32 protein-coding genes (1 of these 32 only partly in view) are annotated in these 46,139 nt (G+C 71.3%); 12 read left to right on the top strand and 20 right to left on the bottom strand.

Features of this window, described 5'->3' with window-relative positions; genetic code table 11:
- Positions 1–98: 98 nt before the first annotated feature.
- From ACFT4A_RS06850 to argB, 3 genes are all read left to right on the top strand, one after another.
- Positions 99–1,487: a pyridoxal phosphate-dependent decarboxylase family protein gene (locus tag ACFT4A_RS06850; RefSeq protein WP_382826642.1), complete on the top strand. Its 1,389-nt coding sequence runs from the start codon at positions 99–101 to the stop codon at positions 1,485–1,487.
- 491 nt (positions 1,488–1,978) lie between these two features.
- Positions 1,979–2,635: an isochorismatase family protein gene (locus tag ACFT4A_RS06845; RefSeq protein WP_376387583.1), complete on the top strand. Its 657-nt coding sequence runs from the start codon at positions 1,979–1,981 to the stop codon at positions 2,633–2,635.
- A 131-nt stretch (positions 2,636–2,766) separates the two neighbouring features.
- Entirely contained in the window at positions 2,767–3,588 is an 822-nt protein-coding gene (argB, locus tag ACFT4A_RS06840) for an acetylglutamate kinase (protein WP_382826641.1), read from the top strand.
- Here argB and ACFT4A_RS06835 read toward each other — a convergent pair.
- From ACFT4A_RS06835 to ACFT4A_RS06825, 3 genes are read right to left on the bottom strand one after another with little or no spacing between them, the layout of a single operon-like run.
- A complete protein-coding gene (locus ACFT4A_RS06835; RefSeq protein WP_382826601.1) occupies positions 3,575–4,093 on the bottom strand; it encodes a GNAT family N-acetyltransferase in 519 nt (172 codons plus the stop codon). The genes argB and ACFT4A_RS06835 overlap by 14 nt on opposite strands.
- Positions 4,094–4,128: 35 nt before the next feature.
- On the bottom strand, positions 4,129–5,703 hold the full coding sequence (locus tag ACFT4A_RS06830; RefSeq protein WP_382826600.1) for an amidohydrolase: 1,575 nt from the start codon (positions 5,701–5,703) through the stop codon (positions 4,129–4,131).
- 8 nt (positions 5,704–5,711) lie between these two features.
- Positions 5,712–5,924, bottom strand: a complete 213-nt coding sequence (locus ACFT4A_RS06825) for an MbtH family protein (RefSeq protein ID WP_382826598.1) — start codon at positions 5,922–5,924, stop codon at positions 5,712–5,714.
- Between the two features lie 94 nt (positions 5,925–6,018).
- Between ACFT4A_RS06825 and ACFT4A_RS06820 the strand changes: the two genes are divergently transcribed.
- Entirely contained in the window at positions 6,019–7,128 is a 1,110-nt protein-coding gene (locus ACFT4A_RS06820; protein WP_382826596.1) for an alpha/beta hydrolase-fold protein, read from the top strand.
- A 100-nt stretch (positions 7,129–7,228) separates the two neighbouring features.
- Here ACFT4A_RS06820 and ACFT4A_RS06815 read toward each other — a convergent pair whose 3' ends face one another.
- From ACFT4A_RS06815 to ACFT4A_RS06780, 8 genes are all read right to left on the bottom strand, one after another.
- Positions 7,229–8,929, bottom strand: a complete 1,701-nt coding sequence (locus tag ACFT4A_RS06815; RefSeq protein ID WP_382826594.1) for an ABC transporter ATP-binding protein — start codon at positions 8,927–8,929, stop codon at positions 7,229–7,231.
- Positions 8,919–19,826, bottom strand: a complete 10,908-nt coding sequence (locus ACFT4A_RS06810) for an amino acid adenylation domain-containing protein (RefSeq protein ID WP_382826592.1) — start codon at positions 19,824–19,826, stop codon at positions 8,919–8,921. The genes ACFT4A_RS06815 and ACFT4A_RS06810 overlap by 11 nt, the downstream gene beginning before the upstream one ends.
- 57 nt (positions 19,827–19,883) lie before the next feature.
- Positions 19,884–21,671: an ABC transporter ATP-binding protein gene (locus ACFT4A_RS06805; RefSeq protein WP_382826590.1), complete on the bottom strand. Its 1,788-nt coding sequence runs from the start codon at positions 21,669–21,671 to the stop codon at positions 19,884–19,886.
- Positions 21,672–22,733, bottom strand: a complete 1,062-nt coding sequence (locus ACFT4A_RS06800) for an iron-siderophore ABC transporter substrate-binding protein (protein WP_382826589.1) — start codon at positions 22,731–22,733, stop codon at positions 21,672–21,674.
- Positions 22,734–22,835: 102 nt separating this feature from the next.
- Positions 22,836–23,684, bottom strand: a complete 849-nt coding sequence (locus tag ACFT4A_RS06795) for an ABC transporter ATP-binding protein (RefSeq protein WP_382826587.1) — start codon at positions 23,682–23,684, stop codon at positions 22,836–22,838.
- Positions 23,685–23,722: 38 nt separating this feature from the next.
- A complete protein-coding gene (locus ACFT4A_RS06790; protein WP_382826585.1) occupies positions 23,723–24,784 on the bottom strand; it encodes a FecCD family ABC transporter permease in 1,062 nt (353 codons plus the stop codon).
- On the bottom strand, positions 24,781–25,842 hold the full coding sequence (locus ACFT4A_RS06785; RefSeq protein ID WP_382826583.1) for a FecCD family ABC transporter permease: 1,062 nt from the start codon (positions 25,840–25,842) through the stop codon (positions 24,781–24,783). The genes ACFT4A_RS06790 and ACFT4A_RS06785 overlap by 4 nt, the downstream gene beginning before the upstream one ends.
- A gap of 56 nt (positions 25,843–25,898) precedes the next feature.
- A complete protein-coding gene (locus ACFT4A_RS06780) occupies positions 25,899–27,254 on the bottom strand; it encodes a lysine N(6)-hydroxylase/L-ornithine N(5)-oxygenase family protein (protein ID WP_382826581.1) in 1,356 nt (451 codons plus the stop codon).
- Positions 27,255–27,500: 246 nt separating this feature from the next.
- On the opposite strand from ACFT4A_RS06780, the gene ACFT4A_RS06775 reads away from it, so the two are divergent.
- On the top strand, positions 27,501–28,448 hold the full coding sequence (locus ACFT4A_RS06775; RefSeq protein ID WP_382826579.1) for a methionyl-tRNA formyltransferase: 948 nt from the start codon (positions 27,501–27,503) through the stop codon (positions 28,446–28,448).
- 123 nt (positions 28,449–28,571) lie between these two features.
- Here ACFT4A_RS06775 and ACFT4A_RS06770 read toward each other — a convergent pair whose 3' ends face one another.
- Together ACFT4A_RS06770 and ACFT4A_RS06765 are read right to left on the bottom strand one after the other, a co-directional pair.
- Positions 28,572–29,276, bottom strand: a complete 705-nt coding sequence (locus ACFT4A_RS06770; protein WP_382826577.1) for a response regulator — start codon at positions 29,274–29,276, stop codon at positions 28,572–28,574.
- The gene (locus tag ACFT4A_RS06765; RefSeq protein ID WP_382826575.1) at positions 29,273–30,901 is read right to left on the bottom strand and encodes an ATP-binding protein; all 1,629 of its coding nucleotides are present in this window, start codon (positions 30,899–30,901) and stop codon (positions 29,273–29,275) included. The genes ACFT4A_RS06770 and ACFT4A_RS06765 overlap by 4 nt, the downstream gene beginning before the upstream one ends.
- A gap of 98 nt (positions 30,902–30,999) precedes the next feature.
- Between ACFT4A_RS06765 and ACFT4A_RS06760 the strand changes: the two genes are divergently transcribed.
- The gene (locus ACFT4A_RS06760; protein WP_382826573.1) at positions 31,000–31,977 is read left to right on the top strand and encodes a Bug family tripartite tricarboxylate transporter substrate binding protein; all 978 of its coding nucleotides are present in this window, start codon (positions 31,000–31,002) and stop codon (positions 31,975–31,977) included.
- 2 nt (positions 31,978–31,979) lie between these two features.
- Here ACFT4A_RS06760 and ACFT4A_RS06755 read toward each other — a convergent pair whose 3' ends face one another.
- Complete coding sequence (locus tag ACFT4A_RS06755; protein WP_382826572.1) at positions 31,980–32,486, bottom strand: hypothetical protein; 507 nt, start codon at positions 32,484–32,486, stop codon at positions 31,980–31,982.
- Positions 32,487–32,570: 84 nt separating this feature from the next.
- The gene (locus ACFT4A_RS06750) at positions 32,571–34,451 is read right to left on the bottom strand and encodes an ABC transporter ATP-binding protein (protein ID WP_382826639.1); all 1,881 of its coding nucleotides are present in this window, start codon (positions 34,449–34,451) and stop codon (positions 32,571–32,573) included.
- Between the two features lie 225 nt (positions 34,452–34,676).
- Between ACFT4A_RS06750 and ACFT4A_RS06745 the strand changes: the two genes are divergently transcribed.
- The 3 genes from ACFT4A_RS06745 (at position 34,677) to ACFT4A_RS06735 (ending at position 37,814) form a co-directional block, all read left to right on the top strand.
- Positions 34,677–35,660, top strand: coding sequence for a YbhN family protein (locus ACFT4A_RS06745; protein WP_382826570.1), 984 nt, complete (start codon positions 34,677–34,679; stop codon positions 35,658–35,660).
- A 43-nt stretch (positions 35,661–35,703) separates the two neighbouring features.
- A complete protein-coding gene (locus ACFT4A_RS06740; RefSeq protein WP_382826568.1) occupies positions 35,704–36,468 on the top strand; it encodes a crotonase/enoyl-CoA hydratase family protein in 765 nt (254 codons plus the stop codon).
- A 248-nt stretch (positions 36,469–36,716) separates the two neighbouring features.
- Positions 36,717–37,814, top strand: a complete 1,098-nt coding sequence (locus tag ACFT4A_RS06735) for a mechanosensitive ion channel family protein (protein WP_382826566.1) — start codon at positions 36,717–36,719, stop codon at positions 37,812–37,814.
- A gap of 34 nt (positions 37,815–37,848) precedes the next feature.
- Here the strand turns inward: ACFT4A_RS06735 and ACFT4A_RS06730 are convergent, their stop codons facing one another.
- Positions 37,849–39,405, bottom strand: coding sequence for a M1 family metallopeptidase (locus tag ACFT4A_RS06730; RefSeq protein ID WP_382826564.1), 1,557 nt, complete (start codon positions 39,403–39,405; stop codon positions 37,849–37,851).
- Between the two features lie 187 nt (positions 39,406–39,592).
- On the opposite strand from ACFT4A_RS06730, the gene ACFT4A_RS06725 reads away from it, so the two are divergent.
- Positions 39,593–41,812 (top strand): NADP-dependent isocitrate dehydrogenase, encoded by a 2,220-nt coding sequence (locus tag ACFT4A_RS06725; protein WP_382826562.1) that lies wholly within the window; start codon positions 39,593–39,595, stop codon positions 41,810–41,812.
- Between the two features lie 67 nt (positions 41,813–41,879).
- Here ACFT4A_RS06725 and ACFT4A_RS06720 read toward each other — a convergent pair whose 3' ends face one another.
- On the bottom strand, positions 41,880–42,221 hold the full coding sequence (locus ACFT4A_RS06720; RefSeq protein ID WP_382826637.1) for a DUF5713 family protein: 342 nt from the start codon (positions 42,219–42,221) through the stop codon (positions 41,880–41,882).
- 81 nt (positions 42,222–42,302) lie between these two features.
- On the opposite strand from ACFT4A_RS06720, the gene ACFT4A_RS06715 reads away from it, so the two are divergent.
- Together ACFT4A_RS06715 and ACFT4A_RS06710 are read left to right on the top strand one after the other, a co-directional pair.
- Positions 42,303–43,091 carry an N-formylglutamate amidohydrolase gene (locus ACFT4A_RS06715; protein ID WP_382826560.1) on the top strand — a complete coding sequence of 263 codons (789 nt, stop codon included), beginning with the start codon at positions 42,303–42,305 and terminating at the stop codon, positions 43,089–43,091.
- A gap of 67 nt (positions 43,092–43,158) precedes the next feature.
- Positions 43,159–44,382, top strand: coding sequence for a cytochrome P450 (locus ACFT4A_RS06710; protein WP_382826559.1), 1,224 nt, complete (start codon positions 43,159–43,161; stop codon positions 44,380–44,382).
- 26 nt (positions 44,383–44,408) lie between these two features.
- On the opposite strand, the gene ACFT4A_RS06705 is transcribed toward ACFT4A_RS06710, so the two are convergent.
- The 3 genes from ACFT4A_RS06705 to ACFT4A_RS06695 form a co-directional block, all read right to left on the bottom strand.
- On the bottom strand, positions 44,409–44,915 hold the full coding sequence (locus tag ACFT4A_RS06705) for a hypothetical protein (protein ID WP_382826557.1): 507 nt from the start codon (positions 44,913–44,915) through the stop codon (positions 44,409–44,411).
- Complete coding sequence (locus tag ACFT4A_RS06700) at positions 44,912–45,487, bottom strand: RNA polymerase sigma factor (RefSeq protein ID WP_382826555.1); 576 nt, start codon at positions 45,485–45,487, stop codon at positions 44,912–44,914. The genes ACFT4A_RS06705 and ACFT4A_RS06700 overlap by 4 nt, the downstream gene beginning before the upstream one ends.
- A gap of 62 nt (positions 45,488–45,549) precedes the next feature.
- Positions 45,550–46,139, bottom strand: the final stretch of a protein-coding gene (locus ACFT4A_RS06695; protein WP_382826553.1) for a S8/S53 family peptidase. It continues 841 nt past the right edge of the window; only the last 590 of its 1,431 coding nucleotides appear in the window; its start codon lies beyond the right edge, outside the window; it ends in the stop codon at positions 45,550–45,552.

Below are 46,139 nucleotides of genomic sequence, written 5' to 3'. Positions count from 1 at the left end.
TACATGCTGGACACTGCCCCACCACCAGCCCGAACAGCCCCACCCACCATCACGCCAGGGCCCGCGACCAGCCGAAATCAAGATGGCGGAGGCTCACCGTGTACCTGCAACTCGCTGCCGACCGAAATGAGCTGCCGAGGCTGCTGGAAGCCGTCCAGCAGCACGCCGCCGCCCTTCTCGCGGACGTGGACGAGCGGGACGTCGTCCCCGCGGCGTCGGCCCCGCCACCCGCGCCGCTGCCCGCGCAGGGTGTGGGTCTGGAGGCGACGCTGGACGAGTTCGCCGCCCGCTGGGAACCGACGCTGTCGGCGAGTGCGGGGCCGCGCTACCTCGGGTTCGTCACGGGAGGCGTGACGCCGGCGGCGTTGGCCGGCGACTGGATGACCGCGACCTGGGACCAGAACGCCTTCTCCTCACTGGATGGAGCAGGACAACACCTGGAGCGCGAGTCGATCGCCTGGCTACGCGGCCTGTTCGGACTGTCCGACGACCATCACGGAACGTTCGTCAGCGGTGCCACCATGTCCAACACCATCGGTCTTGCCACAGCCCGGGAATGGCTCGGCGAGCGCAGGGGCGTGTCACCTGCCGAGGAAGGCGTGGGCGGCCTCGGCGCGGTACGGGTGCTGTCGGGGGCCGCGCATTCGAGTGTGTCCAAGGGGCTGTCGATTCTCGGTCTGGGGCGCACGGCCCTGGTCCCGGTGGAGACTCTCCCCCGCCGGGAGGCCGTCGATACGGCCGCGCTTGAGCGTGTGTTGCAAGAGCACGAGGCCGATGGCCCATGCGTGGTCGTCGCCAATGCCGGTACCGTCAACACCGCTGATTTCGATGATCTGCGCGCCATCGCCGCGTTGCGTGAGCGTTACGGTTTCTGGCTGCACGTGGACGCCGCCTTCGGCGCCTTCGCGGCCCTGTGCCCGGGCTACTCGCACCTGGTCGACGGCCTCGATCTGGCCGACTCGATCTGCGTCGACCTGCACAAATGGCTGAATGTGCCGTACGACAGCGCGGTGCAGTTCACCCGCCGACGTGATCTGCAGACAGCCGTCTTCCAGAACTCGGCCGCCTACCTCGGCCCTCTCGGCGACACCCCTGACACGGCCCACCTCACCCCGGAGAACTCCCACCGCCTGCGGGCCGTCACGGCCTGGTTCACCCTGCGCGCGTACGGGCGCGACGGCCACCGAGAGATCGTCGAACGCAGCATCGCCTGTGCACACACCCTGGGCGACGCCATCGACGGCACGCCAGAGCTTCGGCTCCTGGCACCGGTCCGCCTGAACGTCGTCTGCTTCACCCTTGCAGAAGACCCCACCGCCGAACGCCTGGCCGCACTCACCGGTCGACTCGCCGACAACGTCTTCCTCACCCCAACCGTTCTGGACGGTGTGCCCGCGCTGCGGGCCGCGTTCAGCAACTGGCGCACCACCGAGAATGACACCCGACGGGTCTTCACCGCACTGCAGGGCGCGCTTCGCGAACTGTGACCGTCCACGGGAAATCCGGGGTGGCGAAGGGGAAGGTCCATCCGGCGCGCAAGGGTTCATGGGCGATGCCTCGATCCGGTGTCGGCGGTGAGGCCGACGAGAAGGCGAAGTAGTGTCGGAAGCCGTACATCCCCAGCCCGTCCACCACGGGCAGCATGTCTTGGTTCCGTGCGGTACCCGCTCGGCCCGCGCAGCAGGTAACCCTCCCGCGTAGCGCCGTGCTTCTCCTCGTACGGCTCGATCACCTCCCGTACCGAGCGCGGCAGCGGAACCTCGCGGAACTCCCCCGCCTCGCGGTGCTTCAGCTTCGCCGGCCGGCCCGCACACCAGGTCGGCCTGGCACACCCACAATCCTGTTGTCGCCACATCCGGGGAAGGCCGGGCCGGGCTGCGGCAACTCCAGCCCCACTGAGCTCAATTTAGGTTAGGCTAAGCTAAATTGCTCGTGTGGGTCCGGACCGCGTCGCGTGATCGGGGGGGAGAGAATCACCATGGGCTTGCCGGCCATCGGCTCCTATCCCATGCCGGAGCGCTCCGCGATCCCCCGGTCGCAGGTCTCCTGGCGGATCGACCCGGCACGTGCCGCGCTCCTGGTCCATGACATGCAGAACCACTTCGTCCGGGCCTTTCCCGCCGGGCGCGCCCCCGTGGTGGAACTGGTCGACAACATCGCCGCGCTCCGGGAGCTCGCCGACACCCTGGACATGCCGGTGGTGTTCAGTGCGGAGCCGGCCGGACAGCCGCCCGCGCAGCGCGGGTTGGTCGGTGACATGTGGGGGCCGGGAATAGGGGACGAGCCGGATGCCGCGGCGATCATCGCGCCGCTCACGCCCCGGCCGGGCGAGCATCTGCTGGCGAACGTGCGCCACAACGCCTTCCTGCGCAGTCATCTCGGCAGGCTGCTGCGTTCCCAGAACCGGGACCAGCTGATCATCTGCGGGGTGCACGCGCACCTCGGTGTCCTGCTGACCGCCGCGGACGCCTTCATGAACGACATCCAGCCGTTCGTCGTCGCCGACGCGGTCGCCGACTTCTCCGCCGAGGAGCACACCTTGGCGCTCCGGTGGGCCGCGCGCACCGGAGTGGTCTGTACGACGGACGGTCTGCTGCGCGCCCTGCTCCTGCACCGGGAGCGGAGAAACGCGTGACGCTCTCGGCGCGGAGCACCGGTGCCTTCCTCGATGACACATCCCCGAATTGGAGTGACTCCGTGAGCGTGACCCAGGCCGACCCGGTCGCGACCCGTTTCCCGTCCCTTCCCCAGCCGCCGGGTGAACTCCTGGGCAGCGCGGTCGTCGTCAAGTTCGGCGGCAACGCCATGGTGGACGCGAGCCTGCAACGGAGCTTCGCCCAGGACCTGGTGGAGCTGTGGCACGCGGGGCTGCGCCCGGTCGTCGTGCACGGCGGCGGGCCGCAGATCAGCGCGATGCTGGACCGTCTGGGCCTGGAGACCCGTTTCGAGGCGGGCCTCAGGGTCACCACCCCGGAGACCATGGACGTGGTGCGCATGGTGCTGACGGGCCGGGTCCAGCGGGAACTGGTCGGCCACATCAACGCCCATGGGCCCTTCGCGGTCGGCCTGACCGGCGAGGACGCGCACACGATGACGGCGGTGCGGCGGCCGGCCCGGGTGGACGGCAGGACGGTGGACATCGGTCTCGTCGGCGACGTCGTGGACGTGAACCCGGCGATGGTGCGCGCCCTGCTGGAGCAGGGGCACATCCCGGTCGTCTCCCCCGTGGCCCGCGGCGCGGACGGGCAGGTCTACAACGTCAACGCCGATCTGGCGGCCTCGGCCCTCGCCGTCGCCCTCGACGCCGAGCGGCTGGTGATGCTCACCGATGTCGAGGGGCTGTACGCGGACTGGCCGCGCAGCACCGAGGTGATCGGACGGCTGACGGCCGGTGCGCTGGACGGGCTGCTGCCCGGGCTGGCGAGCGGGATGCTGCCGAAGATGGAGGGCTGTCTGCGGGCCGTCCGCGGCGGTGTGCGCAAGGCGCACGTGCTGGACGGGCGCGTGCCGCACGCGGTGCTGCGCGGTGTGCTCGCCGAGACCAGCCCGGGAACGACCGTGGTTCCCGACGCAGTTACCAAGTCCTGACCAGGATCCGGGCGTTGCGCCGCGGATCCAGGGACTGCGCCCAGGGCCGCGGCGCCAGGCGCGCGGTCGTGGGCGTGAAGCCGTAGCGGAGGAACAGTCCGCCACCGCCGGTGGTCGCCGTGAAGAGGGCGTCGAGTGACTGGGCGCGGGCCATGGCCAGGACCGCACGCAGCAGCCCTGCTCCCGCTCCGCTCCCCTGCTGATGCTCCGCCACGCAGAAGTTGTAGACGACTCCTGCGGGTCCGCCGCCTTCTCCCCCTTCGGGATAAGCCCGCATGCCCACGCAGCCCTCCAGGGTGCCGTCCGGTGCCTCCAGCACGAGGAAGTCCGCGGCACGGTCGGCGTAGAGGGAGACGGGGCGTTCGCGCAGCGCACCCGAGCGTACGAAGGGCAGGGACAGGGCGGCGAGCGCGGCGGCATCGTCCGGGCGGGCGGTGCGCACCGAGGGCGACGGCGCGAGAAGAGCGTGCGGCGGCGCGGCAGGGCGCGGCGTAGCCGTGGTCAAGGGATTCCTTCCTCGGTACCGGGCGCGGGCCCGGATCAAACGCGCGGACGGCTCGGGCGGCCGTCGACGTACGTCTCGACGACCTCGATGTCGCCTATGCGGGAGGTGTCGACGCGTCGGGGGTCGTCGCCGAGGACGACCAGGTCGGCGCGTTTGCCGGGAGTGAGGCTTCCCAGGCTGTTCTCCCAGTGGCAGGCGTGCGCGCCGGCGACGGTGTAGGCGTGCAGGGCCTCGTCGACCGTGATGGCCTCGTCCGGGCCGATGAGCTGCCCCGAGGTCGAGGCGCGCTCGACCATGAACTGGACGGCCCGCAGCGGCGATCCGTCGGCGACGGGACGGTCCGAGCTGCCCACCAGTGGGATGCCGTGGTCCAGGAACGCCCGGCCCCGGTACATCCACGGTGCCCGTTCCTCGCCCATGATCGACGCGTAGTCGTCGCCGAAGTACCTGAGGAAGTTGGGCTGGATCACCGCGCTGACGCCGAGGCGCGCGAAGCGCGGGAGCTGGTCGGGCCGGATCAGCCCGGCGTGTTCGATGCGGTGGCGTGCCTCGGGCCGGGGCCGCAGTCGCTGGGCGCGGTCGAGGGCGTCCAGGGCGATGTCGGCCGCGCGGTCGCCGATCGCGTGCACGGCGAGCTGCCAGCCGGCGAGGTGGCCGTCCACGATGAGGTCCGTGAGCGTCTCCGGGTCGTCCTGCAACTGCCCGGTGTGGTCGAGCCCTTCGTACGGGCTGGTCAGCGCGGCCGTGCGGGCCATCATGCCGCCGTCGGTGTAGATCTTCAGCGCGCCCACGGAGAGCCGGTCGTCGCCGAATCCGGTGCGCAGGCCGAGGTCGAGGGCCCTGGGGATGCCGTCGGTCTCGTGTGCCTGGACCGGGCTCAGCCGGTCCCCGGACACCATGAGCTGCACGCGCAGAGGCAGCAGCCCCTGGTCCTGGGCGAGCTGGTAGGCGCCGAGTTCGACGGGGCTGTGCCCGAAGAGCTTGCCGCCGATGCCCGCTTCGGCGCACGCGGTGATGCCCTCGGCGAGGCAGGTGCGGGCCGCCCGGCCGATCGCCTCGGCCAGGTCCTGCTGGGAGTGCGGCAGGCGCAGGGCACGGGCGGCGCCCATGGCCTGCTCGGCGAGGAAGCCGTTCTCGTGCGGGATGTCGGCGGGCAGCAGATCCAGGACGGCCGTGTTGACGACGCAGCCGTGGCCGGAGTCGTGCAGCAGGAAGATCTTGCGTCCGTCGCTGACCTTGTCGAGCTCGGCGGCGGTCAGATGGCGGCCCAGGGCCCGCTGGTCGTAGCCGGCGATGCTCACCCAGTCGCCGGGCGCGCGAGTGCGGGTGACGGCCTCCGCGACGACAGCGAGTACGTCGTCGATCCGGGTGCGGCCGGCGATGCTCGGGGTGTTCTGTTTGAACCCGGTCCAGGCGAGGTGCACATGGGCGTCGATGAACCCGGGGAGCACGGTGGCGCCCTGGAGGTCGATCACCTCACGGGCGGGCAGGGAGGTCACGGCCTCGTCGAGGCCCACGATCCGGCCCTGCCAGATGCCCACGTCATGAGCGACCGGATGGTCCGGGTCCATGGTGAGGAAACGGGCGTTGGTCAGCCTGGTGCAGAGCATCGGTGAGGTCAGACGTCCATCGTCGCGGCGAGGGACCTCGGGCGCAGGTCCGTCCAGTGGGTCTCGACGTACTCCAGGCACGCTTCCCGGGTGTTCTCGGCGAAGGCGGTCGTCCATCCCCCGGGCACCTCGGCGAACGACGGCCAGAGCGAGTACTGGCCCTCGTCGTTCACCAGGACCAGGAAACGGCCTCCGTTGTCGTCGAAGGGGTTGGTGCTCATGCTCGATGCCTCCTTGGAGGGCCAAGATTAGGTTAGGCTCGCCTAATTGACTGGAGCTTAGCCTTTGTCCCTTCCCTCTCACAAGGAGACAGTCATGCGCCTGGTCGCGGCCGACATGGAGGACGCCGACGCCTTCGCCGGGTTCGGGCTGCCCGGCGCGCCCGGCACCGAGGAGTTCTGGGCCGCGGCGGGGGCGCCCGCCGCGAAACCCGCCGAGGACGGTGGTTGGGTGACCTTGTTCCTGTGGCGCGGGTCGGAGGCGAGGGTCGGGTTCGAGAGCTGGTCGGAGCCGGTTCCCCTGCGGCGCTGGGCCGACTCGGACTGCTGGTACGCCGAGGTGCGCATGCCCGAGCGGCTGCGGGTGACCTATCAGTTCCTGGTGGACGACGCGGCGTACGCCGACCCGCTCAACCCGGCCGGTGCGGGCGGTGACCGGTCCATCGCGGCGACGCCGGACGCCCCGGAGCAGCCGCACTGGCCGGTCGTCGGCGCCGACGAGGTGCTGCCCCTGCCGCGTACGCGGATCCGCTGGGCCAGTGAACGGCTCGGGGGGCGGCGGACCGTGCGGGTCCATCCGGTGGGCGGCGGCGGTCCTGTGGTGCTGCTGCTCGACGGGGACGACTGGCTGTATCTGCACCCGGCCATGACCGCGTTCGGCTCGGCCGTGGCCGCGGGTGAGTTGCCGCCGGTCACGCTGGTCTTTCTGCCGGCCAAGGACCGGGTCGAGGAGTTCACGTGCCGGGCCGAGTTGTGGGAGGCGGTGCGGGACGAACTGCTGCCGCTGGTGGCGGAGTCGGGTGTGCCGGCCGATCTTGACCGGTTGGTGGTTGCGGGGCAGAGCCTCAGCGGGCTGAGCGCGGTGTACGCGGCGCTGGAGTTTCCCGGGCTGGTGTCGCGGGTCGCTTGTCAGTCGGGGTCGTTCTGGTGGCAGCCGGGTGCGATGGGGGCGGCTGATCCGTTGGGGGGTGCGGTCGGGGGTGTGATCGCTGAGCGGTTGCGGGAACAGCCTGATCTGTCGGGGCTGCGGGTTGCGTTCGATGTCGGGGAGCATGAGACGCGGATGTTGCCGCACTGTGAGCTGGTCGAGGCCTTGGTTGAGCAGGGTGGTGCGAGTGTGCGGGTTTCGCGGGCGGCTTCCGGGCATGACCGGGCAGGGTGGCGGCATGCATTGGTCAGGGACGTGGGCTGGGCCCTCGGTGAATAGTCGTCTGCGGGCCGTTGGGGGCTGAGCGCGCCCACGCGGCGGAGCCGCAAATCGACACAGCCCCGCGCCCCTAAGAAGCCCCCCGGGCCCCCTCAGAAGGTCACCGTGCGACCGCCAGGCAGTATGCCTCGTCGTTGGCCAATAGATTGCGGTGGGTGTCCTCCGCCGTGACCACGCCCTCGTCCAGGACCAGCACCCGGTCGGCCGCGTCCAGGAAGGCCGGGCTGCTGGTGATGACCACCGTCGTGCGGCCCCGGCGCAGCTTCGCCACGTTGCGGGCGACGAGTTGTTCGGTGACCGCGTCGACCGCCGTCGTCGGGTCGTGCAGGACGAGGACGTCCGTGTCGGCCGCCAGCGCTCGGGCCAGGGACAGGCGTTGGCGCTGGCCTCCGGAGAGGTTCGCGCCCCGGTCGCGGACGGCGTAGTCGAGGCCTTCGCGGTGCAGGGCGACGACGTCGGTCAGCATGGACGCCTCGACGGCCTCGGGGACCGAGCGGCTGGTGCCCGAGGGGTCGATGTTGGTTCGCAGGGTGCCGGCGAAGATCTCCCCGTCGTACGGGTTCACGAGGAGGTGCTCGCGGACCGCCTCGACCGACAGGTCCGCCAGCTCCTGCCCGCCGATCCGGACGGCTCCCTCGTAGGTGTCGGGCGGGACGTTCGCGGCCAGGACGGCCGCCAGGTCGGCCGCGGCGCGCGGCTGGTAGGCGGCGATGGCGACGAACTCGCCGGCCGCCACCCGGAATCTCACCTTGTTCAGGGAGCCGTGGCGGACGTGGTCGATCTCCAGGTCCGCGCCCGGGGCCGGTCGCCCGGACCCCGGCGTCGTGACCGGCGGCGCCGACAGCACCAGCGCCATCCGCTCGGCCGACGCCCGCGCGATCATCACGTACTTGGGCATCTCCGAGAACAGCTTGAGCGGTTCCATGATGAACTGCGCCAGGCCCACGGCCATGACGAGTTCACCGATGGTGATCCGGCCGTCGAAGGCCAGCCAGCCCGCCATCAGGGTCACGGCCCCGGCCAGGACCGCGTTGAGGGCCAGTGCGGTGCCCGCGTACACGCCGTTCACCTTGGCGACGACGACCGACTGGTGCCTCGCCTCGGTACTGACCTTCCGGTAGGAGCCGAAGGCCGCGTGGTTGCCGCCGAATCCGTGCAGCGGGCGCAGGCCGGTGATCAGGTCGGCAACCTTCGCGCCGGCCCGCGCCACCCGGGCCTGCTGTTCCTGGGTGCTGCTGCCGATCCGCCGGGACATCACGCTGAGGATCGACAGGATCGCGACGGTGCCCACGATCACGAGCAGGCCGAGCCGGATGTCGGCCAGGCCCAGCGCGACGGCCGCGACGATCACCGCGACCATCGAGCTGATGAGCATCGGCACCACTTCGACGATGTCGGCGGTCTGGTCGGCGTCCTCGGTGGCGATGGTCAGGACCTCGCCGGACTTGAGGTCGACGTCCCTGGCCACCGGTTGCAGGCCGCAGGCCGCGACCTTCACTCGCCAGCGGTGGGCCTCGGTCGTGTTGGCCTTCTGCAGGATCCGCATGCCGAACCGCCACGACAGCGACACCGTCGTGATGATCACGGCCAGCGCGGCGATCGACAGGGCGAGCGCGTCGAGGCTCCGGCCGTCCTGCATCGTGTGCTCGACGATCAGGCCGAGCGCGATGGGGAAGGCCGTCTCGCCGGCCTGGTACAGGCCCATGAGGACGGTGCCCCAGGCCATGGCGCCGAGGTTGCGGCGCAGGGCCGTGCGGAGGATGGCGGCCCCGGGGCGGGGGCGCTGCGTGTCAGTTGTCATCGAGGTGGCGGGCAATCGCTTCGGGGGTTCGCAGGGTGAACAGGTCTCGGATGGTGATCACTGGACCGTACTCGCGGCGGAGCAGGCCGATCAGCCGTACCGCCAGCATGGAGTGTCCTCCGAGGGACACGAAGTCGCTCACCGCGCTCACCTCGTCGTCGTCCAGGTCCAGTGCTTCGGCGAAGTACTCGCACACCACGGTCTCGGTCTCGGTCTCCGGGCCCCGCTCCCCCACCGTGGTCAGCGCGCCGAGCGGCTTGGCCTCGGGCAGCGCCTTGGTGTCAGCCTTCCCGTTCACCGTCAGCGGGATGCTGTCGACCTGGGCGTAGTGCGTCGGCCGCAGGAAGTCCGGCAGTCCGGCGCCCACGTCGGCGGCGACCGCCGCGAGGTCGGCGCCGTCCAGCACGAGGTAGGCGGCCAGCCGGTAGGCGCCGTCGACCTGTGGGTCGGGCTGGGCGACGGCGGCGACGAACCGGACCGCCGGGTGCGCGGCGAACACGGCCTCGACCTCGCCGAGTTCGACGCGGTGGCCCCGGATCTTGACCTGCTGGTCGGTGCGGCCCAGGTACATCAGGTTGCCGTCGGGCCGGCGGATCACCAGGTCACCGGTGCGGTACATGCGCTCGCCGGGCTCGCCGAACGGGCAGGCGACGAAGCGGTGCGCGCTCTGGGCGGGCTGCCCCAGATAGCCGCGCGCGATGCCGATGCCCGACACGTACAGCTCGCCGGGCACCCCGTCGGGCAGTGGCCGCAGCCACGGGTCCAGGACATACACGTCCGTGTTGTCGATGGCGACGCCCACCACCGGGTCCTCGCACTCGAAGGTGCCGACGCCCAGGGTGTTGATGGTGTACTCGGTGGGTCCGTACAGGTTGTAGCCGACCGTGCCCTCGGTCTCCGCGAGCCGCTGCCACAGCGTCGGGGTGACGGCCTCGCCGCCCAGCAGTACCAGCGCCGGCCGGCGGTCCGGGTTGTCCAGCAGGCCCTCGGCCACCAGCTGCTGCGCGTAGGTCGGGGTCACGTTGATGACGTCGATCCCGTGCTCCAGGCAGTACTCCACCAGCGCGGGCGCGTCGCGGCGCAACTCCTCGTCGCAGATGTGCACCTCATGGCCGTCGGCGAGCCACAGCAGCTCCTCCCACGACATGTCGAACGCGAACGACACGGTGTGCGCGATCCGGAAGATCCGGTGGCCGTGCTCCGCCAGCACCGGCTCGAAGATCCGGCGCTGATGGTTGATCAGCATGTTGGTGAGCCCGGCGTACTCGGTCACCACGCCCTTGGGCTTTCCGGTCGAACCGGAGGTGTAGATCGTGTACGCGGGGTGCCGCAGCCGGTCCGGGTCGTCCGGCGCGAACGTCACGTACGGCTCGGTCTCGGGAAGGGGCCGGTCCAGTTCGATGAGGTCGCCGGTCAGCCGGGGCGAGACGGCGCTCACGGTGAGGATCACGTCCGGGCGGGCGTCGTCGACGATCGCGGCGATCCGCTCGTCCGGGTGGTCCAGCTCCAGCGGTACGTACGCGGCGCCGACCCGCAGCACGGCGAACAGCGCCGCGATCCAGTCGAGGGAGCGCGGGATCGCGAGACCCACGGTCGTCTCGGGGCCGATGCCGCGCGCCGCGAGCACTCCCGCGACCGCGCGGCTGCGGTCCCGGAGTTCGGCGAACGTCATCGTCGCGCCGTGGGCGACGAGCGCCACCCGCTGCGGATCGCGGTCCGCGGCCTGGTCGAACCGGTCGACGACCGTGTCCGTGCCGACGTCCGTACGCTCGTCCCGCACGGGCTCGGGACCGAGCCCCCGCAGCGCGCCCACCGGCCCGGTCGACCGGGCGAGGTCTTCGAGCACGCTCAGGTAGTCGTCGAGCAGGCGGCGGGCGTTGCCGTCGTCGCCGTCGCGGTACTCCAGCTTGACCGTGAGCCGGTCGCCGGGGGTGACGACCCAGGTGAACGGGTAGTGCGTGGAGTCGTCGGCCTTCACCGAGGTGATGCCGTGCCGGGCGTTCATCTCGGCGAACGCGTCCATGTCCAGGAAGTTCTGCAGCACGAACAGGTTGTCGAACAGGGTGTCGTGCCCGCTGGCCCGCTGGATCTCGCCGAGCCCCAGGTGCTCGTGCTCCATCGCCTCGACCCGAGCCGTCTGTACGTCCGACAGGTACTCCCGGACCGACTCGTCCGGCCGGGCCCGCGTCCACGTGGGCACGGTGTTGAGCAGTACGCCGACGATGCCGTCCAGGCCCTCGCCGTCGCGGCCGGAGACGGTCACGCCGAACACCGCGTCGCCGCGGCCGGTGTGCGCGCCGAGCAGCAGGCCGAACGCGCCGGTCAGTACCGAGTTCAGCGTGACGCCGTGCACCCTGGCCGCGTCCCGCAGCAGCTCCGACCGCTCGGCGGACAGCGTGTGCACGAGCGCGCTCGGCAGGTCGTCCGAGAGCGTCGGCGCCGGTCCGGCGAGCAGCGTCGGGCCGGGGAGACCGGCCAGGTGATCCGCCCAGAAGCGTTCCGATACGGCGGGGTCCTTGGCGTCGAGCGCCCGGGCGTACTCCTCGAAGCTCGGTGTGGCCGGCGTCGGGTCGAGCGGCTCGCCCGCGAGGACGGCGCGGTAGGCGTCGAACAGGTCCCGCAGGACGATCTCGCGGGACCAGCCGTCCCACAGCAGCAGGTGGTAGCTGAGCAGCAGTCCGTCGCGGTCGTCGGGCAGTCGTACGACGGTCAGCCGGATCAGCGGCGGCTCGCCCGGGTCGAACCCGGTGTCGCGGTCCCGGGCGCGCAGGGCGTCGGCCTCCGCGTCCGTCGACAGGGCGACCGTACGGACGTCCACCCGCCGGCCGGCCTTGAGGACCTGGACGGGATTCCCGTCGTCGTCCGTGCCGAAGCCGGCGCCCACGACCGGGTGCCGTGCGATCACGTACGCCATCGCCTCGGCCAGCGCGTCGGTGTCCAGGCGCCGGTCGAAGGTGAACCAGCTCTGCGCGACGTAGTGTCCGGCCGTGCCCGCCATCTGGGCCTGGAAGAACAGGCCGCGCTGGAGCGGGGTGACCGGTGCGGTGCGCTCGGCCGTCGTGGCGGCGTCGGCGATCTGCTCCAGCGCACCGCGCCAGTGCTCGGTGATCGCGTCGGGTATGCCCTCGGCGAGGGTGAACTCGGCGAGCAGACTGCCGGTCGCCTCGTCGGTCCAGGCATTGACCTCGACGGCGTACGGGCTGCCCTGGTCACCTGCGGTGAGGTGCAGCGCCTGGGACTCGCTGCCCCGGCCGAGGTAGTTGAACAGCACCTGCGGGCGGGCGGTGAGCAGCGGGGCCGTCTGCGGGTCGAGGTACCTGAGCTGCCCGTAGGCGACATGCGCACGCTCGTCCGGCTGCCGTTCGGCGACCTCGCGGGCCGCGGCGACCGGGTCGGTGTGCGCGGTGAGCCGTACGGGAGCGATGGCGGTGAACCAGCCGACCGTACGGGTGTAGTCGTGCTGTTCGAGGACCGGGACCCGGCCGTGCCGCTCCAGTTCGATCGCGAGATCGGTGGGCGACGGCTGGACGCGGGTCAGCGCGGTGCGCAGCGCGCCGCACAGCAGCTCGGTCAGTCCGACGCCGAGGGCGGCGGGTGCGGTGCGGGTGAGGCGGTCGCTCACGTCGGGGGCGAGCACGACCGTGGTATCGCGCAGTCCGCCGACCGTGGGCAGCAGTTCGGGCGCCTGGAGCGTGGTGGTCCAGTGGCCGAGGTCGTCGAGCGCGTGGGTGGAGTGGAGCGTCAGTGCGTCGGCGTACTCGGCGTAGGACGTGGTCGGCGGGGCCAGGGGCTCCCCGCGGAGGGCCGTGGTCAGGTCGTCCAGCAGGATCAGCCAGGACACCGAGTCGACGGCGAGGTGGTGCACCGTGACCACGAGGGTGCGGGTGGCTTCCAGCCAGGCGAAGGCGATGACGTGTCCGGACTCGGGGTCGAGCTGTGCGGCGGCGTCGTTCGCCACGGCCGTGGCGTCGGTGGTGTTCGGGCGTACGACGGTGACCTCGTGGGCCGGTTCGGTGCGCAGGGCCCATACGCCGTGGGCGGTGCGGAGGTGCAGTCGCAGGGTGGGGTGGGCGGCGACCAGGGCGTTCGCGGCGCGCCGGACGTCGGCGAGCCCTGTGCCCTCGGGGGCCTGGAGTGTCCTGGCCTGGGCGAATCGGGTGAGGGAGCCGCCGAGTTCACGTTGGCGCAGGATGATCGGGGTGAGGGTCAGAGGGCCGTCCTCGCGGTGGGTGGAGGCGGTCTGGGGTGGGGCCGTTCCCAAGTGCGCGGCGAGGGCACGTGGTGTCTTGAGCAGGAACACGTCCTTCGGCGCGATGTGCAGGCCGAGCGTCCGAGCCCTGTTCACGACCGTGATGGCGATGATGCTGTCGCCTCCGGCGTGGAAGAAGTCGGTGTCGGCGGCTATTTCCGAGCCGGGCAGTGTCTGGGTGAAGATCTCGATGAGGGTGGTGACTGCTGAGTTCTTGTCTGCGGGTGCGTTGGGGCTGGTCGCGCAGTTCCCCGCGCCCCTAAGGGACATAGCCGCACGCTCGGTCAAGATCTTTCGGTCCAGCTTGCCGTTGACCGTCAGCGGCAGGGCGTCGGTCGTGAGGACCTGGCCCGGGACCATGTGCACGGGCAGCTTCTCGGCCAGCAAGGCGCTGAGATCGGCGGGCACACTGCCCACCACGTGCGCGACCAGATAGTCACCACTGTCCGCCACCGTGACGGCCACGTCCACCACACCGTCGAGTTCTCGTACGGCGGACTCCACCTCGCCCAGCTCGATGCGGAAGCCCTTGAGCTGTACCTGGTCGTCGGCACGGCCGGTGAACTGCAGTTCGCCGTCGAGGGTGCGGACGGCGAGGTCGCCCGTGTGGTACATGCGGGAGCCGTCGTCAGCGAAGGGGTTCGCGACGAAGCGGCCGGCGGTGAGGCCGGGCCTGCCGAGGTAGCCGAGCGACACCTGGTCGCCGGCGACGTAGATGGCACCGACCTTGCCGGGCGGCACCGGGCGGAGCCGGTCGTCGAGGAGGTAGGTGACCAGGCCGGGGATCGGGCCGCCGATCGGGCTGACCTCGTCGCCGGGGCCGAAGTCCTCGTCGGTGAGGACCCGGTGGGTGACGTGGACGGTCGTCTCGGTGATGCCGTACATGTTGACCAGCTCGGGCGTACCCGTGCCGTGCCGCTCGACCCAGCCGCGCAGGCGTCCGAGGTCCAGGGCCTCGCCGCCGAAGATGATCCGGCGCAGTGCGGGCAGCGGCTCGGCGGCGAGCCGGTCGGCCTCGATGAACTGGTAGAACGCCGACGGGGTCTGGTTGAGCACGGTCACCCCGCGCTCGCGGACGAGCCGGTGGAAGTCGACCGGGGAGCGCGTCAGGCCGTACTCGGGCACCAGCAGCTCACCGCCGTACGCCAGCGCGCCCCACAGCTCCCAGACGGCGAAGTCGAAGGAGAAGGAGTGGAACTGGACCCACACGTCCCGCGGGCCGAAGTCCATGTCGGGCTGGGTGTTGGCGAGGAGCGTGACCACGCTGGAGTGCGGGACGGCGACGCCCTTGGGCCTGCCGGTCGAGCCGGACGTGTAGATGACGTAGGCCGGGTTGTGCCAGTTCACCTCGGACTCGGTGGCGGCGTCACCGACCGGCAGCTCCTCGCCCTGGACGAGTACCCGGGCCGGTACGTCCGCCCTGGCCAGCAGCTGGGTGAAGCGGTCGCGCTGCTCGCGGTCCACCAGGACGACCTGGGGTGCGGCGTCGGCGAGGATGTACTCCAGCCGGTCGTCCGGGTAGGCGAGGTCGAGCGGGACGTAGGCGCCGCCGGCGCTGACGATCGCGACCAGGGCCACGACCTGTTCCAGGGAGCGCGGGACGGCGACTGCGACCCGCTTGCCGGGGCCGACCCCGGCCGCGCGCAGGGCGGAGGCCAACTCGTTCTTGGTGACGGCCAGTTCGCCGTAGGTCAGGGAGCGGGTGCCGCCGTCGAGGCCGCACTGGGTGACGGCGGTGGCGGCGGGGTCGCGGCGCGCGGCGGTGTCGAACAGGTCGCCCAGCGTCGTCGGGGTGATGGGGGCGGGACGGCGCTCGATCCCGGGTGCCAGGTCAGTGACCAGGGCGTCCGGCCGGGTGAGCAGGCCCGTGAGGGTGTGGGTGAACGTGTGCAGGATCGACTGCGCGGTCGTCTCCCGCAGCAGTTCGCCGTCGTAGATCAGGTTGAAGCACGGCCGTCCGTCGAGCGCACGCTCGACCACCAGCGTGAGCGGGTAGTGCGGTGCGCCCTCGTTGACGAGGTCGGAGACGACCAGGGTGTCGTCGGGTCGGCGCAGGGCGGTGACGTCGGTGGCCACGTCGAAGACCACGAGGGTGTCGAAGAGGGATCCGGCGCCGGCCTGGCGGCCGATCCTCGCCAGGGAGACGTGCTGGTGCGGCAGGACCGCGCTCTGGTGCTCCCGTACCGAGGCGAGCAGGTCACCGGAGGTGGTGTCGTCGGCCCAACGGGCGCGTACGGGGATGGTGTTGATGAACAGACCCACCATGTCCCCGATGCCGGGCACCTCGGCGTCACGGCCGGAGACCGTGGAGCCGAACACCACGTCGCTGCCGTGCAGGATGCCGCCGAGCGTCACGGCCCAGGCGCTGTGCACGGCCACGCTCAGCGGCACGCCGGCCTCGCGGACGGCGGCGTCGAGGTCGCCCTCGGGCTCCACGGCGGTGTCGGCGAAGCGGTCGGAGGGGGTGTGGTCCTCCGCGACCAGTGAAGGGCCGGGCAGGTCGGCGAGTTCGGCGTGCCAGACGCGGTCGCTCTCGTCGTCGTCGCGTCCGGCGAGCCAGTGCACGTAGTCGGCGAAGCCGCCGATCGGGTAGACGGTCCCCGGGGCGTGGTACTCGGCCAGGAGTGCGCGCAGCATCGGTGGCACGGACCAGCCGTCGGCGATGATGTGGTGCACGGTCTGGACCAGGACGTTCCGGCCGGATCCGGCGCGGACGAGTGTGTACCGCATCAGCGGGCCGGTGGCCAGGTCGAAGCCTTCGCGGCGGTCCCGCTCGGCGAGGTCGCGTATCTCCTCGTCGGTGATGCCGGGGCGGTCGAGTGTGGTGAAGGGGGCCTCGACGCCGCTCTCCAGGACGGAGACCACGCGGCCGTCGGCGAGGGCGGTGAACCGGGCGGCCAGGTTCGGGAAGAGGGCGAGCAGCCGGGTGGCCGCCGCCACGAGCCGGTCGGCGTCCACCTCGCCGTCCAGGGTCAGGAGTTGCTGCTCGACGTAGGCGCCCGCGGAGTCGTCGTCGAAGACGGAGTGGAAGTACAGGCCCTCCTGCAGCGGGGTCAGCGGCAGGACGTCCCGCAGCTCCGGGCCGTCGAGGGCGTCGACGTCGGTCTGGGTGAGGGGCACCAGGGGGAAGTCGCTGGGCGTGTGGCCGCCCTGGTCGAGTGCGGCGAGTCCGGCCAGGGCCACCCGGTAGTAGTCGCCGATGGCGGTGATGTCCGCGTCGGTGAACATGCCGTCGGGCCAGGAGATGGTGGTGACCAGCTCGTAGTCGCCGGTGGAGGCGGCGGGTTCGGCGATCGCGTTGAACTCCAGGGCGCGCGGCAGGCGCATCTCCGGGTCGCGCTTCTCGCCCAGCTGGCCGGTGGTGCCCGCGAGCTGCCAGTCGCCGGGGGCGCCCGCGGCGAAGCGGCCCAGGTAGTTGAAGAGGACCTGGGGTGCGGGGGCGTCGAACTCGCTGCCGGTGAGGTAGCGCAGGGCGCCGTAGGAGACGCCGTTGTCCGGGACCCGGGCGAGGTCTTCCTTGACGGCCTTGAGGGCGGCGGTCAGATACGCGGGGGTGGTGAGGTCGGCCGCCGTGCCGGGGTCGACGGTCACCGGGAAGAGGGTGGTGAACCAGCCGACGGTCCGGGACAGTTCCGGTTCGAAGCCGGCGGAGCCCGCGACGAACTGCCCTTCGCGGCCGTGGCCTTCGAGTTCGATGTGGGCGAACGTCTGGTCCTGGCCGAGGTCGCGGCGCCGACGGGCGAGGGCGACGGAGAGCGCGGTCAGCAGGACGTCGTTGACGCCCGCGTGGAACTTCGCCGGGATCTCGCCGAGCAGGGCGGCCGTGATCTCGGGGCCGACCGAGACGGTCCGCAGCCGCTCGTGCGCGACGGTGTCGGTCTCGGACAGGGCGCGCCTGCCGATCAGCTGGTCCTCGCCCGGCAGGGGGCGCCGGTAGTAGGCGCTGTCCGCATCGAACGCGGCGCGTTCCAGCAGCTGGGTCCAGCGCCGGAAGGACGTGCCGACCGGGGGCAGCTCGATCGGCGTGCCCGAGGTGAACTGCCGCCAGGCGGTGGCCAGGTCCTCCATCAGGACCCGCCAGGACACGCCGTCGATCACCACGTGGTGGGCGACCAGGACCAGTTGCCGCGCCTCACGGCGCCAGACGGCGCGCAGCATCGCGCCGGCGTCCGGGTCCAGTCCCCCGGTGGCGAGCGCGGCGCACTCCTCGACCGGCAGATCGCTCTCCTGCCAGGTCACGAACGCCCCGTCCGCCTCCGGGATGTCGAAGCTCCAGTCCTCGCCGCGCACCAGCTTGGCGCGCAGCATGTCGTGGTGCCGGACGAGGGCCGAGAGGGTCTCGTCGAGAGCGCCTGCGGTCAGGTCCGCCGGGGTGTTGAGCACGACGGACTGGACGAAGCCGTCGACGGCGTCCGTGGTCTCGCCGAGCCACTGCACGATGGGCGATCCCACGACGGTTCCGGTGGCGACGTCGGCGTGGTCCGTGGTGGAGACGTCCTCACGGCTCGCGACCGCCGCGAGGGCGCCCACGGTGCTGTGGGTGAAGATCTGCCGGGCCGTGACGTGAAGGCCCTCGTCGCGCAGGGCGCTCAGCAGGGAGATCGCCAGGATGCTGTCGCCGCCGAGCTGGAAGAAGTCCTGGTCGACACCGACCTCTTCGAGCCGCAGCACCTGCGCGACCGCGGCGCACACCGCGCGCTCGTCGTCGGTGGTGGGACGGACGAGGGAGCCCGTGTCGATCGTGGGCTCGGGCAGGGCGTTGCGGTCGAGCTTGCCGTTGGCGGTGAGCGGGAACTCCTCCATCACGACGAGGTGGGTCGGCACCATGTACTCGACCATGTGCTCGGTCGCCCAGGCCTTGACCTCGTCCGCCCGGAGGTCCTCGCCGCCGGCGGCCGGGATGACGTAGCCGACCAGGTACGTGCCGCCCGCCGAGTTCTTCTTGGCGACGACGCAGGTGTGCCGGACCCGGGGGTGTTCGGCGAGACCGGCCTCGACGTCCTCTATCTCCAGCCGCATGCCGCGGATCTTGATCTGGTTGTCGGCGCGGCCGAGGAAGTCCAGGGAGCCGTCCGGGGCGAAGCGCGCGAGGTCGCCGGTGCGGTAGAGGCGGGAGCCGTTGGCGGCGAAGGGGTTGGCCACGAAGCGGGAGGCGGTCAGGCCGGGGGCGCCCACGTATCCGCGGCCCAGGAGGAAGCCGCCCACGTAGAGTTCGCCGCCGACGCCGACCGGGACGGGGCGCAGTTCCTCGTCCAGGACGTACAGCTGGGTGTTGGGGTTGGCCTTGCCGATCGACGTCGACAGGCGTTCGGCCGCGCCCCGGTAGATGACGTGCGAGACGCCGATGGTCGTCTCGGCGGGGCCGTAGCCGTGGTACATGGGGATGTCGAGCTTGGTGCGGAACCGCTCGTACAGCTCGGGGGTGAGCACCTCGCCGCCGCACCACACGTGCCGCAGGCTGTCCAGGCGGCCGGTGTCGCCGGCCATCTCCAGGAGCACGTCCAGCATGGACGACACCAGGTAGGTGAAGGTGACGCGCTGTTCGGCGATGACGCTCAGCAGATGGTGCGGGTCGCGTTCGCCGCCGGTGCGCAGGACCACCAGCCTGCCGCCGGAGACAAGGGGCAGGAAGATCTCGTTGATGGATATGTCGAAGGACAGCGGCGCCTTGAACAGCGACGCGTCGTCGTGGCCGAAGCCCAGGATCTCGTTGACCTGCCACAGCAGGCGCTCGCTGATCGCTTCGTGCCGGATCATCGCGCCCTTGGGCCGCCCGGTCGAACCGGACGTGAAGATGACATACGCCAGGGCGTCGCCGAGGACGGTGACGCCGGTGCCCTCGGCGGGGTAGGAGGCGTACCCCCAGTCGCCGAGGTCGACGGCCACGGCCTCCGGTTCGGCCGGGTCGTGTTCGCCCGAGGCGTTGAGCTGCAGGACGACCCGGGCGTCCTCGATGACGACGGCCCGGCGCGCGGCGGGCCACTGCGGGTCGAGCGGCACGAACGCGCATCCGGCCTGGAGCGCGGCCAGCAGCCCGATCACCATGTCGGCGGAGCGGGCCAGGGAGATACCCACGACCTGTTCGTGGCCCAGTCCGCGTGCGATGAGGTGGTGGGCCAGCTGGCTGGAGAGCTCGGCTGCCTGACGGTAGGTCAGCGAGCGGTGCTCGTCGACGACGGCGACGGCGTCCGGTCTGGCCAGCGCCTGCTCCCGGAACATCTCGACGATGGTCGGGCGGACCCGGTCGGCCTGGTTGTCGTTCCACTCGGCCAGGGTCCGCAGCCGGGCCGCGACGCTGGACGGGCCGATGGTGCCGAGGGGCCGGTCCGGGAAGTCGGCCAGGTCGTCCAGCGCGAGCTGCGCGTCGGCCGGCGCGACACCGTCCGGGACGGTGATGCTCCGGCCGTCCGGGCTCACGTCCCAACCACCGGGCGCCGTCCCGCCGTTGTCGACCCATCCGAGGACGTCGGCGAAGAGCGTGCCGGGCGCGAGGTCGATACCGTCGGGGCTCTGCCCCGTCGCCCAGTACGACAGACCGATGGCGCACGCTTCGGCGATGGTCCTGTCCGGGTAGTCACCTGTGCGCCGGCGGACATCTGCCAGGCGGGCGGGGGAAAGCAGTGCGACACGAGCGCGCGGTTCCATCATCGAAGACTCAGCGTCCCTTCCAGAATGTGGAGTTAGGCTAACCTAAATAAGGGTTGCCTAACTACCCTCTCGCCAGGCCCGCCACAGTCGTGCGTACCTGCCGCCCAGAGCCACGAGCTCCTCGTGCGTGCCCTGTTCCACGACGCGTCCCGCGTCCAGCACGGCGATCCGGTCGGCGGCCATCGCCTGGGTCAGCCGGTGCGCCACGAACAGCGTCGTCCGGCCCGCGCAGGCGGCCAGTACGGCCCGCTCCAGCTCGGCGGCGCCCTCGCTGCCGGCCTCCGCGGTCGACTCGTCGAGCACCACCACCGGCGCCCGGCCCAGCACCAGCCGGGCCAGCGCGATCTGGGCGACCTTGGTGACGTCCAGGCGCTCACCGCCCTCGCCGACCGAGGTGTTCAGCCCCTCGGGCAGCGCGTCGACCCAGCCGTCGGCGCCCACGGTGCGCAGGGCGTCCGTCAGTTCGGCGTCGGTCGCCTCCGGCGCGGCCAGCCGCAGATCCTCGGCGAGCGGACCTGAGAACACATGTGTCTCCTGCGTCAGGATGCTCACCAGGGCCCGCGCTCCGGCCTCGTCCAGGTCGGCGAGATCGGTCGGCCCGACCCGCACGGACCCGGCCTCCGGGGTCCCTATGCCGGCGATCAGCGCGGCCAGGGTCGTCTTGCCCGCGCCCGTCGCCCCGACCAGGGCGAGCGAACCACCGGCGGGAATGGTCAGGTCGACGTCCCGCAGCACCGGATCCTCCGAGCCGGGATATCGGAACGTCAGCCCCCGCACCGCCACCGGGTAGGAACCGGCCTCGGCCGCCGGGACGGACTCGTCGCCCACCAGGCGCTCTTCGGCGGCCTCCCCCAGCACCCCGACCAGACGGGTCAGGCTCGCGCCCGACTTCTGCGCCTCGTCGAAGGTGAACATGATGGCGCCCAGCGGGGTGAACAGCCGGTGGAACAGCAGCGGAGCCGCCGACACCTCGCCGAGGCTGGCGGCGTCGGCCTCCAGCAGGGCGTATCCCACGACGAGGATCAGGACGAGACCGATGAACTCGGCGCGGTTCTCCCGGCCGACGAACCGGCCGAAGAACCGGAAGACCTCGATGCCGAGGTCACGCACCCGCCACGACTCGCTGGTGACCTTCTCGCGGAAGGCGCTCTCGAGGCGATACGCGCGGACCGTGTCGATGCCGTTCAGACCGCTGATGAACGCCTGCGCCCGGTCGGCCTGGGCCACCCGCTGTTTCCGGTAGAGCGGGGCGGAGCGGGGCAGATACCAGCGCAGGGCCAGGGCGTACGCGGGCAGTGCGCCGGCGCCGGCCAGGCCGAGCCGCCAGTCGAGACCGAACATGCCGAGGGTCGCGATGACGACCAGCACGCCCGCCGAGAACACGGTGGGCACGGCCGTGCGGATGCCCTTGGACAGCACGGCCACATCGTCACCGACCCGGGAGAGCACGTCTCCCCGGCCGACCTGCTCGATCCGGGCGCTCGGCATCCCGAGCACCGCCCGGACGGCGCCTTCGCGCAGCCGGGCGAGCAGATCCGCGCCCAGCCGTCCGATCAGGTAGGTCGAGACCGCGGTGGCCGCCGCGCCGAGCAGCGCGGCGGCACCGATCAACACCCCGATGGTGACCAGGATCGATCGTTCCTCGCCCCCGACGACCCCGTCGACCACGCGGCCGAGCAGGAGCACCGGGAGCACCTGGAGCGCCGCCCCCGCGACCGTGGTGAGCACGGTGGCGGCCGTCAGCCAGGGCATCTCACGGCAGTGCGCCGTGACCCATCGGGTGGCTTCGCGGCCGGTCGTCGTGCGCAGGGTCGCCGGGGCGGCATGCGTTTCGGTGGTGCTCACTTACTGATCGACCGACTTGACGAGCTCGTCGATCGCGTACGGCATGGACAGCAGGGTGCCCTGGGAGATGGCCGCGCCGACCGCGGGTCCCTCACTGTCGAGCAGGTACGACACGTTGCCCTTCTTCACGGCGTCCAGGTTGGCGAAGAGCTTGAACTTCTTCAGCGCCTCGGTGTCGGCCTTGTCGTTGATGACGAAGATGTGGTCGACGTCGACGAGGTCGACGCGCTCCGGCGAGAGCGTGGTGTAGAAGCTGCCGCCCGCGATCTTGTCGATCTCGGTCTGGTACTTGTAGCCGATGCCCGTGACGAGTCGTCCGCGCACGTCGGTGGAGGTGAACGGCGCCACCGAGTCCTTGTACCAGGACAGCGCGACGGCGGTTTCCTTCCCGAGCTCGGGGTGGGCCTTCTTGGCGGCGTCGAGCTGGCCCTGGATGTCCTGGACCATCTTCTCGCCCTCCTTGGCCTTGCCGAGGGCCTTGGCGATGTGGAGCGCGTTGTCCTGCCAGGGGGCGCTGAAGGGCTCCTTCTCGGCCTTGGTGCGCGCCACCGTCGGGGCGATCTTGGACAGCTTGTCGTAGGCGGCCTTGTCGATCTCGGAGTAGACCGCGACGATCAGGTCCGGGCGCAGGGCGGCGATCTTCTCGTAGTTGGGGCCGGAGTCGCCGTTCTTCATGACGACCTCGGGCTTGGTGTCGCCCCACTTGTCCTTCACCCAGGGCCACTGGGTGTTGATGTCAGGGCTCTTGCCCGGGGGGTTCGGGTACTGGTCGACCATGCCGACGGGCTTGATGCCGAAGGCCAGGATGGTCTGGTCGTCGGTGTAGCCGACGGAGACGACCCGCTGGGGCGCCTTGTCGACCGTCGTGGATCCGAAGGCATGCTCCACGGTCACCGGGAAGGCGCCGGCGGACGCGGCCTGCGTGCCGTCGTTCTGCTGGTCCGTCTTGTCCGCCGAGTCGGAACCGCATCCCGCGAGGAGACCGACGCCGAGGGTGGCGGCGGTCAGTATCGCCGCCATGCGCCGCCAGGGCCTTCTGAGCGTCGTTCGATGGAGGAGCATCCAAAACCCCTTGCTTTCGCGCTAGTTCGCTGCACCCTCGCCTAAGGGCAGGCAAACCTTACCCTGGGTGAGTGAGGTTAGCCTAGCCTTACCTCTCCGTCTTTATCGGGATGTGTCCAACTGGACGTGTGTGCGACCGATCGGCACGATGAGCGGCCGGTCCCCCACCGGGTCGTCGATGACCTGTGCGCGCAGTCCGAACGCCTCGTGCAGCAGCTCGGCGGTGATCACGTCGCGCGGGTGGCCCTGCGCCAGGATCGACCCCTCCCTCATCACCACGAGGTTGTCGCTGTAGCGCGTGGCCAGGTTGAGGTCGTGCAGCACCATGACGACGGTGCAGCCCGACTCGTGCAGGTCGTCCACCAGGTCCAGGACGTCGATGGCGTGCGCCAGGTCCAGATAGGTCGTCGGCTCGTCCAGCAGCAGCAGATCGGTGCCCTGAGCCAGCGTCATGGAGATCCAGACGCGCTGGCGCTGCCCGCCGGACAGCGCGTCGACCGGGCGGTCCGCCAGGTCGGACACGCCCGTCATGGCGAGTGCGCGGTCCACCACCTCGGCGTCGTCCGAGGACCACTGCCGCAGCCAGCTCTGGTGCGGATGGCGGCCCCTGGCGACCAGGTCGGCCACCGTCAGCCCCTCGGGCGCGACCGGCGCCTGCGGCAGCAGGCCGAGCTTCTTCGCCACGTCCCGGGTCCGGAGCCGGCCGATGTCCTCGCCGTCCAGGACGACGGTTCCCCCGGTCGGCTTGAGCAGCCGCGACAGCGTCTTCAACAGGGTCGACTTGCCGCAGCCGTTGGGGCCGATGATCGTGGTGACCACCCCTGGCGGTATCGCCACGTCGAGTTCGTCGATGACGACCCGGCCGCCGTACCCGACCGTGACGCCCTCGGCTGCCAGCCGCGAGGCATCGTCGATCCCGGCCTTCGTCCGGTTGATGGACTGTGCGACCACAAGCCCCCCTTACTTAGGTATGCCTGACTCTTGTACACCTATCTGAGGTTCGCCCGCACCAGCAGATAGACGAGGAAGGGGCCGCCGATCGCGGCGGTGACCACACCGACCGGGAGCGAGACCGGCAGCGCCGTGCGCGCGACCAGGTCCGAGCCGATCAGCAGCAACGAGCCCACCAGACCCGAGGCCGCCATCGGCGGTGTCGGGCACCTCGCCAGACGCATCGCCACCTGCGGTGCCACCAGCGCGACGAAGGGGACCGGGCCCGCCGCGCTCACCGCCACACCGGCCAGCAGTACGGCACACAGCAGCAGGACCGCCCGTACCGCCGCGTACCGGACGCCCAGGCCGGCGGCGACCTCGTCGCCGAAGTGCATCGGCCTGAACTGGAACGCCACGAAGGACACCACGACGAGAAGGACGACGGAGCACCACAGAGCCACCCACACCTCGCTCCACTCGCGGTCCTCCAGCGAACCGACGAGCCACGCCTGGGCCTTGGCCACGTCCCTGATGTCGGCCGTGACGAGCAGCCAGGTCGTGATCGCCTCCATCACGGCGCTCACCGAGATGCCGATGAGGATGAGCCGGAAGCCGTCGACCCCGCGCCGCCAGGCCAGGAAGTACACCAGCAGGCCGGTGCCGAGCCCGCCGGCGAGCGCCGCCGCGGACAGGCCCACGGAGTCCACGACCGCGGCCGCGGTTCCGCCCGACACGGTCACGGCGAACACCGCGACGGCGCTGGCGCCCGGGATGATGCCCAGAACGTCCGGGCTGGCCAGGGGATTGCGGGCGATGGACTGGGTGAGCGCCCCGGACACCCCCAGCGCGATGCCCACGACGAGCCCCGCCAGGGCACGCGGCATCCGCAGGTCCATGATCACGAACTGGTCGACCTGCTCGCCCCGCCCGAGGATCGTCGCGATCACCCGCGACAGGCTGATGGGGAAGTCCCCCACGCCGATGGACAGACAGAACACCAGGAAGGTCGCCGTCGCCAGCAGCAGCGTCACGCACAGGATCCAGGGCCGCCAGAAGAACGACACCCGGCCGAGCCGTACGCCCGGCAGCACCGACGGCTTCACATCTGTCACGTTCATGCTTTCCTGAACTTTCCGCGCCAGACCAGAACCGCGAAGAACGGGGCGCCGAGGAGCGCCACCAGGACACCCGCGTCCAACTCGCCCGGCCGCACCACCAGTCGGCCCACGATGTCGCAGACCAGCAGGACGACGGCCCCGAGCAGACCGGCGTAGGGCACCAGCCAGCGGTAGTCCGGCCCGGTCAGATACCGGGCCACGTGGGCGACCATGAGACCGAGGAACGCGATGGGTCCGCAGGCCGCCGTCGCCGCGCCGGCCAGCAGGGTGATGGACGCGATGCCGACGGTCCGGCTCAGCGCGATGTTCACGCCCAGGCCGCGCGCCACGTCGTCACCCAGGTTCAGCAGATTGAGGGAGGGCAGCGTGGTCAGGGCCAGCACGAGACCGGCCGCGATGAAGGCGCTGACCGGCCAGATGACGTCGAATCCGACCCCGTTCAGGGAGCCCGAGTTCCAGAACCGCAGGGCGTTCAGGGCCTGCTGGTCCGAGAGCGCGACCGCCGTGGTCATCGCCGCCAGGAACACCGTGACCCCTTGTCCGGCCAGGGCGAGCGTCAGCGGGTTGCCCGCCCCCCGGCCGATGCTCGCCAGCCCGAACACGACGACACCGGCGATGCCCGCCCCCAGGAAGGCGAACCAGACGTACTGGAACGGGTTGCCGAACCCGAACACGGAGATCGCCACCACGACGGCGAACGAGGCTCCGGAGTTCACGCCCAGCAGCCCCGTGTCGGCGATCGGGTTGCGCGTGTACCCCTGGATCAACGCCCCGCCGACCCCGAGGGCGATGCCCGCCACGACCCCGAGAACCGTCCGGGGCACCCGCACGGTCTGCACGATGAGCCGGATCTCGGTGAGCCGCTGGTCGGACTCCGGGGCGGCGAACAGTCCGTGCCACACGTCGGCGGGACTCAACGCGCGTGCGCCGACGGCCAGCGACAGCACCGTGGCGATCACCAGGAGCGCCACGAGGGTGCCCAAACCCACGACCCGCCGCCGACGGGCCTTCGACGAGCCCCTGGGCGCGGGGCGCTCAACTGCAGCAGTCGTGCCCATGTCGACGTACGTTATCCCTTGTGCGGTCGGCGACTTGATCCGGCGCAGCGGAGCGCCTAGCGGGCCGGGCTGCCGGTGTCGTCGGCGAGCGTCCGGGCGTCCTCGGCGGCGGGTCCGGAGCCCCGGCCGAGGAGCGAGTCGAGTATGTCGCCCACCCTGATGGCCGTGTTGGAGAGCAGGGACGACGTGATGCCGTGCGTGTGCTCGGTGCCGCCCTGCAGGTAGATGCCGCAGCGCAGGTCGGGGTCGGTCGCGATGCGGTAGTCGCGCTCGACGCGCACGCGGCCCTGGTCGTCGCGGGCGCAGCGACCCGCGACCTCGCCGAGCAGGCCGGTGGGGTCGGCCTGGCTGTAGCCGGTGGCGAAGACCACGACGTCCGCGTCCAGGTCGGTCTCCTCGCCGGTGACGAGGGACGTCACGGTGGCCCGGGCGCCGGCCTGCGTCTCCTTGACGCCGGTGAGCCTGGAGACGTTGATGAAGCGCAGGCGCTCGGTGCCCAGGACCTTCTCCCGGTACGACTCCCGGTAGAGGTCGTCGATGAGGTCGATGTCCACCACGGAGTAGTTGGTGTTGCCGTGGTAGTCCATCAGCCGGCGCTTGACGTCCTCGGGCGCCGAGAAGTACTCGTCGACCGCCTGGGGGTCGAAGATCCGGTTGGCGAAGGCGCTGTCGTCGGCGGGGCTGTAGCCGTAGCGGGAGAAGACCGCGCAGACCTCGGCCTCGGGGAAGCGCCGGTGCAGGTAGGCGACGTTCTCGGCGGCGCTCTGTCCGGCGCCCACGACGACGAACCGGGAGGGTGACGTGCCCTCCAACTCGTCGACCTTCGCCAGCAGTTCGGAGTTGTGCCAGACGCGGTCGCCGCGCTCCACGCCCTCGGGCATGAGGGGGCGCAGCCCGGTGCCGATGACGAGGTTGCGGGCCCGGTGGACCTCGAGCCCCTCCCCCGACCGGACGGTCACGTCGAGGTACTCCACGACGCCGTCACGGGTCACGGGCGCGACGCCGACGACCTCGTGGCCGTAGGACACCATGTCGTCGACCTGGGCCGCGGCCCACTCGAAGTAGTCGTGGAACTCCACGCGCAGCGGGAAGAGGTTCTTGTGGTTGATGAAGTCGATCAGCCGGCCCTTGCTCTGCAGGTAGCAGAGGAAGCTGTACTCGCTCGACGGGTTGCGCAGCGTCACCAGGTCCTTGAGGAAGGAGACCTGCATGGTGGCGTCGTCGATGAGCATGCCGCGGTGCCAGCCGAAGCGGGGCTGCTGCTCGAAGAAGTGAGCGGTGACTGCCTCCTGCCTGCCGACGCGCGCGTTGTGCTCGCGGAGCGCGATAGCCATGGCCACATTGGACGGTCCGAAGCCGATGCCAATGAGGTCGTGGACCGGTTGTGCGTCACCAGGAAGAACCTGCGACATGTCACTCCCATCGTGCGGGGCAGCCGCGTGTCAGGTGTGGAGGGAACGAAAGGCGGGCATGCCAACGAAGCGGCATGCCACGGAACTTAGGTGAGCCTAAGCTAAACCGGCGAAGGTGTCGACTGGACAAAACGGACGCCCACCGGGCGGGGTTCCACAACTGGGGCATCATGGGCCCCCGTTGCGGACTAAGGTAAGCCTTGCTTTACTTACCTCGGCCAAACCCTTGCTCTGAGGAGGAACCCCATGCGGGTCGTCATGTTCGGTTACCAGACCTGGGGGCATCGCACCCTGCAAGCCCTCCTGGAGTCCGAGCACGACGTCGTGCTGGTCGTGACGCACCCCAAGAGCGAGCACGCGTACGAGAAGATCTGGAGCGACTCGGTCGCCGACCTCGCCGAGGAGCACGGCGTCCCCGTGCTGATCCGCAACCGCCCGGACGACGACGAGCTGTTCGAGCGCCTCAAGGCGGCCGACGCGGACATCATCGTCGCCAACAACTGGCGGACGTGGATCCCCCCGCGCATCTTCGACCTGCCGCGCCACGGCACGCTGAACGTGCACGACTCGCTGCTGCCGAAGTACGCCGGCTTCTCCCCGCTGATCTGGGCCCTCATCAACGGCGAGCCCGAGGTGGGCGTCACGGCGCACATGATGAACGACGAGCTCGACGCCGGTGACATCGTCCGGCAGGAGGCGGTGGCGGTCGGTCCGACGGACACCGCCACCGACCTCTTCCACAAGACCGTCGACCTCATCGCCCCGGTCACCATCGGCGCGCTCGGCCTCATCGCCTCCGGGCAGACCGAGTTCACCAAGCAGGACCGCTCCCAGGCGTCCTTCTTCCACAAGCGCGCCGACGAGGACAGCCGCATCGACTGGAGCTGGCCTGCGGCGGACCTGGAGCGCCTGGTCCGCGCCCAGTCCGAGCCGTACCCCAGCGCCTACACCTTCCACCGCGGCAAGCGGCTCGACATCCTGGCCGCGTTCGTGTCCGAGGGCCGCTACGGCGGCACCCCCGGCCGTATCTTCTACCGCGAGGGCGACGGCGTGGTGATCGTCGCCGGCGCCGACGCCCGCAACGGCCGCAACCAGGGCCTCGCCATCACCCGCGTACGCACCGAGGACGGCCGGGAACTGCCCGCCGCCGAGTACTTCACCTCCATGGGCGGCTACCTCACCAACCGCCCCTGACGTGTCGGCCCCGGTACGGTCCCGGGGCCGGCCGCACATCGCCGCCGCACGGACTCCGGTCCGCGCGGCGGCGATCGCGTACCGGCGGGGTACACGGTCCGAGTCCGGCTCCTGGTGTACGGGTCACGCCCGCCAGGAGTAGCCGCGTTCCGGCCGCCCCGCGGCGCCGTACCGCAAGGTCACCTCCGCACTGCCCGCGCCGTGGAAGTACTCCAGATACCGGCGGGCGCTCACGCGGGAGATGCCGGTCAGGGTGGCGCACTCGGTCGCGGACAGGGTGTTGTCCGTCGCGCGCAGGGCCCGTTCGACCAGTTCGGCGGTCTCCACGCTCATGCCCTTGGGCAGGGTGAGGGCGGGGGCGGGGACGATCGCGCCGGCCAGGACGCGGTCCACGTCGGCCTGGCCTCGTACGACCGTCGTCAGCAGGCGGCCCCGCTGGGCGGCGTAGCGCTCCAGGCGGGGGCGCAGGTCCTCGAATTCGAAGGGTTTGAGGAGGTAGTCGACGACGCCTCGGCGGACGGCGCCGCGGACCGTGTCGGCCTCCTGCGCGGCGCTGATGACCATGACGTCGCAGTCGTGGCCGGCGGTGCGCAGCCGGGGGATGACGTCGAGGCCGAAGAGGTCGGGGAGATACAGGTCGAGGAGGACGAGGTCGGGGCGCAGTTCGTCCACGGCCTCGATGGCCTGCCGGCCGGTGTGGGCCACGCCGACGACGCGGAAGGGCCGGACGCGTTCGACGAAGGTGCGGTGGACGCGGGCCACCATGAAGTCGTCGTCGACCACGAGGACGTCGATCGTGCCCGCCTCGCGGGGCGTTCCGGGGGTCATGGGGCCGCTCCTTCCGTCAGTGTGCCGGTGAGCCGGCCGACGGTCATGCGTGCGGTGAACACCGCTCCGTCGGGGGTGTTGGACACCGAGATCTCGCCCCCGTGCCGTTCGCAGACCAGCTTGGTCAGGGCCAGTCCGATGCCGCGCTCGCCCTCGCGCGCGGCCTTGGTGGTGAAGCCGTGGGAGAACACCTCGCGGGCCAGTTCGGGAGCCACGCCGGGGCCGGAGTCGCGTACCACGATCTCCACGCTGGAGGCGTCCTGCCGCAGCGCCACCTCGACCCACCGCTGCCCGTCGGGGGCGGCGGCGTCGACGGCGTTGTCGACCAGGTTGCCCACCACGGTCGCCACGTCGGCGGCGTCCTCCGGGGCCAGCCGTTCCAGTGCGGTGTCGTCGGAGATCCGCAGGCTGACCTTCCGTTCGGACGCGAGGGACGCCTTCGCCATCAGGAGCGCGGCCACCGCCGTGTCGCGGACGCGGCGGCTGAGGGTGACGTCCAGGGACTGGCGGCGCTGGTTCAACGCGCGGATGTAGCGCACGACTTCGTCCTGCTCTCCGATCTGGATCAGCCCGGAGATGGTGTGCAGCTGGTTGGCGAACTCGTGCGCCTGCGCGCGCAGCAGCTCCGAGGAGCTGCGGAAGGACCCGATCTCCCGTTCCAGCCGGGCCAGTTCGGTGCGGTCGCGCAGGGTGGTGACGGAGCCGAGGAGCCGGCCGTCCTTGGTGACGGTCATCCGGTTCATCACCAGGACCCGGCCGCGGCGTACGACGACCTCGTCCCGCTTGTCGGCGGTGGTTCCGGCCAGCACGTCGCGCAGCCGTCCGTCGATGCCCAGGCCTCCCAGGCTCTGGCCCACGCAGTCCTCGGGCAGGTCGAGCAGACGGCGGCCCATGTCGTTGACGAGGGTGAGCCGGTGCTGCGGGTCCAGGGCGATCACGCCCTCGGCGATCCCGTAGAGCATCGCCTCCCGGTGCTCGGCGAGTCCGGCGATCTCCCGTGGTTCCAGCCCGAGGGTCTGCCGTTTCACGCGCCGCGCGAGCAGCCAGGAGCCGGCCACGCCGAGCCCGCTGGCGATGCCCAGGTAGGCGAGCAGGTAGGAGGAGGCGCCGCTGAGCCGCTGCCACACCGTCGGGTCGGCCTCGCCGATCATCACCGTGCCGAGGATCCGGCCGAGGTTCGCCTCGGTCGCCCCGAGGACGGGGACCTGGGCGGCCAGCTGGCGGTTGCCGTCCAGTGTCAGCTGTCCCGACCAGCCCCGCTCCCGGGTGGTTCCCGGCCCGAGCGGCAGCCGCTCGCCGACGACCGTGGGGTTGGTGGAACTGACGATCCGGCCGACGGCGTCGGCCACCGTCACCGAGGTCACCCCGGACTGCGCCTGCGTGGAGTGCACCAGCGGGGCGAGCGTCTCCCCCGGCGCGGGACGCACCAGCTGGCTGCGCACCAGGGGGTTGGCGGCGAGCTGTTCGGCCAGCGCGCTCACCCGGCGTCCCTCGACGCGGGTGAAGGTGGCCTGCGACTGGGCGAGGGAGACCGCGGCGACCGCCAGCAGCACCACCACGACGATGGCGAGCTGGAGCACCAGCATCTCGCCCGCGAGCGAATGGCGACGAAAGGTGGCGACCACAACGAACTCAATCTTCTCTGCCGACACAAGGGGGAGCGGCTCATGTGCCGAGTCGGACAATCATGACGCCCACCAGTGGAAATCGAAAGGGAGGTGTCATGAGAGGCCCGGCCCGCGGCTTTCTCGGCACCCTCGCCGTCCTTGCGCTGCTGGTGGTCTGCGGGTGCGGGGCGTGGCCGGGCGGCGACACCGCCAGCCTGCGGCTCATGGTGCCCAACACCCCCGGCGGCGGCTACGACACCACGGCCCGTACCGCGGCCCGGGTGCTGGAGGAGACCGGGATCGCGTCGGACGTACAGGTGTTCAATCTGCCGGGTGCCGGCGGCACAGTAGGTCTGCAGCGTGTCGTCGACGAGAAGGGCAACGGCGAACTCGCGCTGCAGATGGGTCTCGGAGTGGTGGGCGCGTCACACGCGGCGGGCGCGAAGGTGTCCGTCAGCGACACCACCCCGATCGCCCGCCTGATCGAGGAGGCCGGCGCGGTCGTCGTCCGCGAGGACTCGCCGTACCGCACGATCGGCGCCCTGGTGGACGCCTGGCGCGAGGACCCAGGGCGCCTCAGGGTGGGCGGCGGCTCCTCCGTCGGCGGCCCCGATCATCTGCTGCCGATGGAGCTGGCGCAGGCGGTCGGCATCGACCCGCGGAAGGTCGGCTACGTCCCGTACGACGGCGGCGGCGATCTGCTGCCCGCGCTGCTCGACGGCAGGGTCGACGTCGCCACCAGTGGGTTCGGCGAGTTCCTGGACCAGATACGCGGCGGCCGGCTGCGGGTCCTCGCCGTCACCGGTGAGCGGCCGGTCGGTGTCCTGCCCGGTGTCCCGACCCTGAGGTCCTCCGGGATCGACCTGGTCTTCAACAACTGGCGGGGCATCGTGGCCCCGCCCGGTATCAGCGACACCGAGCGGCGGCGCTGGATCGACGCGCTGACCGAGCTGCACGGATCCCGCCGGTGGCGTGCCGAACTCCGCCGGCACGGCTGGACCGACGTGTTCGCCACCGGCCGCGCCTTCGAGACCTTCCTCGCACGGCAGGACGCACAGGTCGCCGGCCTCGTCCGCCGCCTGGTGCCGGAGTGACGTCAGGAGGGGTTCGCGGAGGGGCCTATGCCCTGCATCTCCTGGACGGTGCCGCCGAGTTTCGCGCGCAGGTGCTCGTACATGCCGGGCTTGGCGCTGACCACCCAGCGCATGCCGACGAGGTACTTGCCCCCGTACACCCGGGCCGCCTCCAGCCAGGTCTCCTTGAGCTTCTCCTCGGGGAAGGTGGTGATGAGGAAGTCGCCCTTCTTCGTGTGGCACACGCCCTCGCGCAGCTCGTCCGCCTCGGTGCGGATCTTCACCTTGCAGCCGGCCAGCCCGGCGATGACCTCCACCTTGGCCGGGGCGACGACACCGGCGGCGGGAGCGGCGGACCCGCCCTGCGTCGCGGCCTTGTCGCTGCCGGCCGGCTTCTTGTCGTCACCGCCGCCGCAGGCGGTGACCAGGGGAAGCACGACCAGCGCGCCCACGGCCGCGGCGGCACGCAGCCGGTGGGCGCGGGACGGGGTCCGGCGGTTGGATGGTGCGTGCGGTTGCTGCTGGGACACGTCGCCTCTCCGGATGCGCGCTGTTCTGCCCTGGTGGGCAGGCGTGAGTACTCGGAAGTGGTACGGACGCGCCCCCGGAGCCGTTCACATGGTTTCGATCACCGTGCGCTCCGTCTCGCTGAACTGGGTGCGGTACAGCTCCGCGTACCGTTCGCCCGCCGCCAGCAGCTCCTCGTGCGTGCCCCGTTCCACGATCCGGCCGGCCTCGACGACCAGGATCTGGTCCGCCGACCGGACCGTGGACAGCCGGTGGGCGATCACGACCGCCGTCCTTCCGTCGAGGGCTTCGGTGAGTGCCTCCTGCACGGCGGCCTCGGAGGTGTTGTCGAGGTGGGCGGTGGCCTCGTCGAGGATGACGACCCGCTGGCGGGCCAGCAGCAGCCGAGCGATGGTCATACGCTGGCGCTCGCCGCCGGAGAGCCGGTAGCCGCGTTCGCCGACCACGGTGTCGAGGCCGTCGGGCAGGGACCGTACGAGGTCGTCGAGACGGGCCCGGCGCAGGGCGTCCCAGACCTCCTCCTCCGCCGCCGCGGGGCGGGCCAGCAGGAGGTTGGCGCGGACGGTGTCGTGGAAGAGGTGCCCGTCCTGGGTGACCATGCCGAGGGTCTCCCGCAGGGCCCCGGCGCTCAGGTCGCGGACGTCGACGCCGCCGACGCGTACGGCGCCCTCGTCGGCGTCGTACAGGCGCGGGAGCAGTTGCGCGACGGTCGACTTGCCGGCGCCGGAGGATCCGACGAGCGCCACGGTCTGGCCCGGTTCGGCGCGGAAGGAGATGCCGTGCAGAACCTCGTCGCCGCCCCGTCGGTCCAGGGTGGCGACCTCCTCCAGGGAGGCCAGGGAGACCTTGTCGGCGGCGGGGTAGCCGAAGCGGACCTGCTCGAACTCGACCGCCACGGGCCCGTCGGGCACCCCGCGCGCGTCCGGCTTCTCCTCGATGAGCGGGCGCAGGTCGAGCACTTCGAAGACCCGCTCGAAGCTGACCAGTGCGCTCATCACCTCGACCCGGGCCCCGGCCAGCGCGGTCAGGGGCGCGTACAGGCGGGTCAGGAGCAGTGCCAGCGAGACGACCGCGCCCGGTTCCAGGGAGCCGCGCAGGGCGAACCAGCCGCCGAGGCCGTAGACCAGGGCCAGGGCGAGGGCGGAGACCAGGGTGAGGGCCGTGATGAAGGCGGCCTGGGCGGTGGCCGTGCGGACGCCGATGTCCGCGACGCGGCGGGCGCGTTCGGCGAACTCGCGCGATTCCTCCTCGGGCCTGCCGAAGAGCTTGACCAGGGTTGCGCCGGGTGCGGAGAAGCGCTCGGTCATACGGGTGCCCATCGCCGCGTTCAGCGTCGCCGCCTCCCGCTGCATCCGGGCCATACGGCGGCCCATGCGCCGGGCCGGGAGCACGAACACCGGCAACAGCACCAGCGCCAGCAGGGTGATCTGCCAGGACAGGGTCAGCATCACGGCGAGGGTGAGCACGAGCGTGACGAGGTTGCTGACCACGCCCGACAGGGTGTTGCTGAAGGCGCGCTGGGCTCCGATGACGTCGTTGTTGAGCCGGGAGACGAGGGCGCCCGTACGAGTGCGTGTGAAGAACGCCACGGGCATCCGCTGCACATGGTCGAAGACGGCGGTCCGCAGATCCAGGATGAGGTGCTCGCCGAGCGTCGCCGACAGCCTCCTGCCGAGGATGCCGAGCGCCGCCTCCGCCACCGCGATCAGCGCGATGAGCAGGGCCAGGCGTACGACGGTGCCCTCGTCGCCGGACGAGACGATCACGTCCACGACCCTCCCGGCCAGGACGGGGGTCGCCACGGCGAGCAGGGCGGTCCCCACGCCGAGCAGGACGAAGAGGGCGATGCGGCGCCGGTGCGGGCGGGCGAACGCGCCGATGCGGCGCAGGGTCGCCAGGGCGAAGGGGCGGCTTTCCTGCTCGGCGTGCATGACGCTCTGCAGCTGTGTCCACGCTGTGGTCTCCATGCTCATGGCACGAAACGTAGAACCTCAAGCTTTCTTGAGGTCAAGGCGCTCGCGCAGCTCCCCCGACATCCCGCACAATCAGCCCGATCCCTCTCTTCCCGTCCCCCGCCCGCTCCCCGCGCGAAGGCCTCTATGACGATCTCCTCCGAGCCGCTCCCCGCACGCAATCCGCAGTCCCCGCTTCCGCAACCCGCCGTTGGCACGGCGTGGGAAGCCTCTGCGGATGTGACAGCGGTACAACTCCCCGAAATCCGCCCGGGACGACTCCCCCGTCGCGTCCCGGTCCGGCGCCTGCGTCAGATCCTGTGTCTGCTGCCGCTCCTGCTCGTCACCGTGGTCGCGGTGCGGCACCGGTCGGTGCTGGCCGAGGGCTTCGCACACCTGGGCACCGCCGAGTGGCCATGGCTGCTGGCCGCGGTCGGCGCGACCTGTATGACCTGGGTCGCCGCCGCCTGCACCCGGCAGGGCGCGGTCGTCGAACCGCTGCCCAAACGGCGGCTTCTGGCGACCCAGTTCGCGGCGGGCGCGGCCAACCACCTGCTGCCGACCGGCCTCGGCGCGAGCGCGGTCAATCTGCGGTTCATGACGGTGTGCGGGCTGCCGCTCGCCCGCTCCTCGGCCGCGCTCGCGCTGTACCTGCTGGCGGAGAGCATCGGCCGGGTCGCCCTGCTGGGCGCCCTGTTCCTCGCGTTCCCCGACGCGCTGCGGCTGAGCACCCTGGTTCCGGAGACGGCGTTCGGCCCGCTGCTGGCGGGCGCCGGAGTGGTGCTCGTGCTCGCGGCGGCCGTGGTCGCCCTCGTGGGGCGGGTGCGCTCGGCCCTGGTCTCCTTCCTGCGTACGGCACTCGGCGAGGCGCGTTCGGTGCACACCCGCCCGGCCCGGGCCCTGGCCCTGTGGGGCGGCTCCTTCGCCTTCCCGGCGTTGCAGGCCTCCGTGCTGGTGCTGGTGGGGCAGTCGCTCGGGCTGGGCGTGCCGCCCGCGCACATGGCGGTGGCCTACCTGGCGGCCACGGTCGCCGTCGCGCTGGTGCCCACCCCGGGCGGGATCGGCTCGGTGGAGGCGGCGCTGGTCGTGGCGCTGGTGGCGGCGGGCGGCCCGGCCGCGGTGGCCACGGCCGTGGTCCTGGCCTTCCGGGTCATCACCGTCTGGCTGCCGCTGCTGCCGGGCGCGGTGACGCTGGGGGCGCTGGTGCGGCTGAAGGTGATCTGACCCGGGTAGCGTGCCGACTCCGTCACGCAGAAGGGACTTCACCATGCCGGTGCGGATCGAGCGTCAGGGACACGTGACCACGGTCGTCCTCTCCCGACCGGAGGCGCGCAACGCCGTGGACGGCCCGACCGCCGCGGAACTCGCCGCCGCCTTTCGGGAGTTCGAGGCGGACCAGGAAGCGCGGGTGGCGGTGCTCTGGGGCGAGGGCGGCACCTTCTGCGCGGGCGCCGACCTCAAGTCGCTGGGTACCGACCGCGGCAACCGGGCCGAGCCGGACGGCGACGGCCCGATGGGACCGACCCGGATGCGGCTGTCCAAGCCGGTGATCGCCGCGGTCGCCGGGCACGCCGTGGCCGGGGGTCTGGAACTGGCCCTCTGGTGCGATCTGCGAGTCGCCGAGGAGGACGCCGTGTTCGGCGTGTTCTGCCGCCGCTGGGGCGTGCCGCTGATCGACGGCGGCACCGTACGGCTCCCCCGGCTGATCGGCACCGGCCGCGCCCTCGACCTGATCCTCACGGGACGGCCCGTCCAGGCCGCCGAGGCCCACGACATCGGACTCGTCAACCGTGTCGTCCCGGCCGGCCGCGCCCGCGCCGGGGCCGAGGAACTGGCCGCCTCGATCGCCGGGTTCCCGCAGGCGTGCCTGCGCTCCGACCGCGCCTCCGTCCTCGACCAGGAGGGCCTGGACGAGCCGGCCGCGCTGGACACCGAGTTCCGGCACGGCGCGGGTGTGCTGGCGGAGAGCGTCGAGGGCGCCGCCCGCTTCGCCTCCGGAGCGGGCCGGCACGGATCGTTCAAGGATCTGTGAACGAGCCGGGCGGATCCGGCGCACGCGACGGTACGTCATGTGCAGTAACTCACCCCCCGCTCCCCCCTGTCTCCGGTACGAAGCCCCGTACGGGATGCGGCAGGATGAACGATTGCGCCGACCCCGGGTCAGGGTGGTCGGGCGTGATCGGACTTCCCCCGAAAACGAGCAGGTGACTACGTGACGAGACTTCACATCCGGCCGTCGACGACGGCGTTCGCCGCGGTTCTTCGCCCCGGAGGTGACCGGTGAACCGGGCGCTCACGGTGGACGACCTGGTCTTCGCGGGCATCGCCCTGGCCTCGGGCCTGCTGGCGGCCTTCGCGCTGCGCATCCTGCTGCGCTGGCTCGGCGGGCACGCCGACCGCACCCGCTGGAGCGGGGACGACGTCATCGTGCACGCGCTGCGGGCCGTGGTGCCGTGGGCCGCGGTCGTGGGCGGCGTGGCGGGCGCGGCGGCGGTGCTGCCGCTGACCCGGACGGTGCAGCACCACACCAACCAGGCGCTGACCGTGCTGCTCATCTTCGTCGCGACGGTGTCGGCGGCCCGGGTGGTGGCCGGCCTGGTGCGCACCCTCACCCAGTCCCGTTCCGGTGTCGCCGGATCGGCCACGATCTTCGTCAACATCACCCGGATCCTGGTCCTCGCGATCGGCTTCCTGGTGGTGCTCCAGACCCTGGGCATCTCCATAGCCCCGATGCTCACGGCCCTGGGCGTCGGCGGTCTGGCCGTCGCGCTGGCACTTCAGGACACGCTCGCCAACCTCTTCGCGGGCATCCACATCCTCGCCTCCAAGACCGTCCAGCCCGGTGACTACATCAAGCTGAGCAGCGGCGAGGAGGGCTACGTCGAGGACATCAACTGGCGACAGACGACGATCCGCAACCTGTCCAACAACCTCATCGTGCTCCCCAACGGCCAGCTCGCGCAGGCGAACATGACCAACTTCATGCGCCCCGAGGAGCAGCTGACCATCCTGGTGCAGGTCGGGGTGGCCTACGACAGCGACCTGGAGCACGTGGAGCGCGTGACCAACGAGGTCATCGCCGAGACGATGACCGAGGTCGACGGCGCCGTGCCGGACCACGAGCCCATCATCCGGTTCCACACCTTCGGCGACTCCCGCATCGGCTTCACCGTCATCCTGGGCGTCGGCGAGTTCAGCGACCAGTACCGGATCAAGCACGAGTTCATCAAGCGCCTGCACAAGCGCTACCGCGCGGAGGGCATCCGCATCCCCGCCCCGGCCCGCACGGTGGCGCTCCAGCAGGGCGCGACCGTCATCCCGCAGCAGCGGACCGGCGCGTTCGAGCCGGGCGACATGACGGTCGCCCGGCTCGACTGAGGCACCCCGGCCGATACCTTCTCCGCTCCGGCTCCTACAGCGTCGCGGAGTTGTCGTGGTGGTGGCTGTCCCTCCGGCTGCGCGGTGCCGCGAGGGACGGCTTCACGGGCGTCACGGTCCAGTCCGGGTGGCCCGGCATCCTGGGTGTCTTCGTCCCGTACAGCCAGTCCCGCAGGAAGCCGGTGAGGTCCTGTCCGGAGACCTCGGAGGCGACCGCGATGTAGTCCTCCGTGGACGCCGTGGCGTCACGGTGGCGCTCCAGGAACGCGCGCTCGACGGCGCTGAAGGCCGCCTCGCCGATCTGCTGCCGCAGCGCGTACAGGACGAGCACGCCGCCGAGGTAGCGCTGGCTGTCGAAGAGGTTGACCGCGTTCGGAGCCGCGACCGGCCCCGAGGTGTGGCGCCACTGGTCGCCGCGGGCGTAGGTGTCCTTCATCCGGGCTTCCATGGTGGTCAGGCCCAGGGAGTCGGCCCAGCCGCGCTCGTAGCGGTACAGCAGCCCGTAGAAGTCGGCGTGTCCCTCGTTCAGCCACAGGTCGGCCCAGGTGGCGGGGCTGACGCTGTTGCCGAAGTAGGAGTGGACCAGCTCGTGCATCATGTGCGAGCCGATCCTGCTCTCCTCCTGGAGGAGGTAGTTCGGCTTGTAGAGCGTGAGGGTCTGCGTCTCCAGGCCGGTGAAGTCGAAGGCCTGGGGGTCGTCCGAGTTGCACGGGAGCAGGCCGTACGTCTCGAAGGGGTACGCCCCGAGCCGCCGCTCGACCCATTCCACCAGGGCCGGGGTGAGCGCCAGGGCGGGTTCCAGGGCGGTGGCGCGGGCGGTGGGGACGACGTCCCGCAGCGGCAGGCCGTGCGGGCCCTGCCGGTCCTTGATCACATAGTCGCCGACGGTGATCTGCACCACCTCGGTGGCGATCGGCGAGCGGGAGCGGTACGTGTACGCCGTACGGTCGCCGGTCAGCTGCTCGGTGCGCACGAGCAGGCCGCTCGCGACGCCCCGCAGCGCCCCGGGCACGGTGAGGCGGAAGGTGAAGTCGGCCTTGTCGGAGGGGTGGTCGTTGCAGGGGAAGACGGTGTGCGCGGAGTCCGGCTGGCAGCACACCGCGAAACCGTCCGGGGTGGCGACCCAGCCGGTGTGCGGCAGGGCCCGGCGCGGGTCGGCGGAGTACTCCACGCACACGGTCACCCGGGCTTTCGCCGGGAGCGTACGCGCGGGGGTGATCCGCAGCTTTTCGGCCACCTGCTCGAAGCCGGCGGTGCGGCCGCCGACGCGGACGGAGCGTATGTCCAGGCCGAGCGCGTCGAGGGAGAGACGGCTCAGGGGCTGGGTGGTGTGGATCGTCAGGATCGCGGTTGCCTCGACGAGCCGGGTCGTGGCGTCGTACGCGAAGTCGAGGTGGTAGGCCGAGACGCGGTAGCCGTCGTTGCCGAGGGCGGGAAAGACGGGGTCGCCGAGGGTCTCGGGGCCCGGGGCGGCGTCCGTACGCCCGGTCTCCTCCGAGGTGGCCGCCCGGGCCGGGGCCCCCGTGGTCAGAGCCGCCGCCGTGCCGATCAGGGCGGCCGCCGGGGCCGTCACTCTGGTGCGATATCTCATGGTCCGCTTTCGCTCGGACGGCCGGGTGGTCAGGTCCGGCCGTGTCATGGAGTGAGTGATCTCTCTCCATGACAAAGGAGCGGGCCGATCGGTTGCCCGAAACTGGCGGCGGACCCCTGTCGATGATCGATCGCTCACGAGATATCTTGATGTCGAGCAATGTTGCAGACGTGGAGCGGAGCACCCGGTGACTGACTCGACCATCATCTATACGCACACTGACGAGGCCCCCGCCCTGGCGACGTATTCCTTCCTGCCGGTGGTCCGGGCGTACGCCGCGCAGGCGGGTGTCGCCGTGGAGACCCGCGACATCTCGCTGGCCGGGCGCATCATCGCCGTGTTCCCGGAGTACCTGACCGAGGACCAGCGCATCCCGGACGCCCTCGCGGAGCTCGGCGAGCTGGCCAAGACGCCCGCCGCCAACATCATCAAGCTTCCGAACATCTCGGCGTCCATCCCGCAGCTCAAGGCCGCGATCGCCGAGCTGCAGGGCCAGGGCTACGCGCTGCCGGACTACCCGGACGACCCGAAGACCGACGAGGAGCGCGAGATCGGCGCCCGCTACGACAAGATCAAGGGTTCCGCCGTGAACCCGGTCCTGCGTGAGGGCAACTCCGACCGGCGCGCCCCCGCCTCGGTCAAGAACTACGCCAAGTCCCACCCGCACCGCATGGGCGCCTGGACCTCCGAGTCCAAGACGAACGTGGCGACGATGGGCCAGAACGACTTCCGCTCCACCGAGAAGTCCGTGGTGATCGCCGAGGACGGCGCGCTGCGCATCGAGCTCGTCGGCGACGACGGCTCCACCACCGTGCTGCGCGAGTCCGTACCGGTCCTCGCCGGTGAGGTCGTCGACGCCTCCGTGATGCGGGTCGCCGCGCTGCGCGAGTTCCTGACCGCGCAGGTCGCCGAGGCCAAGGCCCAGGGCGTGCTGTTCTCGGTGCACCTGAAGGCGACGATGATGAAGGTCTCCGACCCCATCGTCTTCGGCCACGTGGTGCGCGCCTTCTTCCCGAAGACCTTCGCGCGGTACGGCGACAAGCTCGCCGCGGCCGGTCTGACCCCGAACGACGGTCTGGGCGGCATCTACAAGGGCCTGGAGGCCCTGCCCGAGGGTGCCGCGATCAAGGCCTCCTTCGACGCCGAGCTCGCCGAGGGCCCGGAGCTGGCCATGGTCGACTCCGACAAGGGCATCTCGAACCTGCACGTCCCCTCGGACGTCATCGTCGACGCCTCCATGCCGGCCATGATCCGCACCTCCGGCCACATGTGGGGCCCGGACGGCGAGGAGGCCGACACCCTGGCGGTCCTGCCGGACTCCTCCTACGCGGGTGTCTACCAGGCCGTGATCGAGGACTGCCGGGCCAACGGCGCCTACGACCCCTCCACCATGGGCTCGGTGCCGAACGTCGGCCTGATGGCGCAGAAGGCCGAGGAGTACGGCAGCCACGACAAGACCTTCGAGGTCCCGGTCACGGGCACGGTCCGGCTGGTCGACCAGAACGGCACCGCGCTGATCGAGCAGACGGTCTCGGCCGGTGACATCTTCCGCGCCTGCCAGACCAAGGACGCGCCGATCAAGGACTGGGTGAAGCTGGCCGTCACGCGCGCCCGCGCCACCGGTGACCCGGCGGTGTTCTGGCTGGACGAGACCCGTGCGCACGACGCCAACCTGATCGCCAAGGTCAACGCCTACCTCGCGGAGCACGACACCGAGGGTCTGGACATCCGGATCCTGTCCCCCGTCGAGGCGACGAAGCTGTCGGTGGAGCGCATCCGCCGCGGCGAGAACACGATCTCGGTGACGGGCAACGTCCTGCGTGACTACCTGACCGACCTGTTCCCGATCCTGGAGCTGGGCACCAGCGCCAAGATGCTGTCGGTCGTCCCGCTGATGGCGGGCGGCGGCCTCTTCGAGACGGGCGCCGGCGGCTCCGCCCCGAAGCACGTCCAGCAGCTGGTCCGGGAGAACTACCTGCGCTGGGACAGCCTGGGTGAGTTCTTCGCCCTCGTGCCGTCCTTCGAGCAGCTGGCGAAGGTCACGGGCAACGCCCGCGCCCAGGTCCTGGCCGACACGCTCGACCGCGCCACGGCGACGTTCCTCAACGAGGACAAGTCCCCGACCCGGCGCGTCGGCGGCATCGACAACCGCGGCAGCCACTTCTTCCTGTCCCTGTACTGGGCGCAGGAGCTGGCCGAGCAGACCGACGACGCGGACCTGGCGAAGGCCTTCGCCCCGCTCGCCGAGACGCTCTCCGCCAACGAGCAGAAGATCGTCGACGAGCTGATCGCCGCCCAGGGCAAGCCGGTCGAGATCGGCGGCTACTACCAGCCCGACCCGGCGAAGGCCGCCGAGGCCATGCGCCCGTCCACCACGTGGAACGAGACCCTGGCGTCCCTCGCCTGACGTCAGGCCCCACAGAGATCCACCGACTCCGCCCCGACCGGCACACTGCCCGGCCGGGGCGGAGTTTTCACCATTCCCGCGGGGCGATCAGTTCCTCCACGTCCGCGTCGGTGAAGCCGTAGGCCTGTGCGATGTGGGCGAAGTCCTCGGCTATCTCCTCGCGGGCCACCGTCTCGATCTCGCTGTCCGCCGCCTCGAACTCGGCCTCCAGGTCGTTGAACTCCTCGGTGGCCGCGTGGGTCAGGGCGTAGAGCGCGTCGAGGTCGGCGGGGCGCTCCGTCTCGATGCGCTCGCACAGGGCCAGCAGGATCGCGCGGCCCCGGTCCAGCACGTGGTCCGGGAAGTAGTCGTCCTCGTACAGCCCTCCGAGGAACTGGTGGGCACCCACCTGCTGGTTGCTGATCGGCATGACGTCCTCGGCCTCGATGATCCGGCGATATGGCACCTTGATCCTGCCGCACGCCACTGACAACGCCCCTGGAGCCGCCCCATGACCGACGCCCCGCACTCCTTCGAGCTGCTCGCCGGGGCAGGCGACTCCCCCGTGATCCTGCATGTGCCGCACTCCGCGCGGGAGATACCCGAGGACGTGCGCGCGGGGATCGTGCCGGGCGACGAGGAACTGGAGCGGGAGCTGGACCACATCACCGACGCGCACACGGCGGAGATCGCCGAGGGGGCGGCCGGGCTCGCGGGGGTGGCGCCCTGGCGGTTCGTCAATCGGCTGTCGCGGCTGGTCGTCGACCCGGAGCGGTTCCCGGACGAGCGGGAGGAGATGCGGGCCGTCGGTATGGGCGCGGTGTACACCCGGACGACGCACGGCGAGGTGTTGCGGCCCGAGGGCTTCGATCCCGACCCGCTCGTGGAGCGGTACTTCCGGCCGTACGCGCGGGCGATGACACAGGCCGTGGCGGACCGGCTGGCGGCCACCGGGCGGGCCGTGATCATCGACGTGCACTCCTACCAGAGCCGGAGGCTGCCGTACGAACTGCACGGGGACGGGCCCCGGCCGGCGGTCTGCCTCGGCACCGACCCGTTCCACACACCTCCCGGCCTGCTGGACGCCGCCCGCGAGGCGTTCGGGGAGACAGGGCTCGACAGCCCGTTCAGCGGGACCTACGTCCCCCTGGAGTTCTACGGGAAGCGGCCCGAGGTCAGCGCGCTCATGGTGGAGATCCGCCGCGACACCTACATGACCGAGCCGGGCGGTCCCGCCGGGGCCGGACTGGAGCGGCTGGCCGGCGCGCTGGCCCGTCTCGTCGACGCCGTGTCCCGCTGAACGCCGGACGTCACCGGCTGGAGCACTCCCGCGCGACAAGCGGCGGGGGCACGGCGAGGGTGGGTGCATGACGGAGGAGACCACCACGCTGACCGGCCAGGAACCGCCCCCGGTACGGGACTGGCCCGCCCTCGACCTGGACGGGACGGACTTCGACCCGGTCCTCGCGGAGCTGATGCGCGAGGGGCCGCTGACCCGGATCCGGCTGCCGTTCGGCGAGGGGTGGGCGTGGCTGGCCACCCGCCACGACGACGTGAAGCTGATCACCAACGATCCGCGGTTCAGCCGCGCGGAGGTGACCGGACGTCAAGTGACGCGGATGGCACCGCACTTCAAGCCGCGTCCCGGATCGCTCGCCTTCGCCGACCAGCCCGACCACAACCGGCTGCGCAAGGCGGTCGCCGGGGCCTTCACCGTCAGCGCGATGAAGCGGCTGCGGCCCCGCGCGCAGGAGATGCTCGACGAGCTGGTGGACGGGGTCGTACGGGACGGGCCGCCGGCCGAGCTGATCGAGCGGGTGCTCGAACCGTTCCCGATCGCCCTGGTCAGCGAGGTGATGGGCGTGCCCGACGCCGACCGGGAACGGGTGCACACCTGGACCCGGCAGATCATCTCCACCTCGGGCGGGGCCGAGGCCGCCGACCGGGCCAAGCACGGTCTGTACGGATGGATCACGGAGACGATCCGCTCCCGCGCGGACAGCACCGGCGAGGACGTGTACTCCCTGCTGGGCGCCGCCGTGGCGCGTGGCGACATCAGCGAGACGGAGGCGATCGGCCTCGCCGGTCCGCTGCAGATCGGCGGCGAGGCCGTCACCCACAACTGCGGGCAGATGCTCTGTCTGCTGCTGACCCGGACCGAGTTGCGGCAGTGGTGGCTAGAGCGGCCCGAGGCTCGCGACGCGCTGCTGGACGAGTTGCTGCGCTTCATCCCCCACCGCAGTTCCGTGGGCCTGGCGCGGATCGCCCTGGAGGACGTCGACCTGCACGGACACCGGATCCAGGCGGGCGACCCGATCTACGTCTCCTACCTCGCCGCCAACCGCGATCCGGACGTCTTCCCCGAGCCGGACCGGATCGACCCCGGCCGCGCCCCGAACCCGCACCTGGCCCTCGGCAACGGCCCGCACTACTGCACGGGTGCCGTCCTGGCCCGCCTCCAGACCGAACTCCTGCTCGACACCCTGCTGAACCGGCTCCCGGACCTGCGACTCGCCGTCCCCGCCGACCAGATCGAGTGGCGGCGCAGGACGATGATCCGGGGGCCGCGGACCCTGCCGTGCACCTGGTGAACCCGGGAGCGCCCGCGACCAGCCGGCTAGGCCCGCAGCCACTCCGTCACCACGACGTCCCCGCCGGTCCGCAGCCGTAGCGCGAACGGGCCGGAGAGCGGTGCGTCGCCGGTGAAGCGGCCCAGGTCGTCGGCCGTGAGCGGGGAGCCGGGGCGGGGGCCGCCCAGGACCTCGATCCGGGCCGGTTGCGGTGGCAGCACCTGTCCCATGAGCCCCTGTGGGGTCACCTCGACGTCGACGGTCACCTCGCCCGCCCGGAAGGTCAGCATCCGGGGCGCGTCGGTGACGCCCCGGACCGGAAGGGCGTCGACCAGCGAGTCGAAGGTCAGCTCGGCGACCCGGGCGTCGAGGTCGTGCAGCGCGTACGCGTCGACGGCGAGCTGCTGGAGTTCCGCAGGCACCGGGTCCAGGACGGCGGCGGCCTGCCGCAACTCCTCCTCCAGCAGCCCGGCGTCGAACTCGTCGTCCTCCCAGCCGTCCTCGTCGAACGCGTCGTCATCGCTCATGTCGTTCACGCCGTTCTTGTCGCTCATATCGCCCCCCGTGCCTCGAGCCGGGCCCGCAGACGCCGCAGACAGCGCTGGCGCAGCGGCCCGATGCTGCCCACCGCGATGCCGAGCCCGGCGGAGACGTCCTGATAGCTGGGCGGCGGCGTGGCCATCAGCACGCGCAGCAACTGCCTGCACCGCTCGCCCAGTTCCTCGAACTCCTGCCACAGCCGCCGTACGCGTTCGCTCTGGGCGGCGGCCTCCTCGGAGTCGAGCAGCGACTGCTCCGGCGTGCCCTCCTCGCTGGCCCGGTCCAGGATCTGTGGATCGTCCGTGAAGGTCAGCCGCTGCGAACTCCGGATGACCTTCAGGCACTCGTTGCGCGCCGTGCTCGCCAGCCACGCGCCCGCCTTGCCGGGTTCACGGATCCGCCCGAGGTGCTGGGCGAAGCGGAACCACGCGGTCTGGTACACCTCGTGGGCGTCCGCGTCGGAGAGCCGGTGGGCCCGCACCACGGACCACACCAGAGGGCTCAGCCCCTCCACAAGCGCCTTCCAGGCCGCCGCGTCGCCGTCGGCGGCGGCCTGGACGAGCGCGCCGGCATCAGTACGGTCCACGGCAGCCCCACCCCTCGAGTACGGCAGGTCATGGTACGCCGTGGAGGTGGCGGCTTCGGCCCTCACGAGCCGGGGACCAGGCGCACGACCGGGACCGGGCGCCAGGTGGGCGGACGCAGCGCGGGAACATGCGCCCCGCGCACTTCGGCGAGCCCGGTGTTGGCGGCGAGCAGCTGCTGCCGGGCCGCGCGCGGGTCGGTCTCCTTGTGCGCCGTCATATGGGCGGCGACCATGCCCGCGGTCACGGGGGTGGCGAAGGAGGTACCGCTCCACTGCGCGTACCCCTCGAACATCACCTGGTCCGGCTTCGCGGCGGCGTTCTCGTCGCTCAGCACTCCGGTGTGGCGGGGGTGCCGGCAGGTGCAGCCGTAGCGGAAGCCGTAGCGGCAGGCGTCATACGTGGAGTGCTGGTACACGTACGGGACGGGTGTCTCGAAGCCGGTGAGGGCGCTGGTGAGGCGCTCGCCGGGGGCGTAGACCCGTACCCAGGGGCCGTGGTTGGTGAAGCAGGCGCCGAACTCGCCGTCGCTGCGCAGGGCGCCGACGGACAGGACGGAGTCCTCCCAGCCGGGCAGATCGGCGTAGGCGGCGGGCCAGAAGGGAGAGGCGCTGCCGTTGTTGCCCGCGGCGGCGACCAGCAGGGTGCGCTGCT

Origin of the sequence: Streptomyces sp. NPDC057099 (assembly GCF_042671245.1) — a bacterium.
Lineage (GTDB): Bacteria > Actinomycetota > Actinomycetes > Streptomycetales > Streptomycetaceae > Streptomyces > Streptomyces purpurascens.
This window is presented reverse-complemented; position numbering and strand designations above follow the sequence as displayed.

Bases quoted from the DNA above. Each gene is read 5' to 3' on its own strand.
- ACFT4A_RS06845 (WP_376387583.1), top strand. From the start codon at position 1,979: ATGGGCTTGCCGGCCATCGGCTCCTATCCCATGCCGGAGCGCTCCGCG.
- ACFT4A_RS06830 (WP_382826600.1), bottom strand. From the start codon at position 5,703: ATGCTCTGCACCAGGCTGACCAACGCCCGTTTCCTCACCATGGACCCG.
- ACFT4A_RS06825 (WP_382826598.1), bottom strand. From the start codon at position 5,924: ATGAGCACCAACCCCTTCGACGACAACGGAGGCCGTTTCCTGGTCCTG.
- ACFT4A_RS06820 (WP_382826596.1), top strand. From the start codon at position 6,019: ATGCGCCTGGTCGCGGCCGACATGGAGGACGCCGACGCCTTCGCCGGG.
- ACFT4A_RS06815 (WP_382826594.1), bottom strand. From the start codon at position 8,929: ATGACAACTGACACGCAGCGCCCCCGCCCCGGGGCCGCCATCCTCCGC.
- ACFT4A_RS06810 (WP_382826592.1), bottom strand. From the start codon at position 19,826: ATGATGGAACCGCGCGCTCGTGTCGCACTGCTTTCCCCCGCCCGCCTG.
- ACFT4A_RS06800 (WP_382826589.1), bottom strand. From the start codon at position 22,733: ATGCTCCTCCATCGAACGACGCTCAGAAGGCCCTGGCGGCGCATGGCG.
- ACFT4A_RS06790 (WP_382826585.1), bottom strand. From the start codon at position 24,784: ATGAACGTGACAGATGTGAAGCCGTCGGTGCTGCCGGGCGTACGGCTC.
- ACFT4A_RS06785 (WP_382826583.1), bottom strand. From the start codon at position 25,842: ATGGGCACGACTGCTGCAGTTGAGCGCCCCGCGCCCAGGGGCTCGTCG.
- ACFT4A_RS06780 (WP_382826581.1), bottom strand. From the start codon at position 27,254: ATGTCGCAGGTTCTTCCTGGTGACGCACAACCGGTCCACGACCTCATT.
- ACFT4A_RS06775 (WP_382826579.1), top strand. From the start codon at position 27,501: ATGCGGGTCGTCATGTTCGGTTACCAGACCTGGGGGCATCGCACCCTG.
- ACFT4A_RS06770 (WP_382826577.1), bottom strand. From the start codon at position 29,276: ATGACCCCCGGAACGCCCCGCGAGGCGGGCACGATCGACGTCCTCGTG.
- ACFT4A_RS06760 (WP_382826573.1), top strand. From the start codon at position 31,000: ATGAGAGGCCCGGCCCGCGGCTTTCTCGGCACCCTCGCCGTCCTTGCG.
- ACFT4A_RS06750 (WP_382826639.1), bottom strand. From the start codon at position 34,451: ATGGAGACCACAGCGTGGACACAGCTGCAGAGCGTCATGCACGCCGAG.
- ACFT4A_RS06740 (WP_382826568.1), top strand. From the start codon at position 35,704: ATGCCGGTGCGGATCGAGCGTCAGGGACACGTGACCACGGTCGTCCTC.
- ACFT4A_RS06730 (WP_382826564.1), bottom strand. From the start codon at position 39,405: ATGAGATATCGCACCAGAGTGACGGCCCCGGCGGCCGCCCTGATCGGC.
- ACFT4A_RS06720 (WP_382826637.1), bottom strand. From the start codon at position 42,221: ATGCCGATCAGCAACCAGCAGGTGGGTGCCCACCAGTTCCTCGGAGGG.
- ACFT4A_RS06715 (WP_382826560.1), top strand. From the start codon at position 42,303: ATGACCGACGCCCCGCACTCCTTCGAGCTGCTCGCCGGGGCAGGCGAC.
- ACFT4A_RS06710 (WP_382826559.1), top strand. From the start codon at position 43,159: ATGACGGAGGAGACCACCACGCTGACCGGCCAGGAACCGCCCCCGGTA.
- ACFT4A_RS06705 (WP_382826557.1), bottom strand. From the start codon at position 44,915: ATGAGCGACAAGAACGGCGTGAACGACATGAGCGATGACGACGCGTTC.